General features: G+C 65.6%; 57 protein-coding genes (1 of these 57 only partly in view). 18 read left to right on the plus strand and 39 right to left on the minus strand.

The genetic code is table 11. The annotated features are described in order from the left end of the window. From FHW64_RS33435 to FHW64_RS33475, 9 genes are all read right to left on the minus strand, one after another. Positions 1 to 92: GTP-binding protein (locus tag FHW64_RS33435; RefSeq protein WP_082519739.1), on the minus strand; the 92-nt coding region annotated here is incomplete at its 3' end. A 124-nt stretch (positions 93 to 216) separates the two neighbouring features. Further along, complete coding sequence (fusA, locus tag FHW64_RS33440; protein ID WP_184533695.1) at positions 217 to 2319, minus strand: elongation factor G; 2103 nt, start codon at positions 2317 to 2319, stop codon at positions 217 to 219. 84 nt (positions 2320 to 2403) lie between these two features. Beyond that, a complete protein-coding gene (gene rpsG / locus FHW64_RS33445) occupies positions 2404 to 2877 on the minus strand; it encodes a 30S ribosomal protein S7 (RefSeq protein WP_093169492.1) in 474 nt (157 codons plus the stop codon). A 142-nt stretch (positions 2878 to 3019) separates the two neighbouring features. Continuing rightward, a complete protein-coding gene (rpsL, locus tag FHW64_RS33450; RefSeq protein WP_017759704.1) occupies positions 3020 to 3397 on the minus strand; it encodes a 30S ribosomal protein S12 in 378 nt (125 codons plus the stop codon). A 193-nt stretch (positions 3398 to 3590) separates the two neighbouring features. Then, positions 3591 to 4760, minus strand: coding sequence for a D-alanyl-D-alanine carboxypeptidase family protein (locus FHW64_RS33455; RefSeq protein ID WP_184533697.1), 1170 nt, complete (start codon positions 4758 to 4760; stop codon positions 3591 to 3593). Between the two features lie 19 nt (positions 4761 to 4779). After that, positions 4780 to 5412 (minus strand): alpha/beta hydrolase, encoded by a 633-nt coding sequence (locus tag FHW64_RS33460; RefSeq protein WP_184533699.1) that lies wholly within the window; start codon positions 5410 to 5412, stop codon positions 4780 to 4782. A 14-nt stretch (positions 5413 to 5426) separates the two neighbouring features. Next, positions 5427 to 5780, minus strand: a complete 354-nt coding sequence (locus FHW64_RS33465) for a ferredoxin (protein WP_184533701.1) — start codon at positions 5778 to 5780, stop codon at positions 5427 to 5429. A 53-nt stretch (positions 5781 to 5833) separates the two neighbouring features. Continuing rightward, positions 5834 to 6946: a VanZ family protein gene (locus FHW64_RS33470; protein WP_184533703.1), complete on the minus strand. Its 1113-nt coding sequence runs from the start codon at positions 6944 to 6946 to the stop codon at positions 5834 to 5836. A 3-nt stretch (positions 6947 to 6949) separates the two neighbouring features. Beyond that, positions 6950 to 7378: a CopD family protein gene (locus FHW64_RS33475; RefSeq protein WP_184533705.1), complete on the minus strand. Its 429-nt coding sequence runs from the start codon at positions 7376 to 7378 to the stop codon at positions 6950 to 6952. A 330-nt stretch (positions 7379 to 7708) separates the two neighbouring features. Here FHW64_RS33475 and hemB point away from each other — a divergent pair, with 330 nt between their 5' ends. Next, positions 7709 to 8713, plus strand: coding sequence for a porphobilinogen synthase (gene hemB, locus FHW64_RS33480; protein WP_184533707.1), 1005 nt, complete (start codon positions 7709 to 7711; stop codon positions 8711 to 8713). A gap of 64 nt (positions 8714 to 8777) precedes the next feature. Continuing rightward, entirely contained in the window at positions 8778 to 9914 is a 1137-nt protein-coding gene (locus FHW64_RS33485; RefSeq protein WP_184533709.1) for a magnesium transporter CorA family protein, read from the plus strand. 67 nt (positions 9915 to 9981) lie between these two features. Here FHW64_RS33485 and FHW64_RS33490 read toward each other — a convergent pair whose 3' ends face one another. Beyond that, positions 9982 to 10350 carry a DUF4148 domain-containing protein gene (locus FHW64_RS33490; protein ID WP_184533711.1) on the minus strand — a complete coding sequence of 123 codons (369 nt, stop codon included), beginning with the start codon at positions 10348 to 10350 and terminating at the stop codon, positions 9982 to 9984. A gap of 208 nt (positions 10351 to 10558) precedes the next feature. Beyond that, entirely contained in the window at positions 10559 to 10909 is a 351-nt protein-coding gene (locus tag FHW64_RS33495; RefSeq protein ID WP_184533712.1) for an alpha/beta hydrolase, read from the minus strand. 143 nt (positions 10910 to 11052) lie between these two features. Between FHW64_RS33495 and FHW64_RS33500 the strand changes: the two genes are divergently transcribed. Then, positions 11053 to 12003: a LysR family transcriptional regulator gene (locus FHW64_RS33500; RefSeq protein WP_184533714.1), complete on the plus strand. Its 951-nt coding sequence runs from the start codon at positions 11053 to 11055 to the stop codon at positions 12001 to 12003. 5 nt (positions 12004 to 12008) lie between these two features. On the opposite strand, the gene FHW64_RS33505 is transcribed toward FHW64_RS33500, so the two are convergent. After that, positions 12009 to 12692: a dienelactone hydrolase family protein gene (locus FHW64_RS33505; RefSeq protein ID WP_184533716.1), complete on the minus strand. Its 684-nt coding sequence runs from the start codon at positions 12690 to 12692 to the stop codon at positions 12009 to 12011. Between the two features lie 22 nt (positions 12693 to 12714). Beyond that, positions 12715 to 13314 (minus strand): 2-hydroxychromene-2-carboxylate isomerase, encoded by a 600-nt coding sequence (locus FHW64_RS33510; RefSeq protein WP_184533718.1) that lies wholly within the window; start codon positions 13312 to 13314, stop codon positions 12715 to 12717. A 73-nt stretch (positions 13315 to 13387) separates the two neighbouring features. On the opposite strand from FHW64_RS33510, the gene FHW64_RS33515 reads away from it, so the two are divergent. Beyond that, positions 13388 to 14134 carry an SDR family oxidoreductase gene (locus FHW64_RS33515; RefSeq protein ID WP_184533720.1) on the plus strand — a complete coding sequence of 249 codons (747 nt, stop codon included), beginning with the start codon at positions 13388 to 13390 and terminating at the stop codon, positions 14132 to 14134. Positions 14135 to 14149: 15 nt separating this feature from the next. Continuing rightward, positions 14150 to 14791, plus strand: a complete 642-nt coding sequence (locus FHW64_RS33520; protein ID WP_184533817.1) for a MarC family protein — start codon at positions 14150 to 14152, stop codon at positions 14789 to 14791. 9 nt (positions 14792 to 14800) lie between these two features. On the opposite strand, the gene FHW64_RS33525 is transcribed toward FHW64_RS33520, so the two are convergent. Genes FHW64_RS33525 through FHW64_RS33545 form a run of 5 tightly spaced genes read right to left on the minus strand, consistent with a single transcriptional unit; the run spans position 14801 to position 18947 of the window. Then, positions 14801 to 15265 (minus strand): metallophosphoesterase family protein, encoded by a 465-nt coding sequence (locus tag FHW64_RS33525; protein ID WP_184533722.1) that lies wholly within the window; start codon positions 15263 to 15265, stop codon positions 14801 to 14803. A 23-nt stretch (positions 15266 to 15288) separates the two neighbouring features. Continuing rightward, positions 15289 to 15942, minus strand: a complete 654-nt coding sequence (locus tag FHW64_RS33530) for a PqiC family protein (protein ID WP_260306557.1) — start codon at positions 15940 to 15942, stop codon at positions 15289 to 15291. Positions 15943 to 15952: 10 nt separating this feature from the next. Then, complete coding sequence (locus FHW64_RS33535; protein ID WP_184533725.1) at positions 15953 to 16927, minus strand: MlaD family protein; 975 nt, start codon at positions 16925 to 16927, stop codon at positions 15953 to 15955. A 5-nt stretch (positions 16928 to 16932) separates the two neighbouring features. Further along, positions 16933 to 17784 carry an ABC transporter ATP-binding protein gene (locus FHW64_RS33540; protein ID WP_184533727.1) on the minus strand — a complete coding sequence of 284 codons (852 nt, stop codon included), beginning with the start codon at positions 17782 to 17784 and terminating at the stop codon, positions 16933 to 16935. Then, complete coding sequence (locus tag FHW64_RS33545; RefSeq protein WP_184533729.1) at positions 17784 to 18947, minus strand: ABC transporter permease; 1164 nt, start codon at positions 18945 to 18947, stop codon at positions 17784 to 17786. The genes FHW64_RS33540 and FHW64_RS33545 overlap by 1 nt, the downstream gene beginning before the upstream one ends. Positions 18948 to 19137: 190 nt before the next feature. Between FHW64_RS33545 and FHW64_RS33550 the strand changes: the two genes are divergently transcribed. From FHW64_RS33550 to FHW64_RS33560, 3 genes are all read left to right on the plus strand, one after another. After that, entirely contained in the window at positions 19138 to 20649 is a 1512-nt protein-coding gene (locus FHW64_RS33550; protein ID WP_184533819.1) for a CoA-acylating methylmalonate-semialdehyde dehydrogenase, read from the plus strand. A gap of 63 nt (positions 20650 to 20712) precedes the next feature. After that, complete coding sequence (locus FHW64_RS33555) at positions 20713 to 22350, plus strand: GMC family oxidoreductase (protein ID WP_184533731.1); 1638 nt, start codon at positions 20713 to 20715, stop codon at positions 22348 to 22350. Between the two features lie 310 nt (positions 22351 to 22660). After that, positions 22661 to 23419 carry a TSUP family transporter gene (locus FHW64_RS33560; RefSeq protein WP_184533733.1) on the plus strand — a complete coding sequence of 253 codons (759 nt, stop codon included), beginning with the start codon at positions 22661 to 22663 and terminating at the stop codon, positions 23417 to 23419. A 25-nt stretch (positions 23420 to 23444) separates the two neighbouring features. Here FHW64_RS33560 and mrdA read toward each other — a convergent pair whose 3' ends face one another. From mrdA to FHW64_RS33580, 4 genes are all read right to left on the minus strand, one after another. Beyond that, positions 23445 to 25421 (minus strand): penicillin-binding protein 2, encoded by a 1977-nt coding sequence (gene mrdA, locus FHW64_RS33565; RefSeq protein ID WP_184533735.1) that lies wholly within the window; start codon positions 25419 to 25421, stop codon positions 23445 to 23447. Between the two features lie 76 nt (positions 25422 to 25497). Beyond that, positions 25498 to 26019, minus strand: a complete 522-nt coding sequence (gene mreD, locus FHW64_RS33570) for a rod shape-determining protein MreD (RefSeq protein WP_184533737.1) — start codon at positions 26017 to 26019, stop codon at positions 25498 to 25500. Further along, positions 26016 to 27089: a rod shape-determining protein MreC gene (mreC, locus tag FHW64_RS33575; RefSeq protein ID WP_184533739.1), complete on the minus strand. Its 1074-nt coding sequence runs from the start codon at positions 27087 to 27089 to the stop codon at positions 26016 to 26018. The genes mreD and mreC overlap by 4 nt, the downstream gene beginning before the upstream one ends. A gap of 72 nt (positions 27090 to 27161) precedes the next feature. After that, entirely contained in the window at positions 27162 to 28205 is a 1044-nt protein-coding gene (locus FHW64_RS33580) for a rod shape-determining protein (protein ID WP_028249609.1), read from the minus strand. 225 nt (positions 28206 to 28430) lie between these two features. Here FHW64_RS33580 and gatC point away from each other — a divergent pair, with 225 nt between their 5' ends. From gatC to gatB, 3 genes are read left to right on the plus strand one after another with little or no spacing between them, the layout of a single operon-like run. Continuing rightward, positions 28431 to 28730, plus strand: a complete 300-nt coding sequence (gene gatC / locus FHW64_RS33585) for an Asp-tRNA(Asn)/Glu-tRNA(Gln) amidotransferase subunit GatC (RefSeq protein ID WP_093169147.1) — start codon at positions 28431 to 28433, stop codon at positions 28728 to 28730. Continuing rightward, positions 28727 to 30214, plus strand: coding sequence for an Asp-tRNA(Asn)/Glu-tRNA(Gln) amidotransferase subunit GatA (gatA, locus tag FHW64_RS33590; protein WP_184533741.1), 1488 nt, complete (start codon positions 28727 to 28729; stop codon positions 30212 to 30214). Before gatC ends, gatA begins: the two co-directional genes overlap by 4 nt. A 15-nt stretch (positions 30215 to 30229) precedes the next feature. Next, positions 30230 to 31717: an Asp-tRNA(Asn)/Glu-tRNA(Gln) amidotransferase subunit GatB gene (gatB, locus tag FHW64_RS33595; RefSeq protein ID WP_184533743.1), complete on the plus strand. Its 1488-nt coding sequence runs from the start codon at positions 30230 to 30232 to the stop codon at positions 31715 to 31717. A gap of 24 nt (positions 31718 to 31741) precedes the next feature. Here the strand turns inward: gatB and FHW64_RS33600 are convergent, their stop codons facing one another. Beyond that, on the minus strand, positions 31742 to 32428 hold the full coding sequence (locus FHW64_RS33600; protein WP_311733430.1) for a DUF4124 domain-containing protein: 687 nt from the start codon (positions 32426 to 32428) through the stop codon (positions 31742 to 31744). A gap of 24 nt (positions 32429 to 32452) precedes the next feature. Next, positions 32453 to 33136: an orotate phosphoribosyltransferase gene (gene pyrE / locus FHW64_RS33605; RefSeq protein WP_184533744.1), complete on the minus strand. Its 684-nt coding sequence runs from the start codon at positions 33134 to 33136 to the stop codon at positions 32453 to 32455. A 13-nt stretch (positions 33137 to 33149) separates the two neighbouring features. Here pyrE and FHW64_RS33610 point away from each other — a divergent pair, with 13 nt between their 5' ends. Further along, entirely contained in the window at positions 33150 to 33953 is an 804-nt protein-coding gene (locus FHW64_RS33610) for an exodeoxyribonuclease III (RefSeq protein WP_184533747.1), read from the plus strand. 12 nt (positions 33954 to 33965) lie between these two features. On the opposite strand, the gene FHW64_RS33615 is transcribed toward FHW64_RS33610, so the two are convergent. Next, positions 33966 to 34871, minus strand: a complete 906-nt coding sequence (locus FHW64_RS33615) for a LysR family transcriptional regulator (RefSeq protein WP_184533749.1) — start codon at positions 34869 to 34871, stop codon at positions 33966 to 33968. A 105-nt stretch (positions 34872 to 34976) separates the two neighbouring features. Here FHW64_RS33615 and FHW64_RS33620 point away from each other — a divergent pair, with 105 nt between their 5' ends. Beyond that, entirely contained in the window at positions 34977 to 36236 is a 1260-nt protein-coding gene (locus tag FHW64_RS33620) for a flavin-dependent oxidoreductase (RefSeq protein ID WP_184533750.1), read from the plus strand. A 34-nt stretch (positions 36237 to 36270) separates the two neighbouring features. After that, the gene (locus FHW64_RS33625) at positions 36271 to 37233 is read left to right on the plus strand and encodes a tripartite tricarboxylate transporter substrate binding protein (RefSeq protein WP_184533752.1); all 963 of its coding nucleotides are present in this window, start codon (positions 36271 to 36273) and stop codon (positions 37231 to 37233) included. A gap of 12 nt (positions 37234 to 37245) precedes the next feature. On the opposite strand, the gene FHW64_RS33630 is transcribed toward FHW64_RS33625, so the two are convergent. From FHW64_RS33630 to atzF, 14 genes are all read right to left on the minus strand, one after another. Continuing rightward, complete coding sequence (locus FHW64_RS33630) at positions 37246 to 37992, minus strand: GntR family transcriptional regulator (protein ID WP_184533753.1); 747 nt, start codon at positions 37990 to 37992, stop codon at positions 37246 to 37248. 10 nt (positions 37993 to 38002) lie between these two features. After that, entirely contained in the window at positions 38003 to 38668 is a 666-nt protein-coding gene (locus FHW64_RS33635) for a cysteine hydrolase family protein (RefSeq protein ID WP_184533755.1), read from the minus strand. A gap of 16 nt (positions 38669 to 38684) precedes the next feature. Beyond that, positions 38685 to 40298, minus strand: coding sequence for an ABC transporter ATP-binding protein (locus tag FHW64_RS33640; RefSeq protein ID WP_184533757.1), 1614 nt, complete (start codon positions 40296 to 40298; stop codon positions 38685 to 38687). A 16-nt stretch (positions 40299 to 40314) separates the two neighbouring features. Next, entirely contained in the window at positions 40315 to 41013 is a 699-nt protein-coding gene (locus tag FHW64_RS33645) for a cysteine hydrolase family protein (protein WP_221210625.1), read from the minus strand. A 5-nt stretch (positions 41014 to 41018) separates the two neighbouring features. Further along, positions 41019 to 41939: an ABC transporter permease gene (locus FHW64_RS33650; protein WP_184533760.1), complete on the minus strand. Its 921-nt coding sequence runs from the start codon at positions 41937 to 41939 to the stop codon at positions 41019 to 41021. Beyond that, on the minus strand, positions 41936 to 43021 hold the full coding sequence (locus tag FHW64_RS33655; protein WP_184533762.1) for an ABC transporter permease: 1086 nt from the start codon (positions 43019 to 43021) through the stop codon (positions 41936 to 41938). Before FHW64_RS33655 ends, FHW64_RS33650 begins: the two co-directional genes overlap by 4 nt. 31 nt (positions 43022 to 43052) lie before the next feature. Next, entirely contained in the window at positions 43053 to 44168 is a 1116-nt protein-coding gene (locus tag FHW64_RS33660; RefSeq protein WP_184533763.1) for a BMP family ABC transporter substrate-binding protein, read from the minus strand. 108 nt (positions 44169 to 44276) lie between these two features. After that, positions 44277 to 44657, minus strand: a complete 381-nt coding sequence (hpxZ, locus tag FHW64_RS33665; protein ID WP_184533765.1) for an oxalurate catabolism protein HpxZ — start codon at positions 44655 to 44657, stop codon at positions 44277 to 44279. A 15-nt stretch (positions 44658 to 44672) separates the two neighbouring features. Then, entirely contained in the window at positions 44673 to 46097 is a 1425-nt protein-coding gene (locus tag FHW64_RS33670; RefSeq protein ID WP_184533767.1) for an AtzE family amidohydrolase, read from the minus strand. Next, positions 46094 to 46300: a DUF4089 domain-containing protein gene (locus FHW64_RS33675; protein WP_184533769.1), complete on the minus strand. Its 207-nt coding sequence runs from the start codon at positions 46298 to 46300 to the stop codon at positions 46094 to 46096. The genes FHW64_RS33670 and FHW64_RS33675 overlap by 4 nt, the downstream gene beginning before the upstream one ends. 11 nt (positions 46301 to 46311) lie before the next feature. Then, a complete protein-coding gene (locus FHW64_RS33680; protein ID WP_184533771.1) occupies positions 46312 to 47142 on the minus strand; it encodes an ABC transporter ATP-binding protein in 831 nt (276 codons plus the stop codon). Next, positions 47139 to 47951 (minus strand): ABC transporter permease, encoded by an 813-nt coding sequence (locus FHW64_RS33685; protein WP_184533773.1) that lies wholly within the window; start codon positions 47949 to 47951, stop codon positions 47139 to 47141. The genes FHW64_RS33680 and FHW64_RS33685 overlap by 4 nt, the downstream gene beginning before the upstream one ends. Before the next feature lie 4 nt (positions 47952 to 47955). After that, on the minus strand, positions 47956 to 48969 hold the full coding sequence (locus FHW64_RS33690) for an ABC transporter substrate-binding protein (protein WP_184533775.1): 1014 nt from the start codon (positions 48967 to 48969) through the stop codon (positions 47956 to 47958). Positions 48970 to 49006: 37 nt separating this feature from the next. After that, positions 49007 to 50701: an allophanate hydrolase gene (atzF, locus tag FHW64_RS33695; RefSeq protein ID WP_184533777.1), complete on the minus strand. Its 1695-nt coding sequence runs from the start codon at positions 50699 to 50701 to the stop codon at positions 49007 to 49009. 123 nt (positions 50702 to 50824) lie between these two features. Between atzF and FHW64_RS33700 the strand changes: the two genes are divergently transcribed. The 4 genes from FHW64_RS33700 to FHW64_RS33715 all read left to right on the plus strand — a co-directional run. Next, positions 50825 to 52195 carry an AmpG family muropeptide MFS transporter gene (locus tag FHW64_RS33700; protein WP_184533778.1) on the plus strand — a complete coding sequence of 457 codons (1371 nt, stop codon included), beginning with the start codon at positions 50825 to 50827 and terminating at the stop codon, positions 52193 to 52195. An 85-nt stretch (positions 52196 to 52280) separates the two neighbouring features. Beyond that, positions 52281 to 53492 (plus strand): beta-ketoacyl-[acyl-carrier-protein] synthase family protein, encoded by a 1212-nt coding sequence (locus tag FHW64_RS33705; RefSeq protein ID WP_221210627.1) that lies wholly within the window; start codon positions 52281 to 52283, stop codon positions 53490 to 53492. Next, positions 53489 to 54295, plus strand: a complete 807-nt coding sequence (locus tag FHW64_RS33710; protein ID WP_184533780.1) for a beta-ketoacyl synthase chain length factor — start codon at positions 53489 to 53491, stop codon at positions 54293 to 54295. The genes FHW64_RS33705 and FHW64_RS33710 overlap by 4 nt, the downstream gene beginning before the upstream one ends. Positions 54296 to 54302: 7 nt before the next feature. Next, positions 54303 to 55764: the 5' portion of an NAD(P)/FAD-dependent oxidoreductase gene (locus tag FHW64_RS33715; protein WP_184533782.1), read on the plus strand. The gene runs 167 nt beyond the window's last position; 1462 of the gene's 1629 nt are visible here — the first part of the coding sequence; its start codon is at positions 54303 to 54305; its stop codon lies beyond the right edge, outside the window.

A 55764-nucleotide genomic window follows, 5' to 3' on the forward strand; every position in this document is an offset into this window, starting at 1 on the left:
GCCGCCGTCAGAGTCGTCTTGCCATGGTCAACGTGACCAATCGTGCCCACGTTCACGTGCGGCTTCGTGCGGGTGAATTTTCCTTTTGCCATTTTTCAATCCTTGAAAGAGCAGAGTCCGTGTGGGGTTTAACGTCTGCACCGTGTTGCTGTATCCCTCGCCACGGACAACGAGGGGCACACGATCGCAGACAGATTCGAAAAACTCGGTGGCGAATTACTTCGCGCGAGCCGCGATGATCGCTTCGGACACGTTGCGAGGAGCTTCGGAGTAGTGCTTGAACTCCATCGTGTACGTCGCACGGCCTTGAGTTGCAGAACGGAGGTCGGTCGAATAACCGAACATTTCCGACAGCGGAACTTCAGCCTTGATGGTCTTGCCACCACCGACGACGTCGTCCATGCCCTGAACCATGCCGCGACGGGACGACAGGTCACCCATCACGGTACCGGCGTATTCCTCGGGCGTCTCCACTTCCACGGCCATCATCGGCTCGAGGATCACGGGGTTGGCCTTGCGAGCACCTTCCTTGAAGCCGAAGATGGCAGCCATCTTGAACGCCATTTCGTTCGAGTCCACGTCGTGGTACGAACCGAAGTGCAGGGTGACCTTGACGTCCACGACCGGGTAGCCGGCGAGCACGCCTTGACCCAGCGCTTCGATGACGCCCTTCTCGACCGCGGGGATGTACTCGCGCGGCACCACACCACCCTTGATGGCGTCGACGAACTCGAAACCCTTGCCAGTTTCGTTCGGCTCGACCTTGAGCACAACGTGACCGTACTGGCCCTTACCGCCCGACTGACGCACGAACTTGCCTTCGGCATCCTCGACAACCTTGCGAATGGTTTCGCGGTAGGCCACCTGCGGCTTGCCGACATTCGACTCGACACCGAACTCGCGCTTCATGCGGTCCACGATGATTTCGAGGTGAAGTTCGCCCATGCCCGAAATGATGGTCTGGCCAGACTCTTCGTCGGTACGAACGCGGAACGAAGGATCTTCCGAAGCGAGGCGCTGCAGCGCGATGCCCATCTTTTCCTGGTCGGCCTTGGTCTTGGGCTCGACAGCCTGCGAGATCACGGGCTCGGGGAACTCCATGCGCTCGAGCGTGATGATGGCGTCGGGATCGCACAGCGTTTCGCCGGTCGTCACGTCCTTCAGGCCCACGCAGGCGGCGATGTCGCCGGCGCGGATTTCGTCGATTTCGATGCGCTCGTTCGCGTGCATCTGCACGATACGACCGATGCGCTCCTTCTTGCCCTTCACCGGATTGAAGACGGTATCGCCCTTGCTCAGAACGCCCGAGTACACACGCACGAAGGTGAGCTGGCCGACATAGGGGTCGGTCATCAGCTTGAACGCCAGGGCCGAGAACTTCTCGTTGTCGTCCGACTTGCGGCTGACTTCCTTCTCGTCGTCATCGGTTCCGCCAACCGGAGGAATGTCCACCGGGGACGGCATGAGTTCGATCACGGCGTCGAGCATGCGCTGCACGCCCTTGTTCTTGAACGCGCTGCCGCACAGCATCGGCTGAATTTCACCGGCGATCGTGCGAGTGCGCAGACCCAGGGTGATCTCTTCCTCGGTGAGGTCGCCCTCTTCGAGGTACTTGTTCATCAGCTCTTCAGAAGCCTCGGCCGCGCTTTCGACCATCTTCTCGCGCCATTCCTTGGCCAGTTCCACGAGGTCTTCCGGAATGTCCTTGAACTCGAACTTCATGCCCTGCGAGGCTTCGTCCCAGATGATCGCCTTCATCTTGCGCAGGTCCACGACGCCCTGGAACTTGTCCTCGGCACCGATAGGAATCACGATCGGAACGGGGTTCGCACGCAGGCGGTCGACCATCATCTGGCGCACGCGGAAGAAGTTGGCGCCGATCCGGTCCATCTTGTTCACGAACGCGAGGCGCGGAACCTTGTACTTGTTGGCTTGGCGCCAGACGGTCTCGGACTGAGGCTGAACGCCGCCGACCGAGTCATACACCATGACTGCGCCGTCGAGCACGCGCATCGAGCGCTCCACCTCAATGGTGAAGTCCACGTGCCCGGGGGTGTCGATAATGTTGATGCGGTGCTCGGGGAAGGAGCGGTCCATGCCCTTCCAGAAGCAGGTCACGGCTGCGGAGGTGATCGTGATGCCACGCTCTTGCTCCTGCTCCATCCAGTCGGTGGTCGCCGCACCATCGTGCACTTCGCCCAGCTTGTGGGTGACGCCGGTATAGAAAAGGATGCGCTCGGTCGTGGTGGTCTTGCCGGCGTCGATGTGCGCCGAAATACCAATGTTGCGGTAGCGCTCGATGGGGGTCTTGCGTGACATGAAATTACTCCGTTAACGGATGAAAGCCCGCCCACCGGATTCAGTGGGTCGGGCTTCCAGCCTGTCTGACTTATGTGACGATTCTTAGAAGCGGAAGTGGCTGAATGCCTTGTTGGCCTCGGCCATCCGGTGCACTTCATCGCGCTTCTTCATGGCACCACCACGGCCTTCCGTGGCTTCCATGATTTCGTTGGCCAGGCGAAGGGCCATCGACTTCTCACCGCGCTTGCGCGCTGCTTCCTTGATCCAGCGCATCGACAGCGCGAGACGGCGGACCGGACGGACTTCAACCGGAACCTGATAGTTCGCACCACCAACGCGGCGCGACTTCACTTCGACCATCGGCTTGACGTTGTTGATGGCGATCGTGAAGGCTTCCAGCGGGTCCTTGCCCGGGTTCTTCTTTTCGATCTGGTCGAGGGCGCCATAGATGATGCGCTCTGCAACCGCCTTCTTGCCGCCTTCCATGATCACGTTCATGAATTTCGACAGCTCGACATTGCCGTACTTCGGATCCGGCAGGATTTCACGTTTGGGGACTTCGCGACGACGTGGCATTTTTAAAACCTCTTTGCTTCAGTTGGCGCCGTTTCCGACACCGCGAGAGCCGACAACAGCCCTCACTTACTCGACCCAATGACGGGTCACTTCGCTCGATGCGCCAGCCAGGCGACCGAACACCGTTGAAACACGACCTTGATCAGGCCTTCTTGGGACGCTTCGCGCCGTACTTGGAGCGAGACTGCTTGCGATCCTTGACGCCTTGCAGGTCCAGCGAACCGCGGACGATGTGATAGCGAACACCCGGCAGATCCTTGACACGACCGCCACGAACCAGCACGACGCTGTGTTCCTGGAGATTGTGGCCTTCGCCGCCGATGTAGGAAATGACTTCGAAGCCGTTGGTCAGGCGCACCTTGGCGACCTTACGCAGCGCCGAGTTCGGCTTCTTGGGGGTCGTGGTGTAGACCCGGGTGCAGACACCGCGACGCTGCGGCGAGTTCTGCATGGCAGGGCTCTTCGACTTGGTCTTTTCGACCTCGCGACCCTGACGCACCAGTTGATTGATGGTTGGCATGAATGAATAAGTCCCAAAACACCCCGGCCAGATTCCTCAACGCGACGTGACACGCAAGGGGACCAGGAGATGAACGAAAACGTGAATCCCTTCGGATTTTTCCGAAAAGCCCACGAGTATAGCAGCGCGAGCCGCCGGCCGCAATGCGAAACGACCCTCAACGACCGGCCACCCCGCAGCCGGAAGGGCGCTATTACTTGATCCAGAGCCGAATCGCGTCCCAGGCCCGGCCAAGCACGCCAGCCTGCTCCACAGGCTCGAGTGTGACCAGAGGCACTTCGGCAACAGGCTGGTCGGCAAGTGTGATCTTGAGCGAGCCGACCGGCTGGAGCTTCACGAAAGGCGCCACCAGCGGATCCGGCCGCGCCACCTGTGTCTTGATCTTGCTCGCGGACCCCGAGGGAACAGCCACGACGATCGGTTCCGGCCGGCCCAGCTTGATCGTGCTTTCCTTGCCCTTCCACACCGGCGGCGTCGCAACGGGTTGATTGGCGTCGAACAGACGCACAGCATCGAAGGCGGTGTAGCCCCAGTTCAGCAGCTTCTGCGATTCGTTGGCTCGAGCGTTTTCGCTCGCCGTGCCCAGGACGATCGACAGCAGCCGCCGGCCGTTGCTGAGGTTCGGGAAATCGCGCTTGGCCGTCACGATCATGCAATAGCCGGCAGCATCCGTATGCCCGGTTTTCAAGCCGTCGACCGTCGGATCCCGGAAAAGGAGCACGTTGCGATTGGTGTCGTTCGTCGACGGCGTGCCCGGGAAGCGGTACTTCTTGATCGCGTAGAAGTACACGTATTCCGGAAAGTCCCGCATCAGCCGCGTCGCGAGGATGCTGAGATCGCGCGCAGTCGTCGTATGGCCGGGCGTGGCCAGCCCTTCAGGATTCTTGTACGTGGTGTTCTTCAGCCCGAGCACCTTGGCCTGCTCATTCATCAGGTCGACGAAGTGCTCGACGCTGCCGCCGACGCCCTCGGCAAGCGCGATGGTGGCGTCATTGGCCGACTGGACGATCAACCCCTTGAGCAGATCCTCGACAGGAACTTGCATCTTCGGATCGATGAACATTCGCGAGCCCGGCATCTTCCAGGCGCGTGTGCTGACAGGCAGGGTCTGTCGGAGCGTGATCTTCCCGGACTTCAGCGCGTCGAAGACCAGGTATGCCGACATGAGCTTGGTCAGCGAGGCCGGCTCCACCGCGCTGTCGATGTCCTTTTGCGCCAGCATCTGGTTGGCCGTCACGTCGAGAAGCAGATAGCTCCGTGCCGCGATTTCCGGCGGCGCGGGCACCTGCGCGACGGCAACGATGCAAAAGGAAGCGACAGCAGCGACCGCGAACGCACGCAGCGCTTTGATCAAACGATTCATGGGGATGGAGAGACGACCGCTAGCCAGCGCGCAAATGGCGGACCACGAGATTCTTGAGCAGCGGCAATTGTCCGTGGAAGAAATGGCCGCCCCCAGGAACGACTGTGACAGGAAGTGTCTGCGGTCGCGCCCAATCCATCGCCGCTGCTAGCGGAACCGTGTCGTCGTGCTCTCCGTGCACGACGAGCGTGCGCTCGTGCCAGTCCGGCGGCACCGCCGCAACCGAAAAGCGCGCCGCCGCCGTGCCGACCAGAACGATGTGGCGGATATCGCGCGACGCGTGCAGCTTTTCGATGGCATGGCTGGCAACGAAAGCGCCGAACGAAAAGCCGGCGATGGCCAGCGGGCCGTCGTGAGCGACCTGATCGACGACCGAGAGCAGGTCTTCGTGCTCACCGCGCCCTTCGTCGTGCGCACCCTCGCTGGCGCCAACGCCTCGGAAGTTGAAGCGCACGGCAGTCCATCCGCAGGTGACGAATGCACGCGCAAGCGTCTGGACGACCTTGTTGTCCATCGTGCCGCCGAACAGCGGGTGCGGGTGGGCGATGACCGCGACGCCAAGTGCCGGCGTGCCGTCCGCGGCCGGATCTCGCAGCGCTTCGATGACGCCCGCGGCTCCCTTCAGCTGAAGTTTTTCAGTACGCGAATTCATGGCCTGGCGTTGCTTCAGCGTCCGACGTTGGGCGGAAGCAGCAGGCGCTCGACCACCGTGCCGTTCTTCAGATGAGAATCGACGATCTCGTCGATGTCGGCAGCGTCGACATAGGTGTACCAGACCGCTTCCGGATAGACGACCGCCACCGGGCCTCCCGCGCAGCGATCGAGGCAACCCGCCTTGTTGACGCGGACTTTGCCGGGACCCGCAAGACCTTCAGCCTTGACGCGCGACTTGCAGCGATCGAAGCCCTCCTGCGCGTTGTGTTTGGAGCAGGAATCTTCATCGCCCTTGCGCTCGTTCAGGCAGAAGAAGATGTGTCGGCCGTAGTAACCCTTCGGCGCCAGGGCATTGGAACTGGACATCGGGCCATTTTAGGGAGCCATCCCTTTCGGATGCTCCAACAGGGTCGTGCGGGTTACCCGTTTCGCGGCCGGCCGGAAAGCACCATCAGCACGTAGATGAGCGTCGCGAACGGCCAGATCCAGCCCAGCCACTGGACCACGCCATGGAATCGGATGAAGCGCCCCTGCTCCCAGGTCGCAAGCGTCTGAGCGAAATAGGCGCTTTCGGGTGCTTGGTTCAGCAGACTCAGGTGGACCATCAACGCGACCAGCAACAGCGCAGCACAGAACCTTCTTGTCGCCGGAACCAGCAGGATGCCGACGAACAGGGTGGCGGCGATGCCAATCTGCACCGGAAGGCTCAGCCATGCCCAAGCATGTTCCGGTCCATAGCTCAGCGCCGCCGACAGCGCAGTCGCCGCGATGCCCGCGATCAGGGTGGCCGGCAACAGGATGGCACGCCGGACAACCGACCTCGTAACAAGGAAACCCAGCAGGCAAGGGACCAGCGCACCCAGCATCACGCAAAGCAACTCCACGCCCGGCACCAGCGGCTCGAGCTCGAACTGGCGGACCGGCAGCCAATCAATGAACGGTGTGTCGAGAAGCCATTCAGAAATAGCGCCTTCGACCCGCTCGAACACCTGGCCGAGCCCGAAGGTCACTGCCGCAGGAAAGAGCAGCGCCAGCGGCCAAAGGGCGAGCAGAACCAGCCCACCTCGTGCGTCTTCGACAAACCAGTTGGTGCGGGCGCGCTGCCAGTACGCCACCAGCCCGAACCGCTCGAAGGCGACCGCCAGCAATCCACCAACGAAGGCACCGAGCGTGTTCAGCCCCAGGTCGACGTTCGAGGGGACGCGCGACGGCAGGTAGCTCTGCAAGGTCTCCATCGCGAAGGAAATCGCCCCACCCGCCACCGTCGCACGGAGCACGGCACCCGTTGCGGATGCCTCGGGACGCGATCGCAAGAGTGCCGTGGCGCCCAGGAAGCCGAGCGGCATGTAGCCAATGACATTGATCCCGAAATCGAATCCGGTCCACCATCTCGGCCAAGGTGCAGCGAGATACGCCCAGGGCGCAATCCCCTGATCGCGCCAGTCCGCAAAGGGGTAGAGGCTCGCATAGACGATGAGGACCGCGTACGCCAAGGCCAGCGGCAAGGCGACGGACTTGTGCTGCGTTGCCACAGCTCAGAAGGGTTTGACGACGACCAACACCACGATTCCGAGCAACAGGAGCACCGGGAGTTCATTGAACCATCGATACCAACGGTGGCTGTGCCTGTCTTCCCCCGAAGCCAGGCGGCGCAGAAGCACCCCGCAGCCGTGGTGATAGCCGATCACCACGAGCACCAGCGCGAGCTTCGCGTGCATCCAGCCGTTGCCAGGCCCTCTGCCGATGCCGTAGCCGAGCCAGAGCCAGAGACCGAATGCAACCGCCGGAACGGCCAGGAAAGTGGTGAACCGGAACAGCTTGCGCGCCATCAGCAGGAGTCGCGCGCGCTCCGCCACAGATTCGGGCGCGACCATCGCCAGGTTCACGAAGATTCGCGGCAGATAGAACAAACCAGCGAACCAGCTGGCGACGAACACGATGTGCAGCGACTTGACCCAAAGCATGGCGGGCAGTTTAGTGGCCCGCTCCGAGCCGAGTGCCGACGAATCGAACGGGCAAAAAAAAGCCCGGCGTCAAAACGCCGGGCGGGAAGCCCTTTTGCTGTCACACATCAAGGCACCCGCTCAGGGAGGAAAAGCGGGGGGCGGCAAGCCGCCCAAGACAGAATTTAACAAAGGCAAAACAACCTATCAAGCTAACAGTGACTTTTTTTGTGCTTTCGGTCTACACATTGCCGCTCATGAGGCCCAATCTGATGGCTTTTGTCTAACAAATCGGCATAGATCATCCGCCCCCGAAAAGCGGTAAATGCCTCTTGGGGCACAATTTTCAGCATGACCCTCCACGCTCCCTTTCCTGCCGGCCGGCCGCGCCGGCTGCGCCGCGATACCTTCACGCGCGATCTTGTACGTGAGCACATGCTTACCACGAAAGACCTGATCTACCCGGTCTTTGTGCAGGAAGGTACGAAGCGACGAGACCCCGTCCCGTCGATGCCGGGCGTCGAGCGCCTGAGCCTGGACGCTCTTCTGCCGGTCGCCGAAGAGTGCGTGGAGCTCGGCGTCCCGGTAATGGCGCTTTTTCCGGTGATCGACCCCAGCCTCAAGACGCCTGCCGGAGACGAGGCCTGCAACCCCGACGGCCTGATCCCGCGCGTGGTCGCTGCGCTCAAATCACGATTCCCGGACCTCGGCGTCATGACCGACGTGGCGCTCGACCCCTACACCAGTCACGGACAGGACGGCTTGCTCGACGAGACCGGCTACATCCTCAACGATCCGACCGTGGAAGTCCTGGTCAAGCAGGCACTCACCCAGTCCCAGGCGGGCGTCGACATCGTCGCGCCGAGCGACATGATGGATGGCCGCATCGGCGCGATCCGTCAGGCCCTGGAAGCGCGCGGCGACATTCACACGCGGATCATGGCGTACAGCGCCAAGTACGCGAGCGCCTTCTACGGCCCGTTCCGCGATGCGGTCGGCTCGGCCGCCAACCTCGGCAAGAGCAACAAGAAGGTCTATCAGATGGACCCGGGCAACAGCAACGAAGCCCTGCGCGAAGTCGCGATCGACATCGCCGAAGGCGCCGACATGGTGATGGTCAAGCCGGGCATGCCGTACCTCGACATCGTCCGGCGGGTCAAGGACGAGTTCCATGTGCCCACGTTCGTCTACCAGGTCAGCGGCGAGTACGCCATGCTCATGGCCGCCGCGCAGAACGGCTGGCTTGATCGCGATGCGGTCATCATGGAAAGTCTGCTGGCGTTCAAGCGCGCCGGCGCGGATGGTGTCCTGACCTATTTCGCGCGCGATGCCGCACGGCTGCTGAAGCAGCGCTGAGCGGACGCCACTGCCGGCGCCCCGGAGACGGCGCCGGCGTCACGGACCAACGACAAGAGTCCTCATGCGTATCTTCAAGATCAACGGTGCACAGGTCACCGAACACGACGCACTGGCGCCCATGGCCGCACCCGGCGCCTGCGAACAGGGCTATCTCTGGCTATCGCTGACCCGGGACGAGTTCCGAGCCTCGCTCGCACAGGTGCAGGATGTGCTTCAGTCGCTGTGCAACACGCATCTGGTCGACCTGCATGTGAGCGATCTGCTCAACGACCAGCTTCCCTCGCGCTACGACTACACCTCACAGTACGACCTGCTGGTGTTTCGCCGGCTGGCCGCATCCAACGGCCAAGCGCCCGGCAAAGACGAGCCGGCCGCTCCGAAGACAGGGCCGACTGTGCTTCGGCGGGTCGACACGCGCCCCGTCGGCTTCGCACTGTTTGATCGGGTCTTGCTCTCAGTCCACCCGGAAGACGGCACGGTGCGCGATGCATTCGCGTCCAAGCTCCTGGCCGCCGCAGCGCCTGGTGAACGTGGCAGCACCGCCGCGCCGGCGCTCGATGTGCGGGCGGTTTCCGCGCGCATTCCCGCGAGTCCGACCGACCTCATGCTGCGCGTCATCAACCACATCGTCGATGCCTATCTCGACCTGCGGCGCGAACTCACGCGACAGCTCGATCACTGGCAATCCGAACTGATCGACCCGAAGAGCCGCTTCAGCAACTGGAGCGCGTTGATGGAGGCCCGCCAGTCGCTCCATCATCTCGACGAAATCTGCGAAGACCAGCGCGCCTGCATCCAGGACTGGATCGATGCCTTGGAAACCCTCCCGGCCCCGACCGGCGCGCCAGCGGTGCGGGAGCATGAACTCGTCATGATCCGCAGCAGGGACGTGCTCGAACACATCGAGCGCGTGGTTCATCACGTGCGGCGCCTCGAGCAGAACGCCGAAACCGCGGTGCAGATGCACTTCAGCGTGCAGAGCCACCGGGCGAACGACATCATGCGTGTGCTCACCGTGCTGACTGCGGTGTTCCTGCCCCTCAACCTGATTGCCGGCATCTTCGGGATGAACTTCGAATTCATCCCGCTCATTCACAAGGCCGACGGGTTCTGGATCGCTATGGGATCCATGGGCGCGATCGCGGTGGCGCTCGTGGTGATCTTCTGGCGCAAGCGCTATCTCGCGCGCACGCGCTGACCGGCGCGCCAAAAAGAAAAAGCCGGACGGCGCTTTCGCACCGTCCGGCCTTGGCAGGCGGGCCTGATTACTTGGCCGCGGCTGCGCCTTCCTTCTGAGCTTGGACGCGGGGCTCGGCCGACTTGTTCATCGTCGAGATCACGCGGCTGTTGTACTTCGAGCCACCGACCACGTTCTGGTCAGGTGCGTTGGCGGTTGCAACAGCTTGAGCGCGAACGGCGGCCGGGTCAGCGACCGACTTGAACGCCTCGGCACCACGCGAACCGCGCGGGATGTTCTGGTCAGGAGCGGCGGCGGTGCGCACAGCTTCCGCGCTCACTTCGTCGCGGCTCTTGGCCGTCACAGCGGATTGCACGCCGTCGTAGGTTTCAGCTTGAGCGCCAGCGGCAGCGAGGATCGAGAGAGCGGCAGCGGCGAGGATGTGCGAGGTCTTCATTTCAGTTCCTTTGGTTCGATAGAGGATCGATTCGTTTTCAACCCAGGCTCGCTGTCGCTGGCCTGTGCGGCAGAGTGTCCGGCGGAACACCTCAGGGAAAACACCGAGAAATGAGACACGGCGTTTCCGCGATCGAAACAATCGCGGAAATGACAAGGCGGGCCGCGCTTTCACGCGGCCCGCCTTGTTCGTTCGAAGCCGTCTGAGCTTACAGACCGGCTTGCTGCGTCGTCGGGCGGTCGAGCTTGAACTGCGAGGGGACCACGCTGTTCACGAACGCTTCGCGCTTGAGGTTCTGGTTGGCCGAGTGTGCGGTGGCGACGGCAGCGGAGCGAACAGTGGAGCGCTCAGCCGAAGCGGTCAGCGTCGGTGCGACACGCGACGAGGCGGCATCGCCGTACGGGTTTTCGCTGCGGGCAGCGACCACGCCTTGAGCCTGGACTTCTGCGCGGCTGTTGGCCGACACGGGCGCGTGCACGCCTTCATAGGTTTCGGCTTGCGCGCCGGCGGCGGCGAGAATCGTGAGGGCTGCGGCTGCGATGAGCTTCGAGGTCTTCATTCTGGTGTCCTTCTTGGGATTGCTCTTGGATGATTCAGATCAGCACTGGCTGTTCTGCGCCGGCGAGTTTGCGCCAGTTTTATAGGTAGAAACCCTATAAATGTGAACAACGGTGTTCACCAAAAAGAAACAATGGAATTCCAATGGATGGTCTTGACTTACTGAAAGCCTTTCGTGAAGTCGCCGCACGGGGCAGCTTTTCTCGTGCAGCGATCTCACTTGGCATGTCGAAGGCCAACGTCAGCAAATACGTGGCGCAACTCGAGGAGCGCTTCGGCGTGCGCTTGCTGAATCGCTCGACGCGATCGGTCAGCCTGACCGATGCGGGGCATCTGCTGCTGGAGCGCAGCACGCCGCTGATGGAAATGGTCGAGCTCACGCAGACTGAACTGCAGGATCACGCCGGAAGCCCACGCGGGCGCCTGCGAATCACCGCGCCTCACGGGCTGAGCCAGGGCAAGCTGCCGGGGCTCATCGGCGAGTTCATGTCGATCTATCCGGATGTGCACGTGAGCCTGCACCTGAGCAACCGCGTGATCGACCTCGTCGAAGAAGGCGTGGACATCGCGCTGCGCCTCGGCCGCATCCGCGACGAGAACCTCATCGTGCGGCGCCTGCAGCAGATGGATCTCGCACTATGCGCGACGCCGGGCTATTGGTCGAAGCGCGGCCTGCCCAAGAAGCCGGACGATATGCGCCGGCACGACGTGCTGACTTACTCGCTTGCCGGCAACACACCCAGCCTGCCTTTCGAAGTGGATGGCAAGCCCTACAGCGTCCCGGTGCACAGCCGCATGGACGCCAACGACGCGGCACCGCTCATTGGCGTTGCCTTGACGGGGCTTGGTGCGGTGTGCGTGCCGACGATCATGGCCCAGCCGGACATCGAGCGCGGCGCACTCGTTCCGGTACTCAAGGAATACATGCCGACCGACCTGTGGCTGTACGCCGCCTACACGCAGCGCCGCCACAACAGCGCCGCACTTCGGGCGATGCTCGACTTCCTCGAGGACAAGGTCAGCAAGGAGGCGGCAACCCAGCCCGCCAAGCGCGGCGGTGGCGGGGCCCGCGCCGCCTCGACGGCACAGGCCTGAGCCGCTCAGGCGAGGTGCTTGGCGAAGAACGCCAGCGTGCGTTCCTTCGCGAGCTTGGCCGCCGCGGCGTTGTACGCACCGCGCTGATCGCAGTTGAATCCGTGACCGCAGTCATAGATGTGGACTTCGACCTCGGGATGCGCCTTCTTCAGAGCCTCGACGGTGTCGAGGGGAATCCAGTGATCTTCCTTGCCGAAGTGCGCGAGCACCGGCACCTTGGGCTTGCGCGCGATTTCCTCGGGCGTCGTCGAGCCACCGCCGTAGTAAGGCGCCGCGGCCGACAGCCCCGAGACCTCGGCGGCTGCGCGCCACGTCAGCAGGCCGCCCCAGCAGTAGCCCACGATGCCGACCTTGCCCGCCTTCGACGCGTAGTCGACCGCCGCCTGCAGGTCTTGCAGCACGCCCGGTGCAGGCAACCCTTCGACCGCCATCTTGAGCGCGAAGCCGGCCTTCATGTCGTCTTCGCTGTAGCCGAGCTCGACGCCCTGCTTCACACGGTGGAAGGTGGCCGGCGCAATCGCGAGATATCCGTCCGCCGCATAGCCATCGGCAACCGACCGGATGTGCGAATTCACGCCGAAGATTTCCTGAACGACGACCACAGCGCCCTTGGGCTTGCCCGCCGGTTCCGCAACGTATGCAGGAAAGGTAAAGCCGTCCTTGGCGGTGAGATCGATGAATTGACCCATGGTCATACTCCTTTGTTGATGGTTATTGCTTGAGTGCGCGCTCGACGAATTCGAGCCGGTCCTGCCCCCAGAAGATTTCGCCGTCGATCACGTAGCTCGGCGCACCGAACACCTTGGCGTCGATGGCCTCCTGCGTGTAGTCCTCGTAGCGTTCCTGGACGGTCTGGCTGAGCGACTGCTCGACGCGCCGCGCCGGCAGGCCGCATTCCTCGACGAGCGCTTCCAGCACCTTGGGGTCCGCGATGTTACGTTCCTGCACCCACACGGCCGCGAAGATCGCACCGCACAGTTTCATCGCGATGTCGGTGCCGTCGTGCAGATCGGCCGCAATGATGAGCTTGGCCGCATCGTCGCTCGCGACCGGAAAGAACTTGGGCTTGGGATTCAGCGGAATGTCGAGGTGCTGCGAAAAGCGCGCCAAATCGACCAGCCGGTAGGCCTGCCGCTGCGGTGCGCGCTTGCCCAGCGGGAGTCCGCCGGACACCGGAAACACCGCGCCGAAATCGATCGGCCGCACCCGCACGGCAGCCCCGTGGGACTTCGCAAGGCGTGCGAAACGCGCGTGGCCGAGATAGGTCCAGGGGCTTTGGGGCGTGAAGTAGTAGTCGATGGTGCGGCTCACGGGAGGCTCCTCGATGATGTAATCCGACCCAGGGTTTTTAACTGAGGCACGGCTTCTGTGCAGGAGGTGGGATTTGGACAAGGTGCTCTTGGTCACGGGCGGCAGTCGCGGCATCGGTGCCGCCACGGCTTTGCTGGCGGCAAAGCGCGGCTACGCGGTCGCGGTCAACTACACGAGCAACTCGCTCGCCGCCGATGAAGTGGTGCGCGCGATCCGCGCGGATGGCGGCACCGCGATCACCGTGCAGGCCGACGTGGGTGACGAAGCGCAGGTGCTTGCCATGTTCGACAAGGTCGATGCCAAGCTCGGCCGCCTCACCGCACTGGTGAACAACGCCGGCATCGTCGACGTGCAGTCGCGCGTCGACGAGATGAGCGTCGCGCGACTCGAACGCATGATGCGCATCAACATCATCGGCAGCTTCGTCTGCGCACGCGAAGCAGTGCGGCGCATGAGCACGAAGCACGGCGGCGAAGGCGGTGCGATCGTCAATCTTTCCAGCGCGGCCGCGCGGCTCGGCTCGCCGGGGCAGTACGTCGATTACGCGGCGAGCAAGGGCGCCATCGAGAGTTTCACCATCGGGCTCGCGAAAGAGGTCGCGGACGAAGGCATCCGCGTCAATGCAGTGCGACCTGGCTTGATCGACACCGAGATCCACGCCTCGGGCGGCATGCCGGACCGCGCCTTCCAGCTCGCGCCGACGGTGCCGATGAAGCGCACCGGCAGCGCCGAGGAAGTGGCGCAGGGCATCGTCTGGCTGCTGTCGGATGAAGCGAGCTACGTGACGGGCACCTCGCTCGACGTGACAGGCGGACGCTAGATGGCCACGCCGACGATGGACCTGATCAAGCCGCTGATCACGCTGCTTGCCATCGTGAATCCGCTGGCGATCGTCCCCTTCTTCATCCACTACACGCAGGGCTGTACCGATCTTCAGCGCAAGCGCACGGCCTGGGTGTCGGCCTTCAGCGCGTTCGTCGTCATCGCGGTGAGCGCATTGCTGGGGCTGCAGTTGCTGGCGTTCTTCGGCATCTCGATCGCGAGCTTCCAGGTCGGCGGCGGCATGTTGCTGCTGATGAGCTCGCTCTCCATGCTCAATGCGCAGCCCGCCGAATCAAAGACCACCAGCGAGGAGATCCGCGCGACCGAGGTGAAGGCGTCGCTCGGTGCCTCGATCGCAGTGGTGCCGCTGACCATCCCGCTCCTGACCGGGCCGGCCACGATGTCGACGGTGGTCATCTTTGCAGACCGGGCGCAGCACTACTGGGAGCTGGCGGTGCTGGTCGGCTACGGCGTGGTGATCGGGCTGGCCACCGGCGTGACCTTCTCGCTCGCCGAGCCGATCTCGCGCGTGCTCGGCAAGACCGGCATCAACGTGATGACGCGACTGATGGGCCTGATCCTCGCGGCACTGGCGGTGGAAGTGATGGCGGCCGGGCTCGGCACGCTATTCCCGGTGCTGCATCGTGCGGCGTGATGCGCGGAGCTAGCGCGCGACCAATTCGACGATTCGCGGCGTGATCGCCCCGCCATCGAGCAGCAGCTCGGCGGCGGAAATCGGCAGCTTGAAGCGCCTCGGCCCGGCGCTGCCGGGATTGACATAGAGGACGCCATCGCACTCCTGCGCCAGCGGACGGTGCGAATGCCCGGAGACCACCACACGCACGCCGGCAGCGACGGGATCGATGGGCAATTCCGCGAGGTTGTGGATCGCGTAGAAGCGGACGCCATGGAGGTCGAACAACGCCGTTTCCGGGATGTCCCGCGCCCACGCGCCCATGTCGTTGTTGCCGCGAACAACAGTCAGGGGCGCGATCGCGGCAAGCTCGTCGAGGATGCGCTGCTCGCAGATGTCGCCGCCGTGAATGATTTGATCGCATCCGCGCAGGAACGCCGAAGCTTCCGGCCTCAGCAGGTTGTGCGTGTCCGAGATGACGCCAATGCGTCGCATGCCGCAGCCCGGTGTTGCAGCCCTCAGCGCGGCTGGCTGACCCAGGTCACGATGTCGGCGACCACGGCATCGCTCGCGGCCGCAAGCGCCTTCACGCCGCCCGGCGCGTCGTTGCTCGGCGCCGGCTTCTGCGCAGTGAAGCTGCGCTGCGCCAGCACACGATCGCCACCCGGCGCGGTGCGGATCAGGGTGGCATTCACGCGGATCAAGCCCACGCTGGTCGAAGGCGATTCGAAGAAGTGGCTGAACTCCTCCAGCGTGACGCGCAGCGTGTCGGGCACGCGCCCTTCGGTGCGGGCGATGGTGGCGCTCTCCTCCGGCCCGAGCACCGGACGCGTGGCAGCGAGCGCCTCGCGCAAGCGCTGTCGCAGCAGTTGGGCTGGCGCTTGGCTCCAGCGCGATTGGCCGTACGGCCTGACCTCGTTCGCATCGGCATAGCCGAGCCGGTAGAGCATCTGCGTGCCGTCGAGCCGGGTGTTCGCCTCGATGTCGGCCAGCGCCAGCGGCTGAAGCGCGGGGGTCGCGGCGCGCGCGGGCGCGGTTGCCGGCCCCGGCCCGAAATCGTAGAGCGTCGAACGTGTGGGCTTGTCAGGCAGCGCGCCGCAGCCCGCCATCAGGAGCGTCGCGAACAAGGCGCCGACGACGGCGGCGATCTTCAGCGGTTCATGCGTCTTCATGGTCATGGTCTCAGGGCTGCGCGGAGGATGCGGCGGGCGACGCAAAGCCCGGTTCGCCCGGGCCGGCGACCACACCGCCGCTGCCGAACAGCAGCGATTGGGGGTTGTCGTTGATGTTGTCGGCCGCGCGACCGAGGCGCCGGACCGCGCGAGAGGTGTCGTCGGCAACGCGGTTCAGGCGCGGCAGCGTGGCGTTGTTGAAGGACTCCACCGCCTGCGACAGCGACTTGGTGCCATCGCCGAGCCGGTCGATCGGGCCGTCCTGCGCGTTGAGCCGCACCACGGTGTTGTTGAGGTTCTTCGCCACGCGCGACACGTCGCCAGCCGCGCCCTTGACCGAGACCATGGTCTCCTTCGTGCGATCCACCAACTGCGGCAGCGCCTTGAGCGTGGGACTGAGGTTGGTCTCCAGCGACTTCGTGAGCTGGTTGGCGCTCGCGGCCGCCTGCGAGATGTTCTCCAGCGTATCGGCGATGCGCTTCTGGTTGTCCTCGGCCAGAAGCGTGTTGATGCGCTTTGTCGCTTCCTCGACGCGGCCGATGATCGCCTCGCCGCGATCCTGCAGCTGCGATAGCAGAGACGGCTTGAGCGGAATGCGCGGGGGGTTCTGGTTGTCGGGCGTGAGCGCCACCTGCGATTCACCCTTGTCGTCCAGCGCAATGAAGGCCAGCCCGGTCACGCCCTGGTAGCTCAGCGTCGCGAAGGTCGAGGTGGTGAGCGGCACGCGTTCGTCGACCGTGATGCGCACGCGCACATTGCCCTTGACTTTCGGATCGAAGTCGATCGACGCGACCTTGCCGACCGCGATGCCGCGATAGCGCACCATCGCCTGCGGCTGGAGGCCACTCACCGGATCGCGCGTGGACAGCTCGTAGATGTTGCGCACCGTATCGTCGCGCGTGAGCCAGACGACCAGCGCGACGAGCACGGCGACCAGGCCGAGGACGAAGACACCGGCGGCCATTGCATGGGCTTTGTTTTCCATGGCAGCTACCTTTCGTTGTGGGGGGCCGACGCCGTGTCGGCCGGTCCGGCGAGGGCCGCGGGGACGGAGCCGTCATGGAGTGCCTCCATGGCGCGCTGCCCGCGGCCGCCGAGAAAGTATTCGTGGATGAAGGGATGCGGATAGGCGATGACGTCGCGCGCCGTGCCCGCGACGATCACCCGCTGGTCGGCCAGCACCGCGATGCGCGTGCTCAGGTCGAACAGCGTGTCGAGGTCGTGCGTGACCATCACCACCGTGAGCCCGAGCTCGCGATGCAGTCCGCGCAGGAGGTCGCAGAAGCCGTCGGCGCCCTCGGGATCGAGCCCGGCGGTGGGCTCGTCGAGCAGTAGCAGCGGCGGATCCATGATGAGCGCGCGCGCGAGCGCCACGCGCTTGATCATCCCGCCCGAGAGGTCGGCCGGGCTCTTGGTCGCCTGCTTGGGATCGAGGCCGACCATCTGCAGCTTGACCAGCGCGGCGTCGCGGATGAGTTCGTCCGGCAGCACCTTGAGCTCGCGCAGCGGGAACGCGACGTTGTCGAGCACGTTGAAGGCCGAGAACAGCGCGCCATGCTGGAACAGCATGCCGACGTTGGCCGCGCCCTTCACGCTGAACTGGCCGGGTGGCCGGCCGAGCACCGTGACCGTGCCCTTGGACGGGTGCTCCAGCCCGAGGATCTGGCGCAGCAGCACCGTCTTGCCGGTGCCCGAGCCGCCGACCAGCGACAGCACCTCGCCGCGCCGGATCGACAGGTCGAGATCGCGATGCACGACCTGCGGGCCGTCCGGCGTCTTGAAGACCGTCCAGAGCTTGCGGATCTCGACCAGTGGCTGGACGTTGTTCGGCACGTCGGTCATCAGCGGAACCCCACCCCTTTGAACAGCACGGCGAAGAGCGCGTCGACCAGGATCACGACGGTGATCGAGGTCACCACCGACGACGTGGTCCCGCGCCCGAGGCTCTCGGTGTTGGGCTTGACCTTGAGGCCGAAATAGCAGGCGATGAGCGCGATCAGCACGCCGAACACCGCCGACTTCGACATGGCGAGCCAGAGGTTCGCCATCGGCACCGCGCGCGGCAGCGCCGACATGAAGTACGACGGCGAGATGTCGAGCGCGAGGTCGGCCGCGATCATCCCGCCGAAGAGCGCCGCCATCGAGGTCCACATGCTGATCAGCGGCATCGCGATCGCCAGGGCCAGCACGCGCGGCATCACGAGCCGGAAGCCGTGCGGGATGCCCATCACGCGCATCGCGTCGAGCTCCTCGGTCACGCGCATTACGCCGATTTGCGCAGTGATCGCCGAACCGGACCGCCCCGCGATCAGCACCGCCGCAAGCACCGGGCCGAGCTCGCGGATCAGCGACAGGCCCAGGATGTTGACGATGAAGGTTTCCGCCCCGTACTGCCGCAGTTGCTGCGAGGTCAGGTAGGCCAGCACCACGCCGATCAGCAGCCCGACCAGCGCCGTGATCGGCAATGCGGTGGTGCCGAAGTGATAGATCTGCCCCGAGAAGTCGCGCCACGGCGCGCGGTGCGGTGCGCGCAGCAGCTTGCCGACGTCCAGCGTGAGCTGGCCGATGAGCCCCAGGAAGTCGCGCGCGACGAACATCATGCGCGGCCCGTTGTGCGCGAAGGCCCTGAACCGGTCCGCGAGCGTCGGCCAGGTTTCGGCCGGCGCCACGCAGGTATAGAGAGCGACCTGATCGAGCACTGCCTTGTGCTGCGAGTCCATTTCGATGCGGGCGGGCCAGGCGTGACCCCAGTGGTTCCACAGGAGCTGCGCGCCGATGTGATCGAGCTGCTCGATCGGGCGCAGGTCCCACGCGCGGTCCTCGCTGGGCGGCACGCCGTCGAGGTTGCTGGACAGCGCCTCCCACGTGCGCCGCGAGGAGATCGCCAGCGCCGTCCACCGGCCGGTTGCGATGGCCCAGGTTCCGCCCTCCTGCTGGCGCTCTTCCACACGAGGATGATCGCTCTCGGCTTCCTGCGCGGTGATGGACGAAGGGTTGACGGACATGCAGGCGGATCGGGTGTCGGCAAACGAACGCAGCATCGTAACCGGGTGCGTCCGTGCAAACCCTCGGGGCGAACGCGCACGACACACGGGGCGGTCGCGCATCGCTCAAGCGTTTGCCACAATCGGCGACCGAATCCCGATCCATTCCGCCATCAGCCGGCCGTGTCGTCGGCAGGAGAACGCCATGCAGATGAGTAAGACACCGATCCATCATTACATCGGCGGCCGCGTCGCCGCTCCGAATTCCTCTCGCAGCCAGGACGTGTTCAACCCCGCGACCGGCGCGGCGACCGGCAGCGTTGCGCTGGCCGACCGTGCTGACGTCGATGCGGCAGTGGCTGCTGCGCGCGCGGCGTTTCCTGCCTGGGCCGACACGCCGCCGATCCGGCGGGCGCGCGTGATGTTCAAGTTCCTGGAACTGCTCAACAAGCACCGCGACGAACTGGCCCACCTCATCACCGCCGAGCACGGCAAGGTTTTCACCGACGCACAGGGCGAAGTCACGCGCGGCATCGACATCGTCGAATTCGCCTGCGGAATTCCCCAGCTTCTGAAGGGCGACTACACCGACCAGGTATCGACGGGCATCGACAACTGGACGATGCGCCAGCCGCTCGGCGTGGTGGCGGGCATCACGCCATTCAATTTCCCGGTCATGGTGCCGATGTGGATGTTCCCGGTCGCGATCGCGGCCGGCAACTGCTTCATCCTGAAGCCGAGCCCCCTCGACCCGAGCCCGTCGCTGCGCATTGCCGAGCTGCTGAAGGAAGCCGGCTTGCCCGACGGCGTGTTCAACGTCGTCCAGGGCGACAAGGAAGCGGTCGACGCGCTGCTGGTGCATCCGGACGTCCAGGCGATCAGCTTCGTCGGCTCGACGCCGATCGCCAACTACATCTACGAGACCGGTGCGCGCCACGGAAAGCGCGTCCAGGCGCTCGGCGGCGCGAAGAACCACATGGTGGTGATGCCCGACGCGGACATCGAGCAGACGGTCGATGCGCTGATCGGCTCCGGCTACGGCTCGGCCGGCGAGCGTTGCATGGCGATCAGCGTGGCGGTGATGGTGGGTGACGTGGCCGACAAGGTCATGCCGCTGCTGGCCGAACGCGCGAAGACGCTCAAGGTCAAGAACGGCACCGAGCTCGACGCGGAGATGGGCCCGATCGTCACGCGCGCCGCGCACGAGCGCATCACCGGCTACATCGCGCAGGGCGAGAAGGAAGGCGCGAAGCTGGTGGTCGACGGCCGAGGATTCGAAGGCAAAGCGGCCGGCGAAGGCTGCGACAACGGCTTCTGGATGGGCGGCACGTTGTTCGACAACGTGACCCCGGATATGCGCATCTACAAGGAAGAGATCTTCGGTCCGGTGCTGTCGTGCGTGCGCGTACACGACCTGAAGGAAGCGGTTGACCTGATCAACGCGCACGAGTTCGGCAACGGCGTCTCGTGCTTCACGCGCGACGGCAACGTGGCGCGCGAGTTCTCGCGGCGCGTGCAGGTGGGCATGGTCGGCATCAATGTGCCGATCCCGGTGCCAATGGCCTGGCATGGTTTCGGCGGCTGGAAGAAATCGCTCTTCGGCGACATGCATGCGTATGGCGAAGAAGGCGTGCGCTTCTATACCAAGCAGAAGTCGATCATGCAGCGCTGGCCCGAGAGCATCGGCAAGGGCGCTGAATTTGTCATGCCAACAGCGAAGTGAAGGTCCGCCGGCATCGAAGCCGGATACGAGCTACGACTTAGAACAACGAGAGACAAGCAGCGCATGACCGACACAACCTTCGACTACATCGTGATTGGCGGCGGCACCGCCGGGTCGCTCATGGCCAATCGCCTGAGCGCGGACAAGCGGATGCGCGTGCTGCTCATCGAAGCCGGCCGCAAGGACGACTACTACTGGATCCACATCCCGGTCGGCTATCTCTACTGCATCGGCAACCCGCGCACCGACTGGCTCTACAACACAGAACCGGACGCCGGCCTCAACGGCCGCAGCCTGCGCTATCCGCGCGGCAAGACGCTCGGCGGCTCGTCGAGCATCAACGGGATGATCTACATGCGCGGCCAGTCGCGCGACTACGACCAGTGGGCCGAGCTCACCGGCGACAACGAGTGGCGTTGGGAGAACGCGCTCCCGGCCTTCAAGAAGCATGAGGACTACTACCTCGGCGCGGATGAACTCCACGGCGCCGGCGGCGAATGGCGCGTCGAAAAGCAACGGCTGCGCTGGGACATCCTCGACGCCTTCGCCGAAGCCGCGGTGCAGGCCGGCGTGCCGCGCAGCACCGATTTCAATCGTGGCAGCAACGAGGGCGTGGGCTACTTCCAGGTCAACCAGAAGGATGGATGGCGCTGGAACACCGCCAAGGCCTTCCTGCGGCCGACCTGCTATGGCCGCCCGAACTTCGAGCTCTGGACTGGTGCGCAGGTCTCGCGCCTGATCTTTGACTCGCACGCCGACGGCAGCCACCGCTGCACCGGCGTGCAGGTGTGGGACGGGCATGAGATGGTGATCGCCCATGCCACACGCGAGACGATTCTCTGTGCCGGCAGCATCGGATCGCCGCAGATCCTGCAGCTCTCGGGCGTCGGTCCGGCAGACCTGCTGCGACAACACGGCATCCAGGTGGTGCGCGATGCGCCTGGCGTCGGTGCGAATCTGCAGGACCATCTCCAGATCCGCGCGGTCTACAAGATCAAGGATGCGCCGACGCTCAACGTGCTGGCGTCGTCGCTCTACGGCAAGGCGAAGATCGGGATGGAATACGTGCTCCGGCGCACCGGCCCGATGAGCATGGCGCCTTCGCAGCTCGGCGCATTCACGCGCAGCTCGCCGGCCTATGAATGGCCCAATCTCGAATACCACGTGCAGCCGCTTTCGCTTGATGCATTCGGCGAGCCGCTGCACAGCTTTCCGGCGTTCACCGCCAGCGTGTGCAACCTCAACCCGACGAGCCGGGGCACGGTACGCATCAAGAGCCCCCGCTTTGAGGACGCGCCCGCGATCGCCCCGAACTATCTCAGCACAGACGATGACCGCAAGGTTGCCGCCGATTCGCTGCGTGTCACGCGCCGCATTGCATCGCAGCCGGCGCTCGCCAGGTACAGCCCGGAGGAATGGAAGCCCGGCCCGCAGTATCAGAGCGACGACGAACTCGCGCGCCTCGCGGGCGATATCGCGACCACGATCTTCCATCCGGTCGGCACGACGAAGATGGGCCGCGACGACGATCCGATGGCGGTGCTTGATGCGCGCATGCGCGTGCGCGGCATCGACGGGCTGCGCGTGGTCGACGCAGGCGCCATGCCTACGATCACCAGCGGCAACACCAACAGCCCCACGCTGATGATGGCGGAGAAGGCGGCGGCATGGGTCCGCGAAGCCACTGCTGAGCGGGGTTGAGCGCGGGTTGCGTTGCCGGTTGTTGCAGATTGGGGCCGATTGGCGGGTAATCCCCGATGCACTGCGGCGGTGCACCGAATAAAGTCCAGCCACTCGCAAACGGGCCTGCCCGCTGCGCGGGGGACCGAGGAGACAAACCTTCGAAGAACCAGAACACTAGACACAAGGCATCCGGACGAGATGCTGTTTTTTTGATCAAGGCGCCGCTGGTCGGCGCCTTTTCTTTTTTGTGTCGTGTTCGGAAGCGCCCGCAGGGCATGGGTTTGACGCTACCAAATCAATAGCAAACCGCGCTGCGACAATTCCCGCAATGGAAATCGTCGTGCTGACCCTCGCCTCGCTGTTCGCGGGATTCGTTGATTCAATCGTGGGGGGAGGCGGACTGATCCTGGTGCCGGCGCTTTTCAGCGTGCTGCCGGGCGTGGCCCCCGCGACGCTGCTCGGCACCAATAAAAGCGCCTCGGTGTGGGGCACGGCGGCCGCCACCGCGCAATTCCATTTCCGCGTGGGCCTGCGCTGGCGCACCCTGATGCCCGCGGCCGCGCTGGCCTTCTTCGGTTCGCTGATGGGCGCCTGGGCCGTGACGGTGGTGCCCGGCGATTTCCTGCGCAAGCTGCTGCCGGTGATCCTGATCGTGCTGCTGCTCTACACCCTCGCGCGCAAGGACATGGGCAAGCACCACGAGCCGCGCTTCCACGGCCGGGCCGAGCTGGTAGCCACAGCAGCGATCGGTTTCGCGCTCGGTGTGTACGACGGCTTCTTCGGCCCCGGTACGGGCAGCTTCTTCGTGTTCCTGTTCGTCCGCTGGCTGGGCTACGACTTCCTCAACGCGGCGGCATCGGCCAAGCTGCTCAATGTCATGACCAACCTGGGCGCCCTGCTGCTGCTCGGGCTCAAGGGCCACGTGCTGTGGCACTACGGGCTGGTGATGGCGGTGGCGAACGTCGCCGGTGGAGTGATCGGGGCCCGCGTTGCGATCCGCCATGGCGCGGGCTTTGTGCGGACGGTCTTCATCTTCGTGGTGAGCGCGCTGATCCTGAAGACCGCTTACGACGCCTTCCTGCGGTAAAGCGGCCTGCGCCGGCGAACCAGGGTCAGGGCGCGGTCGACGCCGCGGCCTGCGTGCCTGCCGGCGGCCATGCGACTTCGCTCGCGACGCGCGGCTTGCCGATCGGCGCGGCGGCCTTGCCCTGCTGGATGGCGGCCAGATCCGCCTCGCTTGGGTACTGGTTCATCAGCCAGTAGTCGAACACCCGCCGTGCAATCGGCGCGGCAGCGCCGGCGCCCCAGCCCGCGTTTTCGACGATGAGCGCCACCGCGATCTTCGGGTCGTTGGCCGGCGCGTACGCCATGAAAAGCGCATGGTCCCGTTGGTGCTCTTCGAGGGCCTTGGCGTTGTACTTCGTGTTCTGCGCCATGCCCACCGCCTGGGCCGTGCCGGTCTTGCCAGCCGCCTGATAACCCGCGCCAGCGAAGACGCCGCGCGCCGTGCCGGCATTGACCACCGCAACGAGACCGTCGCGGATCACGCCGATGTTCGCGGGAGGGATATTGAGGTTCTGTGCCGGCGCCTGCTCGATCGGCTTCACGTCGCCGGTCACGGTGTCGCGGATCGCGAGGCCCAGATGGGGCTTGAGCTTGATGCCCCCATTGGCCACGATCGATGTGGCGTGCGCCAGCTGCAGCATCGTGAAGGCGTTGTAGCCCTGGCCGATGCCGAGCGAAATGGTTTCGCCGGCGTACCACTTCTTCTGCTCGGCGCGCTTGTAGGTGTTGCGCTTCCACTCGGTGCTCGGCAGCACACCGCGCACTTCGCCGCCGATGTCGATGCCCGTGATCTGGCCGAAGCCTAGCGGTTTCATCGAGTCGTGGATCAGGTCCACGCCCATCTCGTTGGCCAGCGAATAGAAGTAGATGTTGCTCGACAGCTGGATCGCGCGCCGCATGTCCACGCCGCCGATGTTGCCCTCGGGGCTGCCGAAGCGGTGACCGCCGAAGTTGAAGTAGCCCGGATCGTTGACCACCACGCTCGGTGCGCGCTTGCCTGTTTGCAACGCAGCCAGCGCCATGAACGGCTTGTAGGTCGAGCCCGGCGGGTAGGTGCCGCGCAACGCCCGATTGAGCAGTGGCTTGTTGATCGACTCACTGAGTTCCTTCCAGTTGTCGACGTCGATGCCTTCCACGAACAGGTTCGGGTCGAAGGTCGGCTTGCTTACGAACGCCAGGATCTCGCCTGTCCTCGGATCGATCGCGACCAGCGCGCCGCGTCGATCGCCGAACATGTCCTCGACCAGCTTCTGCAACTTGATGTCGATCGACAGCATGACGGTGTTGCCCGGCGTGGCCGGATGCGCCGCGAGCCGACGCACCGCACGGCCGCCCGCGGACGTTTCCATCTGCTCGACGCCCGTCAGGCCGTGCAGGGTCTTCTCATAGCTTTGCTCTACGCCGAGCTTGCCGATGTACTCGGTGCCCTTGTAGTTGGCGAGGTCCTCGTCTTCCCAGTCTTCCATGGCCGCTTTTTCGGCCTGGTTGATACGCCCGATGTAGCCGAGCACATGGCTCGCCAACTCGCCGTTCGGGTAGTTGCGGAACAGTCGCGCCTTGATCTCGACACCTGGGAATCGATAGCGCTGCGCGGCGAACCGGGCGACCTCTTCGTCGCTCAGGCGCGTACGGATCGGCACCGAGTCGAAGCTGCGCGAGTCTTCGCGCAACCGCTTGAAGCGGCGCCGGTCGCGGGGCGTGATCTCGAGGACCTCAGACAGGGAATCGATGGTTTCCTCGAGATTCCCGGCTTTCGACGGCGTGATCTCCAGCGTGTAGGCCGAATAGTTGGAGGCCAGCACGATCCCGTTTCGGTCGAGGATGAGCCCGCGGTTCGGCACCACCGGCACAACCGCCGTGCGATTGCTTTCCGCCTGTTCGGCCAAGTCCTCGTGCCGCACGACCTGCAGATACACAAGCCGCGACGCCAGCAGCCCGAACGCCACCAGCACGACCAGCGCGATCACGACCACCCGGCGCTTGAAGCGCGACAGGTCGGCAGCGACGTTACGGATCTCGGTCATGAAAGCTCAGCTTAGCGGGACAAACAATGAAAGCAAATACTCACCACAGCAACTCCATCGGCCGGGCGGGCAACATCTAGAGTGGCCGGTTGGCGTCTGGTTCCGGCGCCCTGCGTTGGGGTGCCAACAAAAGCACACTGACCAGCGGCCAAAGCGCTGCCTCGATCAAGGGCGCGATGAGCAGCGTCCAACCCGGGAACACGCCGCCGCCGATCATGCGGATCGCGAGTTCGATCAGATGCGACACCGCGAACAGCGGAAGCACCTGCAGCGCCTGCGAAGCGACCGAAAACCACAGCAGGCGGCGGTGGATCATGATCGCGAAGAAGCCGAGCGTCGTGTACGACAGCGCGTGCTGCCCGAGCATCGAGGCCTGGTGCACGTCCATCAGCAGACCGAAGACGAAAGCAGCGCCGATGCCGATGCGCGCCGGCTGGTGCACGCTCCAGAAGACGATCACCAGCGCCAGCAGATCAGGCGTCCAGGCAGCCCTGCCGATCGGCACCATGTTGATCAACAGGGCGACGATCAAGCTGGCCCACATGAATAGCGGGCTGACGGGCAACAGGAGTTGCTGCTGGCCGGGACGCATGATCATGGCGCGCGCTTCTCCTTCTTGTCGGCCGCCTTGTCTGTCTTCTCCGCCTTGTCTGTTTTCTCGGACTTTTCAGACTTGCTGTCGGCCTTTGCGGCGGCCTTGTCCGACTTATCGGACTTGTCGGACTTGACGCCCGCCTTATCGGACTTGTCGCCCTTTTTCTTAGTCGAGGTGCTCGCTGCCGGCGCGGCAGGAGCGGGTTTCGGCACCGGCGGCGTGCCGGTCGGTGCCAGCACCAGTACGTACCGCGCGGAATTCACGTGCCCCATCGGCGTCAAGTGGATGCGGGCGAAGGCCGAGTCGGCGCGACGCTCGATGCGGTCGATCTTCGCGACCGGCAGCCCCGCCGGATAAACCCCGTCGACGCCGCTGGTAGTCAGCACATCGCCTTCCTGGACATCTGAATTGGCGCCCATGAAGCGCAGCTCCAGCCCGCCACCATGGGCGCTGGCGTCGCCGAAAGCCACGCTGCGCGCACCGGTCCGGGTGTTCTGAACGGGGATGGCGAGATCGCGGTCGATCACCAGCGTGATTTCGCTCGTGAAAGGTTGCACCTGTGTGACCTGCCCGAGCACGCCGTTCTCGTCGATCACCGGCGACCCTGGAGCGATGCCGTGCGTCAGGCCCTGGTCGATCACCACCTTGCGGGTGTACGGATCCGCCGTGTCGTAGAGCACCTCGGCGACCCGGCCTGGCGTCTGCGTGACTTGGCGCAGTTCCAGCATCGTGCGGAGTCGCGCGTTTTCCTGGGCCAGCAGGTCGGCCTGGCTGGCACGTTCCGACTGCAGCGCCAAGGCCTTGCGCGCCTCGGCCTCATTGGCCTGCGCGACCTGCAGGTCTTCGAGGTATCGGCTACCGCCCATCACCAGCTGAACGGGTTTCAGCGCCAGCCACTGGATCGGGTAAAGCACCGCACCGACCGCCGTGCGGACCGGCTGCACGATGTTGAGGCGCGCATCGGCCACCATCAGGAACAGCGCGAGCGCGCTGAAAAAGATCAGCTTGCTAAGCGCCGATGGACCCTGGTTGAACAGGGGTGGCGCAGTGCGATCGAGCGTGCCGAGCGGCATGGCGGAGGGGACTTTAAATTGAAAAAGCCGGCCCTGCGCAAACGCGGGCCGGCCATTTGCGCATCAAGCGCATTATTCGCTCGTGAAGATGCTCCCGAGCCGGTCCATGCGCTCGAGGGCAATACCGCAGCCGCGGACCACACAGGTCAGCGGGTCTTCGGCCACGAGCACTGGCAGGCCGGTCTCTTCGGCGAGCAAGCGGTCAAGGTCACGCAGCAATGCACCGCCGCCGGTGAGCATCATGCCGCGCTCGGCGATATCGGCACCGAGTTCAGGCGGCGTTTGTTCCAGCGCGTTCTTGACGGCGGAAACGATGTTGTTCAGGGGATCGGTCAGCGCTTCCAGCACTTCGTTGCTGCTGATGGTGAAGCTGCGCGGCACGCCTTCGCTGAGGTTGCGGCCCTTGACTTCCATTTCCTTGACTTCGGAGCCAGGGAATGCCGAGCCGATGCTCTTCTTGATGACTTCCGCCGTCGGCTCGCCGATCAGCATGCCGTAGTTGCGGCGGATGTAATTGATGATGGCCTCGTCGAAGCGGTCGCCGCCGACGCGGACGCTGCCCTTGTAGACCATACCGCCGAGCGAGATCACGCCCACTTCGGTGGTGCCGCCGCCGATGTCGACGACCATCGAGCCGCTGGCTTCGGAGACCGGCAGGCCGGCGCCGATCGCGGCGGCCATGGGTTCTTCGATGAGGTAGACCGACGTCGCACCGGCTGCTTCAGCGGCGTCCTTGATCGCGCGGCGCTCAACCTGGGTCGAACCGCAGGGCACGCAGATGATGATGCGCGGGCTCGGCGTGAGCAGCGACCGCGGATGAACCATCTTGATGAACTGCTTGATCATCTGCTCGGTGATCACGAAGTCGGCAATCACGCCGTCCTTCATCGGGCGGATGGCTTCGATGTTGCCGGGCACCTTGCCGAGCATGGCCTTGGCTTCGCGGCCGACGGCCTGGATCACCTTCTTTCCGTGGGGGCCGCCCTCGTGCCGGATGGCGACGACCGACGGCTCGTCCAGGACGATGCCCTTGTTGCGAGCAAAGATGAGTGTGTTGGCGGTGCCGAGGTCGATCGCGAGGTCGGTAGAGAAGTACCGACGAAAAGCTCCGAACATTGTGGAATCCTCTGGAGCACGGCATGCGCGTCGGCAGGCCGTCGCCCTCTTGCTGGGTCGTTTGACAGGGGTGGATTGAAACGTTTTTGCGGCAAATGCCGGCGCGTTCGCGGGGGTTGCGGCAAAGGCGGGATAATAACCGAATCCCTTGACGCTCCAGCGTTTACATGCACCTTTTGAGGTGCAACGCCCCGCGTTTTCACGGTCGACAAGTCTCCTTTTCCGATGTCCCTCACCGCTTCAGATATTGCGCGCATCGCGTCGCTCGCCCGGCTTCAGCTGGCACCCGAGGAAAGCGATCGCCTGCGTGGCCAGATCAACGGCTTCTTCGACCTCGTCGAGCGCATGCGTGCCGTCGACACCACCGGTGTCGAGCCGCTCGCCCACCCGGTCGCCACGATCCAGGACGTGACGCTTCGCCTCGCCGAAGACGTCGTCAGCGAACCCAATAACCGCGAAGCAAATCAACGCAGCGCTCCCGCCGTCGAAAACGGCCTGTTCCTGGTTCCGAAGGTGATCGAATGAGCGCGGCAATCCATCAGATGGGCGTGGCCGAACTCGCCAAGGCGCTGCGCGAGCGCAAGGTTTCGGCCGTCGAAGCCGCCCGGCACCAGCTCGATCGGATCGGTCAGCACAAGGACCTCGGCGCCTTTGTAGCGGTCGACGAGGATCTGACCTTGGCCCAGGCCCGCGCGGCCGACGAGAAGCTCGCCGCCGGCAACGCCGCGGCGTTGACGGGCGTGCCGATCGCCCACAAGGACATCTTTGTCACCACCGGCCTGCCGACCAGTGCCGGCTCGCAAATTCTGGAAGGCTATCGCTCGCCCTTCGACGCCACCGTGGTCCGCCGCCTCGCCGAGGCCGGTGCGGTGACCCTCGGCAAGCTGAGCTGCGACGAGTTCGCGATGGGCTCGTCCAACGAGAACGTCGCCGTTCCTGCAGTCGGCTTCGACAAGGCAGTGCCGGTTCGCAATCCGTGGGATCGCGACCGCATCCCCGGTGGCTCGTCGGGCGGCAGCGCCGCTGCGGTGGCCGCGCGCCTTGCGCCCGCCGCCACTGGCACCGATACGGGCGGATCGATTCGCCAGCCCGCCTCGTTCTGCGGCGTGACCGGCATCAAGCCGACTTACGGCCGCGCATCGCGTTACGGCATGGTCGCCTTCGCGTCGAGCCTCGATCAGGCCGGGCCAATGGCTCACTCGGCAGAAGACTGCGCCCTGCTGCTGTCCGCCATGTGCGGCCCCGATCCGGACCGCGATTCGACGTCGCTCGACCGCCCTGCCGAAGACTTCTCCCGCCGCCTCGGCGATTCGCTCGAAGGCCTGCGCATCGGCGTGCCGAAGGAATTCCTGGGTGACGGCGTCGCGCCTGGCGTTCGGGCGGTGGTCGAAGCGGCACTGGCCGAATACGAAAAGCTCGGCGCCCGCCGCGTCGAGATCACGCTGCCGCGCACCGAGCTGTCGATCCCGGTCTACTACATCATTGCGGCCGCCGAGGCATCGAGCAATCTGAGCCGCTTCGACGGCGTCAAGTTCGGCCATCGCGCGAAGGACTACCGCGACCTCGCCGACATGTACGCCAAGACGCGCGAAGAGGGCTTCGGCGACGAGGTCAAGCGCCGCATCATGATCGGCACGTACGTGCTCTCGCATGGCTACTACGACGCCTACTACCTGCAGGCGCAGAAGGTGCGTCGCATGATCGCGGACGACTTCCAGCAGGCGTTCAAGCAATGCGACCTGATCGCCGGCCCGGCCGCGCCGACGGTTGCCTGGAAGCTCGGCGAGCACGGCGATGACCCGGTGGCCGACTACCTCGCCGACATCTTCACGCTGCCCGGATCGCTTGCGGGCCTGCCCGGCATGAGCATTCCGGCGGGCTTCGACGGCGGCATGCCGGTGGGCCTCCAGTTGCTCGGCAACTACTGCGACGAATCGCGCCTGCTCAACGCCGCGCACCGCTTCCAGCAAGCCACCGACTGGCACCAGCGGACGCCGGCTGGCTTTTGATGGCGAAGAACTGACATGAGCGAAACCAACACTTTTGAAGCCGCACAGAGCGGACGCCCGACGGGCCCGCTCGTGCGTGGGTATGAAGTCATCATCGGCTTCGAGACGCACGCGCAGCTTTCCACCGCATCCAAGATCTTCAGCCGCGCCTCGACCGCCTTCGGCGCCGAGCCGAACACGCAGGCGAGCGCCGTGGATCTCGCGCTGCCCGGCACGCTGCCGGTGATGAACAAGGGAGCGGTCGAACGCGCGATCAAGCTGGGCCTCGCACTCGGCTCGCACATCGCGCCGCGCAGCGTGTTTGCGCGCAAGAACTACTTCTACCCCGACCTGCCGAAGGGCTACCAGATCAGCCAGTACGAAATCCCCGTCGTGCAGGGCGGCTCGGTGAGCTTCTTCCTCGGCGAAGACAAGAAGACGGTGCGCCTCGTGCGCGCGCATCTCGAAGAAGACGCCGGCAAATCGCTGCACGAAGATTTCATCGGGCAGTCGGGCATCGACCTGAACCGCGCCGGCACGCCGCTGCTCGAGATCGTGACCGAGCCGGACATGCGCTCCACCGCCGAGGCCGTGGCCTACGCACGCGAGCTGCACAAGATCGTGACCTGGATTGGCATCTGCGACGGCAACATGCAGGAAGGCAGCTTCCGCTGCGACGCCAACGTGTCGGTGCGCAGGCCCGGCGAGCCGCTGGGCACCCGGCGCGAGATCAAGAACCTGAACAGCTTCAAGTTCATGCAGCAGGCGATCGATTTCGAGATCCGCTGGCAGATCGACGAACTGGAGGAAGGCCGCGCGATCCAGCAGGCCACGGTGCTGTTCGACCCCGACACCGGCGAAACACGTGCGATGCGCACCAAGGAAGATGCGGCCGACTATCGCTACTTCCCCGACCCGGACCTCCCGCCACTGGCCATTGCCGCCGAGTGGATCGAACGCGTCCGCGCCGAGATGCCCGAGCTTCCGCGCGCCATGGCCGATCGCTATGTGCAGCAGCACGGCCTGTCGGAATACGACGCAACGCAGCTCACGCAAAGCCCTGCGCTCGCGCGCTACTTCGACGACGCGGTGAGTGCCGGCGCCGCGCCCAAGCTCGCGAGCAACTGGATCACCGGCGAGATCGCGCGCCGCCTGAACCTGCAGGACATCGGCATTGCCGAAGCCCCGGTCGGCGCGGCGCAGCTCGCGAAGCTCATCGCGCGCATCAGCGACGGCACGATCTCGAACAACGCTGCGCGGCAGGTGTTCGACGCGCTGTGGACCGGTGAGGGCCAGGACGTCGACAGCGTGATCGACGCCAAAGGCTTGAAGCAAATGAGCGACACCGGCGCGCTCGAAAAGATCATCGATGGCGTTCTGGCCACGAACCAGAAGAACATCGACGAATACCGCGCCGGCAAGGACAAGGCCTTCAACGCGCTGGTCGGTCAGGTCATGAAGGCCAGCCAGGGCAAGGCCAACCCGGCGCAGGTCAATGCGCTGCTGAAAGCCAAACTCGGTTGAATCGCGCGACCCGCGCGTTGCGGGTCAGCGCTGCGCCTGCGCGGCCGCGTTGGCGGCCCAGAGCGGCTTCAGGCGGGCCTGCTCTTCATCGAAGCGCGCGTTGACGCGCTTCTTTTCTTCTTCCTGCTCCGTGATGAAGCGGTTCTGCACGTCGACGCTTCGCGTGTTGTCCTCGGCCTTGCGGCGGATCGAACCGGGCGCCTTGCTGGGTTCGCTCTTGTAGAACTCGAGTTCGTCGTCGATGCGCTTGCGGTCTTCTGCCAGTTCGCTCAGCCGCTTCCTGGCGGCGGTGATCACCGCGTCGATCTGCACCAGCGCCTCGGCGCGTTCACGGTCATGCGCGGCGGCGTTCGGGTAGCGGACCAGCAATGCGCGCTCGCGACGGCGCTCCTCGACCTGGCGCGCCGCCTGCAACTGGGCCTGGCGCTCGCGCTCTTCGCGCTCGGCCTGTTCCTTTGCGGTGTAAGTGGGTTCGATCTTGCGGCGTGTGGTGCCACTGGGATTCAGTTCGCGCTGCTCGCGGTCGTTGCAATCCGCGATCGGACGGTCCGCGGTGATCGTGCGGCCTTTTGAATCGATGCAACTGTAGATACCGGCACTGCTTGCAGCGCCCGACTGGCGAGCCGCACCGGATTGCTGCGCTTGCGCGTGGCCGGCCGCAGCCAGCGAGAGCGCCATGAAAGCTAACAACGATGCCTGGAATCTCGCCACGTCCGTCCCTTCGGGAAGGTTGAATCAACGCGCTCCGTAGCGCGCCCGATACTCCAACACTCCCTGTCGATGGGCGCCCAGCTCTCCGTCCGCGCGGCCCGAGAGGTACTGTAACAAGTCGTCCAGCGTTGCGATGGCGACCACCTGCAGCCCCAGCTGATTCCGTACATATTGCACGGCGCTGTGATCCACGTCGACGCCGTTCTCGGTCGCCTTCTCCTGGCGGTCCAACGCGATCGCGACTGCGTGCGGCGTGGCGCCGGCATTCCGGATGGCGGCGATGGATTCACGCACTGCGGTGCCGGCCGACATCACGTCGTCGACGATCAGTACCCGTCCCTTGAGCGGCGCGCCGACCAGCGTGCCGCCTTCACCGTGATCCTTGGCTTCCTTACGGTTGTAGGCGAAGGGCACGTTGCGGCCGCGGCGCGCGAGCTCGGCAGCCACGGTGGCGCCCAGCGGAATGCCCTTGTAGGCGGGGCCGAAGATCATGTCGAATTCGAGCCCGCTCTCGATCAGGCGGTCTGCATAGAATCCGGCGAGCCGCGCGATCTTGGCGCCGTCGTCGAACAGCCCCGCATTGAAGAAATAGGGGCTCATGCGACCGGCCTTGGTCTTGAACTGGCCGAAGCGCAGCACCCCCGACTCCAGGGCGAACTGCACGAACTCCTGTGCGAGCGCGCCGCCCTCTCCAAACTCTCCAGCCATAGGGAATGTCCTCGTGTTCAAACTGACCAGCCTCAACCTCAACGGCCTGCGATCGGCTGCCACCAAGGGCGTTGCCGACTGGGTGGCCGAACTGGCGCCGGATTGTATTTGCATGCAGGAAACCCGCGTCCAGGCCAGCGACATCGAGGGCCGCTTCGAGGAAATGGCGGGCCTGAAGGGCCACTTCCATTTCGCCGAAAAGAAAGGCTACTCCGGTACCGCCGTCTACACCAGACACGCGCCGAGCGACATCGTGGTCGGCTGGGGCGATTCGGAATTCGACGCCGAGGGCCGCTATCTCGAAGTGCGCTTCGACACGCCCAAGCGCAAGTTCTCAGTGATCAGCTGCTACTTTCCGAGCGGCTCCTCAGGCGAAGAGCGGCAGGAAGCGAAATTCCGTTTTCTCAAGGGCTTCTTCCCGCATCTCGTGGCACTCAAGAAGGAGCGCGAGTTCGTCCTGTGCGGCGACATCAACATCGCGCACAAGGAAATCGACCTGAAGAACTGGCGCGGCAACCAGAAGAACAGCGGATTCCTTCCGGAAGAGCGAGCCTGGATGACCCGGCTGCTCGACGTCGGCGCGGAGGGCGCGGGGCTCGTCGATGTCTACCGCATGCTCAAGCCCGAGACCACCGGCGACGCCTACACGTGGTGGAGCAACCGCGGCCAGGCCTACGCGAACAACGTGGGGTGGCGTCTGGACTACCACCTTGCGACACCGGCCATCGCCAAGCTCGCGCGCACCGAATCGATCTTCAAGACGATCAAGTTCAGCGACCACGCCCCCATCACGGTCGACTACGACTTCAAACTCTGATCCCCGGGCCGCTCAGCGCGACAGTGCGGGCAGAGCCGCCATCAGCGTCGCGCCGAATGCCTGCATCGCCTCCGACTCCATCGCACCGCGCTTGGTGATGCGGTAGAAGTCCATCGCGACCTTGGGCCGCACCAGCACGTCGGTGCGCACCCGGTGACGGCGACAGGCCGCAAGCGCAAAGGTCGGCATCACGGCGTTGCCGAAGCCGGATTCCACCATCGAGATCAGCGTGCCGAAGAAGTTGAAGGTCGGCCGCTGCGCATCCGCACGGCCGATGGTCGCGAGATGGCCGTCGATGACTTTCTGGATCGGATTGCTCGGAGGCAAGCCCAGCAGTTCTTCGGAGCGCAATGTCGACCACGGGACGGCGCCGGTGGTCGACACGTCTTCGTCCGACGCAGCCGGCGCCACGCGCATCAGGTGGAAGCGGCCGACCGGCGATCGCTCCAGCCCCGGCGCCGCCTTGAAGAAGAACCCGAGGCCCATGTCCGCCTCGCCACTGACCACCATGTCCTGCACATCGCGCAGATCGGCATCGAAGAGCCTCAGACTCACCGCTGGATGGCTCTGCCGGAATTGATGGAAGACCTGCGGCAGTAGATGCGACGACACCAGCGGCGTCGCGGCGATGCGCAGGGTCTGCCTTGCGGCATCGCCTTCCGCGCCCAGGTGCGCGGTCACATCATCCAGATCGGTCACCACGCGCTCCACCACCGGCAGCAGCCGCCGGCCAGCAGCGGTGAGATTGACAACGCGCGTCGTGCGGTCGAAGAGCCGGCAGTCGAGCTGCCGTTCCATCTCGCGAACCAGCGTGCTCAGGCCAGCCTGCGTCATGTGCGCCTGCTCAGCCGCTCGCGTGAAGTTGCCGATGCGTGCGACGTGGAGAAAGGCGCGCATCTGACGGGTCGAGAGATTCATATCAATTCATGATAAATCCATACGACATCTAAATTTCTCAGATGATCTTCGAGCCGGTCTAATCCGCTGTTTTTCTGATCGAAGACAGAGACAAGGCAGATCGATATGAGCAAAGAGACCGAAGTCATCGTGCTGGGCGCCGGCATCGGTGGACTCACGCTGGCGCTGAGCCTGCATCAAGCCGGCATTCCGTGCCGCGTCTACGAGGCGGTGCCAGAACTGAAGCCGCTCGGCGTCGGCATCAACCTGCTGCCGCACGCGGTGCGCGAACTGAGCGAACTCGGTCTGAATGCGGTGCTCGATGCGGTCGCGGTCCGCACCAAGGAGGCGGTTTTCTTCAACTCGCATGGCCAGCTCGTCTTTAGCGAGGCAGCCGGCACTGCCGCGGGCTATGACTGGCCGCAGTACTCGATCCATCGCGGCGACCTCCACTCCGTGCTGCTGGCAGCAACCCGCCAGCGCCTCGGCGCGGACGCCGTGGTGTGCGGACATCGCTGCGCCGGGGTGGACCAGGACAACGCCGGCGTCACCGCCCGCTTCACCGGGCCCGACGGCTCGCCACTGCCGAGCGTGCGCGCGAACATCGCGGTGGGCTGCGACGGCATCCACTCGGTCCTGCGCAAGCAGCTCTATCCCAACGAGGGCGCACCGCGGTACTCGGGCGTCAACATGTGGCGCGGTACCGCGAAGCACAAGCCCTTCCTTTCTGGCGCGAGCATGGTGCGCGCAGGCTGGCTCGACGAGGGCAAGATGGTGATCTACCCGATTCGCGACAACGTGGACGGCGAAGGCAACCAGCTCATCAACTGGGTCGCGGAAATCCACGCGCCGAAGCCCGCATTGCAGGACTGGAGTCGTCCAGGCCGCCTCGAGGACTTTCTCCCCGCTTTCGAGAACTGGCACTTCGATTGGCTCGACGTGCCCGCGCTGATCCGGTCGTCAGATTCGATCCTCGAATACCCGATGGTCGACCAGGACCCCTTGCCCAAGTGGACGCACGGCCGGGTGACGCTGCTGGGCGACGCGGCGCACCCGATGGTGCCGCGCGGCTCGAACGGCGCGGGCCAGGCGATCATCGATGCACGCTATCTCGCGGGCGCATTGCGTCGGCTCGGCGTCAGCAATGCCGCACTGGAGGAATACGACAGCGTGCGCGTGAAGGCGACCACCAACGTGGTGCTGACCAACCGGACCAATCCGCCCGACGCGATCCTGCGCGAAGTGTTCGAACGCTCTGGCGGTCGGCGTTTCGACCGGCTCGACGATTTCGTCACACAGGCCGAGCTGCAGGCGATCTCGGACAACTACAAGCGCGTGGCGGGCTACGACCCGGCCGCCCTCAAGGCACGGCCTTCCTATCTGTGAACCACGACGACAACGAACAAAGACGGAGACATCGATGCGCAAACTCACGAAATTCCTGGGCGCCATGCTGTTGGGCGCCAGCGCCATGGCCGCTCATGCATGGCCCGACCAGCCCATCACGCTGGTCGTCCCCTACACGCCCGGCACCGGCATCGACCTGATCGCACGGCAGTTGTCGGTGCGGCTGCCCGCCGTGCTCGGCCAGCCGGTGATCGTCGAGAACGTCCCGGGCGCGAGCGGCAACATCGGCAGCGAGAAAGTCGCGCGCGCCAAGCCCGACGGCTACACGCTGATGGTGCAGGTCAACACGCTGGTGATGAACAAGAGCCTCTACAAGACGCTCGCCTACGATCCGGTGGCGGACTTCACGCCGGTGTCGCTCACCTCATGGGGCACGCTGCTGCTGGTGACCAACCCGAACGTGCAGAAGTCGACCACCGTGCAGCAGATGGTGGCCGCGGCCAAGGCGGCACCGGGCAAGCTGACCTACGCGACACCCGGCGTCGGCACGCCGCACCACCTCGCCATGTCGCTGCTGATGCAGAACACCGGCACCGAGATGCTGCATGTCCCGTACAAGGGCACGGCCGGCGCGGTGACCGATCTGCTGGGCGGGCGCATCGACTACATGTTCCTGCCGGTGCACGTGGCACTGCAGCAGATTCAGGCCGGCAAGCTCAAGGCAATCGCCACCGGCAGCGACAAGCGCCTGCCGCAATTGCCGAACGTACCGACGCTGGCGGAAGCCGGCATCAAGGGCGGCAACGTCGACATGTGGTACGGCGTGCTCGCGCCCAAGGGCACCCCGCCTGCCGTCGTCGCGCGGCTCAACAAGGAGATCGGCGCGATCCTCAGGCAGCCTGAAGTCGCGACCGCCTTCGAGGCGCAGGGCATGGTGCCGGCCTCATCGACGCCCGAGGAGTTCGGCGCACTGATCGCAAAGGATGAAAAGCGCTGGGCCGACGTCGTGCAACGCGGCGGCATCACCGCAGACTGAGCGCGCGCGACCTCAGCGACCAGGCCGCCGCGTGCGGCCAGCATGCCGTGCCATGTGCACCTGGTGCAGGGTGATCTTGCGGACCTCGGCCTGGCTGGTCTCGATGTGTGCGCGAAGCAGCATCGCGGCCTGATCGCCGCGGTTCGCGCGGATCGCCTTCAGGATCTTCGCGTGCTCGTCATAGGTCGCGTCGATGCGCGGCTGCTTGGTGAAGTCGAGCCGGCGGATGATGCGGATCCGATCGGTCACGTCGCGATGCACGCGCGCCATCTCGGCGTTGCCGGCGGCCTCGACGAGCGAGCAGTGGAAAGCCTCGTCCCATTGCGCGACCTGCACGGTGTCCGTGCTGCGCTGCGCCACCGGCACCAGCCAGATGTTGGCGAGACTGTCGAGCAGGCTGCGGTCCACGCGATGGTCGCTTTCACAGAGCCGGTGCACCGCGGTGGTCTCCAGCACCATGCGCAGGTCGTAGAGCTGCTCGAACTGGTCGAAGTCGAAAGGCAGCACCCGCCAGCCGCTACGGAAGAGCACCTCGACGAAGCCCTCCTGCTGGAGCCGGAAAAGCGCCTGACGCACCGGCGTGCGTGAAACACCGAGCCGCTCGCTGATCTCGTTCTCGGTGAATCGGTCGCCCGGCACCAGGCTGAACTCAGCCACGTCGCGCTTGAGTTGCGCATAGACCTGATCGGCACGCGTGCGGAAGGCCGCGTCCTGCGACGCAGCGGCAGTGGGGTCGGAAGGAGATCGAACGTTCGACACGAATGGGATGTTAGTGCTTGCCGAGCACGGCGAGCAGTGCGTGGCTGGGAGCGGTCCAGCCGACGATCGCGCCCTGCGCGCGGATCATCTCGATGGCCGCCGCCTTGAAGGCGGGAAAGTAGCTCTCGGTGCAATCTTCGAGCAGCAGGCTGTCGTAGCCACGGTCGTTGGCCTCGCGCATGCTGGTCTGCACGCAGACCTCGGTGGTCACGCCGCCGAAGATGAGGTGCGTGATGCCGCGACGCTTGAGCATCTCGTGCAGGCCGGTGGCGTAGAACGCGCCCTTGCCGGGCTTGTCGACCACGATCTCGCCTTCGACCGGCGCGAGCGCCTCGATGATCTGGTTGCCGGGTTCGCCCATCACGAGGATGCGGCCCATCGGCCCCGCGTCGCCGATGCGCAGGCTCGGATTGCCGCGGTTGCGCTTCGCGGGTGGGCAGTCCGATAGATCGGGCTTGTGCGCCTCGCGCGTGTGCACGACCAGGCCGCCCGCCTCACGCCACGCTTCGAGCGCCCGGTGCGCGGCCGGCACGATGGCCTCGAGCAGCGACACGTCGTTGCCCAGCGTTTCGCCGAAGCCGCCGGGCTCGATGAAGTCGCGCTGCATGTCGATCAGCACGAGCGCGGTCTTCGCAATGTCGAACTCGTAGGCGAACGGATTGGCGTCGATCTGCATGGCGATGTTCGAAGGGTTATGCGGCAGCCGCGTGCTGATGGTCGCCGCCGCCCATGTGGGCACCGAGCACGTGGCGCTCGGCAGTGGCGGCAGGTGTCTCGAAGACCACGCGGCCTTCGCTCATCACGACGATGCGGTCGGCCATTTCGAGCAGTTCGTCGAGGTCCTCACTGATGAGTAGCACCGCCCCGCCGCGTGCGCGCACCTGCTTGATTCGGCTGTGGATCTCCGCGACCGCCGCGAAGTCCAGCCCGAACACCGGGTTCGCCGCGATCAGGACATTGATGTCGCCGGCAAGCTCACGCGCGAGCACCGCGCGCTGCACGTTGCCGCCAGAGAGACTTCGGATCGGCGCGCCCTCGCCTTGCGTCTTGACGCCGTATTCCGAGATCCACTCGCGCGCGCGGCTTCGCCAGACCGGGAAGTTCAGCACGTCCGCGCCCGTCGCCTTCCAGGCCAGCGGTGGCTGGTCGAAATCGCGCAGGGCCATGTTTTCCGACACGCTGAGATCGCCCACGCAGGCATTGCGCAACGGTTCTTCGGGAAGGCTCCGCACCTTCAACCGACGGTTTTCCTCGCGGCGCGCGCCATAGGGTTCGCCCATCACGGTGACCTGCCCACCGAGGCGCGGGCGCTGGCCGACCAGCGCCTCGACCAACTCGCGCTGGCCATTGCCCGATACGCCCGCCACGCCGAGGATCTCGCCGCTGCGCACCTCCAGGCTGAGGTCGTGCACGGCGAGCGTGCCGCGATCGCCTTGCGCGCTCAGCCGCTCCACCTTCAGCGCGATGTGCGCGTCTGCACGGGTCGGCGTCACCAGATGCAGGGCGCGGTCCGCAGGGGATTGCGTGTCGACCTCGGGCGGCGCCGTCTCGCCCTCGCCCATCATCGCGGCGGCGAGCCGTGCCGGGTCGGTGTCCGCGACCTTGCAGTGATGCACCGCCTTGCCACGACGCAGCACCGTGACGCTGTCGGCGTAGGCCATCACCTCGCGGAACTTGTGCGTGATGATGAGCACGGTGCACATGCCACTCAGTGCGAACTCCCGCACATGGCCGAGCACTTCGTCGGCCTCCTGCGGCGTGAGAACCGAAGTCGGTTCGTCGAGGATCAGCAGGCGCGGCTTCAGGTAGAGCTGCTTGAGCAGCTCCAGCTTCTGCTTTTCGCCGGCGGCCAACTCGGCGGGCCGCACATCCAGATCGAGACTGAACGGCGTGGTCGCGAGAAAGTCCTTCAACTCCGCGCGCTTGCGCTTCCAGTCGATCAGGGCGGGCGTCTTGCCGCCTGCCAGCAGCAGGTTCTCGGCCACCGTCATGCCCGGCGCGAGCGTGAAGTGCTGGTAGACCATGCCGATGCCGAGCGCGCGCGCGACGATCGGATTCGCGATGTCCTGCTCCCGGCCGTCGATGAGGATGCTGCCCTCCTCGGCTCGCTGGTAGCCCGCGACGCATTTGACGAGCGTGCTCTTGCCAGCGCCGTTCTCGCCGAGCAGCGCATGGACGGTGCCGGGCTCGACGCGCATCGTCACGCGGTCCATCGCGGTGAAGCTGCCGAAGCGCTTGGTGAGCTCGTAGGTGTCCAGCGCGAGCGCGCCGGTGGCGGGGGGAAGCGGATCGACGGGCGCAATCATGGTGGCTTGGCCTTTCTCAGAACGTCGCGAGCGCTTCGAGCAGCGAGCCCGAGGTCGCATGCGCACCGAACACGCCGCCCTGCATCGTGATCATCTTGAGCGCCGCGAGATGGTTGCCGTGGTCCGTGGCAGCGGTGCAGTCCGACAGCAGGAGGCATTCGAATCCGCGATCGTTCGCGTCGCGCATCGTGGTGTGCACGCACACGTCGGTCGTGATGCCGGTGAGGATCAGGTTCTCCACGCCGCGCGTGTGCAGCACCAGTTCGAGATCAGTCGCGTAGAACGAGCCCTTGCCCGGCTTGTCGATCACCGCTTCGCCATCGATCGGCGCGAGCGCGGGAATGATTTCCCACCCCGGCTCGCCGCGAACGAGGATGCGGCCGCAGGGGCCCGCGTCGCCGATGCCGACGCCATTGGCGCCGATCTGCCGCGAGCGCCAGCGTTTGTTCGCGGGCAGGTCCGCCAGATCCGGGCGATGACCCTCGCGCGTGTGAATGATGTGAAAGCCCAGCTCTCGCATCCGCGCCAGCGTGCGGCGGATCGGTTCGATCGGCGCCTGCACCAGAGAAAGGTCGTAGCCCATCACGTCGACATAGCCGCCTTCGCCGCAGAAGTCGGTCTGCATGTCGATGACGATCAGGGCGGTGTTGTCCGGCCGCAGTGCGCCGTTGTAGGGCCACAGATAGGGCTCCGCCGCAACGTGTGTCGTTTTCATGGCGTTCATCGTGTGGAAGACAGTTCGCCCGGACTTCCGACCGCCACCTTGCCCGGCTTGCAGGTCAGCACCAGGATCACGAGCGTGAGCAGGTAAGGCACCGTGTTGAACAGGTGATACCCCCAGCCCACTCCAATCGACTGCAGCGCGGGCCCGATCGCGCCCGCGCCGCCGAAGAGCAGCGCCGCACCGATGCAGCGCAACGGGCTCCACCGCGCGAAGATCACCAGCGCGACCGCGATCAGCCCTTGTCCACTGGAAATGCCTTCGTTCCAGCTCCCCGGATAGAACAGCGTGAGCGACGCGCCACCGAGGCCCGCGATGAAGCCGCCCGCGGTCGTCGCCGCGATGCGCAGCCCCGAGACGGAGTAGCCGAGCGCCCGCGTCGCGTTCGCCGAATCGCCCGCCATGCGCACCAAAAGGCCGATCCGCGTGCGCGCGAAGCCCCACCACAGCAGCACCGCAAGCGCGATGCCGATGGGCACCAGCGCGTTGACTTGCAGTGCCGAGCGGATGACGGGGTTGTCGCTCCAGTTGCCCAGCGGAATGGATGGCAGTTGCGGCGCCTGCGGCTGGATCAACGGCTTGCCGAGGTAGAACGCAAGCCCGGTGCCGAACAGCATCAGCGCGATGCCGGTCGCGACGTCGTTCACGCGGTCGAGCGAGCACAGGAGGCCATGCAGGAGCGCCAGCATCGCACCGACGACCGCGCCGATCAGCGCGCCGAGCCATGCGGAATCCGTGAGCCACGCCCCGCCGAACGACGCCATGGCCGAGAGCACCAGCACGCCTTCCAGCCCGAGGTTGATGCGGCCCGATTTCTCGGTGAGGCACTCGCCGAGGCTCACGAAGAGAAACGGCGCTCCGACGCGCAATGCACCACCTACGATGGCCGCGAAGAGGGCGACCCACTGGTCGGCCGTCATGGCGTGGCCTCCGTCGCGATCGCGGGGCCGCGTGGCGCGACGGGCGCACGGTTCTTCAGCAGCGCCTTCCAGTCGACCATGCGCAGCCCCTCGCTCGCAAGAATCAGCACGAACGCCATGCCCTGCAGCACCAGCACCGATGCGTCTGGCAGGCCGAGCCGCCGCTGCAGCAGGCTGCCGGCGGCGCCGAATCCGCCGAAGAGGATCGCCACCGGAATGATTGCGACCGGGTTATGCCGCGCAATGAACGAAACGAGGATGCCGGCGTAACCGTAGCCCGCGATCAGCGACGCATTGGCGTTGGTGTGAACGGCAGCGACCTCGACCGCGCCCGCGACACCGGCGCACGCGCCACCCAACCCGCATGCCGCGAGGATCAACCGGTTGGCCGGCAAGCCGACGAGTTGCGCAGTGCGCGGATTGCCGCCAACCACACGCACCGAAAATCCCGAGGCCGTGAAGCGCAGCCACAGCCCCGACGCGATGCAGGCGACGATGCCGATCACCAGCCCCCAATGCACATCCGAACCGCCGATGCCACCAATGCCGAGGCCCTCGGCCAGCGATCGCGTCGCCGGCTTGTTCAGACTTGCCGGATCCCGCAGTGCGCCTTCGACGAAGTGCTTGAAGAATCCGATCGCCACGTACGCAAGCAACAGGCTGCTGATGGTCTCGTTGATGCCGCGGTATTGCCGCAGCCACCCGGCGAGGGCGATCCAGGCTGCGCCGGCGATTGCACCGGCGACGCAGAGCGCAAAGGTCCCCACGATGTTCGCCGGCAGCGGCAGCACATAAGGCAGTGCCGCACAGGCCAATCCACCCAGCACCAGTGCGCCTTCGCCACCGATGATCACCAATCCCGCGCGCGCCGGAATCGCAACGCAGAGCGCGGTGAGCATCAGCGGCGCCGCGCGCTGCAAGGTGTTCTGCCACGAGAACCAGTCGCCGAACGCGCCCTTGAAGAGGATGACCCAGACATCCACAGGGCTCACGCCGGCGAACCAGACGAACACGCCGAACAACAGCAGCGCCGCCGCGATGGCGAACACCGGCAGGGCGATCTCTTTCAATGCGCTGGGCATCGTCGGCTCGCTGAGCTGGAAAGAATCGCGCTCAGCCTACGGAGCCGACCACGCCTTCGACGAGGTAGTTCATCTTTTCCAGTTCGAGATCGGTCTGCTTCAGCGTCTTGCCGGCAGCGATCACGACATTGCCCTTGTTGTCCTTGAGCGGCCCCTGGAAGATGTCGAAGGTGCCCGCGAGCATCTTGGCCTTGATGTCGTCGGCGTTCTTCTTCGCGGCGTCGGTCACCATCGAACCGTAGGGCGACATCTTCACGTAGCCCTCTTTCAGGCCGCCGCGCAGGAAGTTGGGATGCGGCTTGCCGGTCTGGGCCGCGTCGATGATGGTCTTGTAGGCGGTGAGCCAGTTCCATTCCGCGCCGGTCAGGTAGGCGTTGGGCGCGAGCTTCGCCTGGCTCGCGTGGTAGCCGCAGACCATCTTTCCGCGCTTGGCCGCTGTCTCGACCACCACCTTGGGTCCGTCGACGTGCATCGTGAACACGTCGCAGCCTTGGTCGGCGAGGCTGTTGGTGGCTTCCGCTTCCTTGACCGCCATCGACCAGTCGCCGGTAAAGATGACGCTGCAGGTGATGTTCGGCTTGACCGATCGCGCGCCCATGGTGAAGGCGTTGATATTGCGCAGCACCTGTGGAATGGGCTTCGCGGCAACGAAGGCAATCTTGTTGCTCTTCGTCATGTGGCCGGCGACCACGCCGTTGAGGTACTGGCACTCGTCGATGTAGCCGAAGAAGCTGCCGACGTTCTTCGGATGCTTGCCTTCGGTCCAGAGGCCGCCGCAGTGCGAGAAGCGCACATCGGGGTTCTTCGGCGCGACCGCAAGGATGTGCGGGTCGAAGTAGCCGAACGACGTCGGAAAGAGCAGCGTCGCGCCGTCCTGCGCGATCATGCCGGTCATCGTCTTCTGCACGGCCGCGGTCTCGGGCACGTTCTCTTCCTCGACCACCTTGATGCCGGGCATCTTCTTTAGCTCGGCCGCCGCCTGCGCGTGCGCCTGGTTGTAGCCGTAGTCGTCGCGCGGGCCGACGTAGATCACGCCGACCGTCATCGGCTTCTGCGCGTTGGCAAGCACGCTCCAGCCGCCGAGCGTCGTCGCCGACGCAAGTGCTGCAAGGGACTTGAGGGAATCGCGACGATTGAACTGGCTCATGGTGCAGGCTCCTGGAAGTGAAGGGGCGGAGGGCGCTGAGGCCTAACTTGGATACAAGATGGTGTGCATAAACCGTACCAACCGAAATGCGCCAAAAAGGGACCGGAATCAGCCCAAGAGGCTCACGTGCGCGGCCACCACGCGCCAGCCTTGGGCGGTGCGCATCCACGTCTGGCTCTGGCGCCCCGTCCTTGTGCTTCCTTCGCGGCGGAATTCGATGTTGGCGGTCGCGAAGTCGAGGCCGTAGGTGGTGATCACGGTGCGCAGGACCTCGCGCGCAAGGCCCTGCGCCGGGCGTGCGGCACGGAATGCCTGGATCTCGGCGTAGCCGTAGAGGTTCTCGGTCGCGCCGTAGCGCAGCGTGTGCGGGCTGTGCCAGAACAGTTCGTCGAGCACCTCGACCTTGTTGTTCACCAGCGCGTCTTCGTAGCGGTCGAAGGCGGCGGTGACTTCGGCCACGACCTCGGGGAGATTGATCAGGGGCGTCATCGTCTGGGCCTCCTTTCAAAGCGGTGCGACGGGTGCGTGCGCAATGCCCGCCGATTCGAGTGCCGCGGCAACGCGCAACACGAGGTCTTCGCGCCATGGCGCGGCGATCACCTGCACGCCGATCGGCAGGCTGGGGTGCGCGCCCCACACCGGCACAGCGCACACCGGCAGTCCGATGCACGAGATGGGCTGCGTCAGCACGCCCATGTTGGGGCGCACCGGCAGGCGCTGGCCGCCCAGCTCGAACCATTCCGCGCCGATCGGCGTCGCGGCGCACGGTGTCGCTGGGGCCAGGAGGATGTCGAAGCGATCCAGGAGGCGTGCCACCTGCTCCGCATAGAGGCGCCGCACGCGCTGGGCGCGCGCGACCCACGCGGCCGGCAACAGCGCACCTGCAAGAAAGCGATCGCGCGACAGCGGCTCGAAGTCCTGCGCACGTGTGCGCAGGTCCGGCAAATGCAATGCTGCGCCTTCGCTGTTCGTGATGAGGAAAGCTGCCGCGCGTCCCGCCTCGACCATCGGCAATTCCACCGTGTGATTCGCGCCCAAAGCCTGCGCGACGGAATCGACCGCCGTAATCGCCTCGGGCTGCGCACGTTCGCGAAACCAGCCGCCGAGCACGCCGATGCGCAACCCGTGCAGGCCGTGCCCCAATGCAGGCGACGCGAGCTCGATGTTCCGTTGCGCACATCCGGGGTCGCGTGGCCCCATCGTCTCGGGGCCCTGCATCGCGTCATACGCGGTTGCGAGATCGCGCACCGATCGCGCGAAAGGCCCGAGATGATCGAGGCTCGACACGAAGGGGTAGCTCCCAGTGCGCGGCAAACGTCCGAAGGTCGGCTTGAGCCCGAACACGCCGCACAGCGACGCAGGCACGCGGATCGATCCGTTGGTGTCCGACCCGAGCGTGATCGGCACCTGCCCCGCCGCCACAGCCGCGCCGGAGCCGCCCGACGAACCGCCGGCGATGCGCGACAGGTCATGCGGGTTGTGCGCCGCGCCGACGTGACTGTTCTCGGTGGTGAATCCGTAGGCGTACTCGTCCATGTTGAGCGCACCGACGAGCACCGCGCCGGCGCTCTCCAGCCGGCGCACCAACGCCGCATCGCTGCGCGCCGGCGTCGCCTCGCGCTCGATCTTCGAACCCGCAAGCGTCGGCAGGCCGGCGATGTCGAAGAGGTTCTTCACCGCGAAGGGCACGCCCAACAGCGGCAGTTCGCGGGTGCGCGCGCCCCTTTCGGATGCAAGCGACTCATCGATCTGCGATGCGCGCCGCAATGCACGTTCGCGGACCACGTCGGTGAACGCGTTCACGCGCACGTCGGTCGCAGCAATGCGATCGAGGCTCGCCTGCACCAGCGCACCGGCGCCCACCACGCCGGAGCGCACCGCCTCGGCCATCGAGGTCGCATCCTTGAGCACGATCTCGGCGGCCTTCATTGCTCTTTCTCCCTTGGCACGACCGGCGAGAAAGCCACAGCGGGCTCGTGATGCGGCTCCAGCGGAACGGCATCGATGACGGCGGCGAACTCCGCTGCGAGCGCGAAGTAGCGAAGAACACCCGCCCGGTGATCGGGCCGGAGCCGCATGCCGAGTGCAGTGGATGTGGCGTCAACGTAGGTTTCGATCTGCGTGGGCGTCATCGCGGCTCCCTTCACCGGCGCACTTCGCGTTGAAAGATTTCCAGGCTGAGCTTCTTCATCGCGACGAAGCTCGCAGCGCTCAGCGTTTCGAGCGTGCGGGGCCGCTCGTCCCTGTAGTCGAGGATCTCCGCCACCTTCGTCGGCCGCTTTGTCAACAGCAGCACCTGGTCGGCGAGATACACCGCCTCTTCGAGGTCGTGCGACACCAGCAGCATCGTGGTGCCAGTCTGCATGAACACTTCCTGCAGCTTTTCGCGGATGAAAAGCGTCATCTCGAAGTCGAGCGCAGAGAAAGGTTCGTCGAGGAACAGCACCTCCGGGTTCGGCGCCAGCGCCCGCATGATCGAAGCCGTCTGCTGCTGCCCGCCCGAGAGTTCGTACGGATACCGGTTGAGGTCGAACTTCACGTCGAACGAGGCCACCAGCTCCTGCATGCGGCGGTCGACTTCCGCTTTCGATCGCCCTTCGAGCTTCAGCGGATAGGCGATGTTGTCGATGGTCCGCATCCAAGGGAACATCGCCTCGCGATAGTTCTGGAAGACGTAGCCGATCTTGGTGTCCTTGAGCGACTTGCCGTCGAACAGGATCTCGCCCGAGTCGATCGGGATCAGCCCCGCGATCATGTTGATCAACGTGGACTTGCCACAGCCGTTGGGACCGAAGACCGAGACGATCTTGTTCTTCGGAATGTCGAGATCGAAGTTCTCGTACAACGGCCAGCCCGCGAAGTACTTGGTGAGCCCGCGGATCGTGATGTGCGTGCCGGCGGGCCCGGGCTGGAACGTGGGCGTCGGCACATCGGCGTACACCGGGCCGTTGATGACGGTGCCTTCGGTTCTCATCGTCCGCTCCAGTGCACGATGCGGCGCTCGGCCAGCAGGAAGAGGATGTTGAGCGCGTAGCCCAGCGCACCGGCCGCGAGGATCGATGCGTACATGTCCTTCACGTTCATCACCTGCTGCGAGTTGATGATCCGATGGCCGAGGCCGCTGTCGGAGCCGATGAACATCTCGGCGACGATCACGATCACCAGCGCCATCGAGACCGCCGAGCGCAGGCCCACGAAGCTCGGCTGCAGGCTTTCCCACACCAGCACGTCGCGGAAGATTTGCCAGCGCGATGCGCCCATCACCTTCGCGGCCATCACGCGCTGCTTGCGTGCGTTCATCACGCCATAGGCGCTGTTGAACACCACGATCAGCATGGCGCCGAAAGCAGCGATCGCGACCTTGTTGACGTCCGAGACGCCGAAGATCATCAGGAAGAGCGGGATCAGCGCCGACGATGGTGTGGAGCGGAAGAAGTCGATCAGGAACTCGACGCTGCGATAGGCCTTCTCGTTGCTTCCGAGCAGCACGCCCAGCGGCACGCCCACGACCGCCGCGATCAGGAAGGCCTGCAGAGTGCGCCACACCGTGACCGCGAAGTCGGTCAGCAGCGCCCCGCCCGCGAGCCCGGTCAGCAGCGTGGCGATGGTGTCCGAGGGCATCGGCAGCAGGATCGCCTTGATGAAGCCAAGGCGAACCGCGAGGTCCCACACGATGAACAGCACGACCGGCCCGATGAAGGGCAGTGCCTTGCCCCAGTGCGATGCGCGCGGCGGCGCGGCGGCTTGCGTTGCGGCGGGCGCGACCCAGGGCGTGGCGCTCATCGCATCACCCCTTGTAGAGCATCGTGTCGACCATCAGGCGCGACGAGAAGATGCCCTTTTCGGAGAACAGGTCGAAGAACTTCTGGAAGTACGCGACGTCGGCCGGCGTGAACTCGTTGTACATCGTGTACGCCGCCAGCGGCACTTCGGCGGTGAGCGGCCCTTCGATCGCGGTGTAGCCCTTCAGGAACTGACGCGCTTCGGCCGGCTTGTTGCGCACGAAGGCCACGCCCTGTCCGTAGGCGGTGATGAATTTCTTCGCGGCTTCCGGGTTCTTCTTGATGAACGCCGAGGTGAGCGACGCCGAGCCGCCGAACCACGGGGCCATCGGATCGCCCAGCACGTACTTCGCGATCACGCCGGATTCGAGCACGCGGGTGCTGCCGTTCAGTCGGCCGATGGTGCCGGTCGGCTCCAGCGTGTAGCAGCCGTCGACCTGCCCCGCCGCGAGCGACGCGACATGCTGGCCGATCGGAAGCTCGACGACGGTGGCGCCGGTCGCGCCGCCGCGCTCGAGGATGGTCTTGGCGAGCGTCACGTTCTGGATGCCCGGCCCCGATGCGACGCGCTTGCCCTTGAGGTCGGCCATGGTCTTGGCAGTGCTGGCGGCGGGCACCAGCATCTGGTCGAGCACGTTCTTCGCGTTGCTCGGGTTGGAGCAGAAGATCTTGAAGCTGCCCGGCGCGGCAATCTCGCCGATCGCGATGTTGGCCGAACCGGTGCCGTTCGCGCTCCCGTCGCAACGGTCGGAAAGCATCGCTTCCATGATCTGCTGTGCACCGGCGAAGCGCTGCACTTCGACATCGAGGCCGGCGCTCTTGAAATAGCCCTGCTCCACCGCGGCATAGAAGGGCAGCCCCGCCGCAATGGGCCAGTAGCCGATGCGGATCTTCGGCGAGGCCTGCGCGCGCACCAGCGCCGGCGCAGCAAGCACGGCCAATCCGGCGGCGCCGGCCTGGAGCACGCGGCGGCGCGAGGCCTGCGCTTTAGGAGTCAGGGGAGTGTCGGAACGGGCCATGGAGTACTCCAGAGAGTTCGAAGTTGGATAGGAGGGTTCAGGCGGTCTGCGCGGTGCGCGACGCGATGTAGGCGCGCCAGCCGCCGTGGTGCGTGATGTCTTCCGCGCCCTGCACGGCCAGCGCCTCGCAGAGAAAGCCCTGCGCGCTGCTGCCGTCGGCGAGCGTCAGGCTCCCGATGCCGAGCGGTGCCGGAATGAGCGCGACAAAGCTGCCGTAGTGCGCAAGCGGCATCTCCCAGACCTCGACCGCGATGGCTGCGCCTTCGCCCGAAGGCACGCGCAGCAGCCCCGGCTTTGGCGGTACCGTGCCAGGCAGTGCGTAGAGGCGGTACTGCGGCGCGGTGTGCGTAGCACGCAGCAGTCGTGCACCGCGTTCGATCAACTGGCCGTTGAGCGGCATGCCGGAGAGGTGTGCGCCGACCAGGACAACACGCACTGTTGGTGCGGGCGCGACGATCGGCAACGGCTGCGGCGCAGGCATCGGTTCGCCAGTCGCGCCGAGCGGCAGGCCGGTGGCGTGGTGAAAGCGCTGCCCCAGTTCGGCCAACTGGAAGTCGCTGCCGGCGCGGCCGATGAGCGTGATGCCGAAAGGCAGGCCGTCCTCGCGAATGCTCGCCGGCACCGAGATGGCTGCGTAGTCGAGCAGGTTCACGAAGTTCGTGTATTCGCCCAGGTTGCGGTTGAGCGCGACCGGGTCGGCCTGCATGGCTTCGATCGTGTAGTGGGTCGGCGCGGTCGGCACCAGCAGGACGTCGATGCCGTCCCACAGCGCCACTGCGCGTTGGGCCAGCGCCTGCAGCTTCACGCGCGCATCGACGAAATCGGCAGCGCTGTAGCCCCGGCCTTGCGCGAGGATGCCGCGCACCGGTTCGATCACCTCGGCCTCGTGCGCATCGAAGAACTCGCGCACCGCGGCGTAGCGTTCAGCCACCAGCGCACTGTCGTAGAGCAGCGCGGCCGCTTCGGCAAGAGGCGCGTAGTCGATCTCCACTGGCGTGCCGCCGAGCGCGCACATCTGTTCGATCGAGCGCACGAAGGCCTGCTGCGCCTGCACGTCGCCGAAGAAGCGCAGTACCGACGGCACGCCGAAGCGGAAACTCGCCGGCAGCGGCTGCGTCGCAAGCGCGAGGCTGCGCGAATACGGGTCGCCTGCGTCGAAGCCCATCGCGGCCTGCAGCACGCGCGCCGCGACATCGACGGTGCGCGCGAAGATCGACACGCAATCCACGCTCTGCGCGGCGGGCACCACGCCGCGCGCACTCAGAAGTCCGCGCGAAGGCTTGATGCCGACGATGTTGTTGAGGCCGGCAGGCACACGACCCGAGCCTGCGGTGTCCGTGCCGAGCGCGAAGTCGGCCTCGCCCTTGGCCACCACATAGGCCGAACCCGAGCTGGAGCCGCCCGAGACATAGCGCGCATCGAAGCTGTTCGGCACCGCACCGTAGGGCGAGCGCGTGCCGTTGAGGCCGCAGGCGAACTGGTCCAGGTTGGTCTTGCCGAGCAGTTCCGCACCGGCGTCGAGCAGGCGCTGCACCACGGATGCGTGCGCCATGGCTGTGCGTGCGAAGGCCGGGCAGGCGGCCGTGGTCGGCACGCCGGCCACGTCGATGTTGTCCTTGGCCGCGAAGCGCAGGCCGGCCAGCGGGCCGGTCGCGGCCGTCTTCACGGGCGAGGCCAGCCGCGTGATCCACGCCGGTCCGGCTGCGTCATCCGTTTGCTCGTGCACCATCATTAGGCATCCCGTCTTGTGTACAAGATGCCTTGCAAGCGGTATGCCAACGCCGAACGCGCATCGGCAGCGCAGACGAGCCGACGCAAGCGGGAATAATGCGGGAACCCTGAACACCGCCAGTCCATGTCCGCACCACCGGCTGCCGAAACCCCCTCTTCCCTGCCCTGGCGCGATGCGCTGAAGGTCTATCTCGAACCCGCCACGCTGCGCATGCTTGCGCTCGGCTTCTCGGCGGGCCTCCCGCTGCTGCTGGTGCTCGGCACGCTGAGCTTCAGATTGCGCGAAGCAGGCATCGACCGCACCACCATCGGCTTCCTGAGCTGGGTCGGGCTTGCCTACGGCTTCAAGTGGGCGTGGGCGCCTCTGGTGGACCGCGTGCCGGTCCCGCCCTTCACCACGCTCCTGGGCAGGCGGCGCGGGTGGCTCCTGATCGCGCAGTTCGCGGTGATCGCCGGCCTGTGCGGCATGGCCTTCAACGATCCGCGCGACGGCCTGCCACCACTGGTGTGGTGCGCGGTGCTGGTGGCTTTCGGCTCGGCGACGCAGGACATCGCGCTCGACGCTTTCCGCATCGAATCCGCCGCTGCGCGCAAGCAGGCCGCGCTGGCCGCGGCCTACCAGACCGGCTACCGCCTCGCGATGATCTGGGCGGGCGCGGGCGTGCTGTGGATCGCCGCGTGGGCCGAACTGCCGGGCCTCTCTGGCTACCAGAACAGCGCGTGGAAATTCGCCTACCTCGTGATGGCCGGATCGATGGCGGTGGGCGTGATCACCGTGCTGCTGTCGCCAGAGCCAGCGCGCGCGGCGCTGCCGAAGCCGAAGAGCGCGGGCGAGTGGCTCGAAAGCGTGCTCATCGAGCCCTTCGCCGATTTCATCCGCCGCTACCGGTGGCAAGCGGTGCTGATCCTGTCCCTGATCGCGGTCTACCGAATCAGCGACGTCGTGATGGGCATCATGGCCAACCCGTTCTATGTCGACATGGGCTTCACCAAGGACGAGGTCGCGACCGTCAGCAAGATCTACGGCGTGATCATGACGCTGGTCGGCGCGTTCGTCGGCGGCGTGCTGTCGATGCGGCTCGGCGTGATGCGCGTGCTGATGCTCGGCGCGATCCTGAGCGCCGCGAGCAACCTGCTCTTCGCCGGCCTGGCCACGCGCGGACACGACCTGACCGCGCTGGTGCTGGTGGTGTCGGCCGACAACCTTGCCGGCGGCATCGCCTCGGCGGCCTTCATCGCCTACCTGTCGAGCCTGACGAACGTGAGCTACTCGGCCACGCAGTACGCGCTGTTCAGTTCGCTGATGCTCCTGCTGCCCAAGTTCATCGCCGGGTATTCGGGTGCGTTCGTGGATGCCTACGGCTACCACGCCTTCTTCATCGGGACGGCGGCGCTGGGCGTGCCGGTGCTGTTCCTCGTGGCGCTGGCGTCTCGCACCTATACCAACGGCGCAGCGAAAGACAAGGCGCCCGACCCGACAGCCACCTCACCCTGACGCCCTCCGTCAGGGCGGCAGGACGGGCGGTCGCATCCAAATCGCCGGTAGCTGTTAGGCTTAAAGGTTTCGCGCCGAAGCGCATTTGCACACCTCTTTCACCGTGTCACCTTCACGCATTCCTCCCCTACGAGTCAGCGCCTTCACCGCCACGTCGTCGGTCGGCGTGGGCAAGGGCCCGCTTCTGGCGGCGCTCGAACAATCGAAGAGCGGCCTTCGCGCCAATGATTTCGGCCCGACGCCGCTGCCGACCTGGATCGGCCGCGTCGATGGCCTCGAAGAACTCCGGCTGCCCGATGAGCTCGCCGGTTGGGATTGCCGCAACAACCGGCTCGCATGGCTCGGCCTGCAGGCGGACGGCTTCATCGAAGCAGTGGCAGCGGCGCGCAAGCGCTATGGTGCGGGCCGGATCGCGCTGATCCTCGGCACTTCGACCTCGAGCATCGGCGAAACCGAAGCGGCCTACACCGAGCTCGACAACGGCGCCTTCCCGGCGCACCAGCACCGCCCCAAGGTGCACACGCCGCATTCGCTCACCATGTTCGTGCAGGAAGCACTCGGCCTCGAAGGACCGGCGGAGACCATCTCCACCGCCTGCTCGTCGAGCGGCAAGGTGTTCGCGTCGGCCGAGCGACTGATCCGCCTCGGGCTGGTCGATGCGGCCGTGGTCGGCGGTGTCGACACGCTGTGCGGCAGCGTGCTGTTCGGCTTCAACTCGCTCGAACTGGTGTCGCCTGAACCGTGCCGCCCCTTCGATGCCGGACGCAACGGCATCAGCCTCGGCGAAGCCGCGGGCTTCGCGCTGCTCGAACGCGGCGAAGGCCCGCTCGAACTGCTGGGCTATGGCGAGGCGAGCGACGCACACCACATGTCCACCCCGCACCCCGAAGGCCTGGGCGCCGAACACGCGCTCGACGACGCGCTCGCGCGCGCCGGCCTCAAGCCCGCGGACATCGACTACATCAACATGCACGGCACCGCGAGCACCAAGAACGACGAAGTGGAAGGTGCGCTGGTTGCGCGGCGCTTCCCGGAAACCACCCACGCCAGCTCGACCAAGGGCTTCACCGGCCACACGCTGGGCGCGGCGGGCATCGTCGAGGCCGTCATCAGCCTGCTGGCGATCGAGACCGGCCTCAAGCCCGGCACCGTCAACACCACCGTGCTCGACGCTGAATGCGGCCCGCAGATCAAGCTGCAGCCGGCACGCGGCGAAGTGCGCTACGCGCTCAGCAACTCCTTCGGCTTCGGCGGCAACAACTGCGCGCTGATCTTCGGCAAGGGGGCCGCGGCATGAGCGCGAAGACCCCGACCGTCTACATCGAAGGACCGGCCTTCTGGGCGCCCACACTGCCCGGTTGGGAGACGGCGCGCGCCGTCTTCCGGGGCGAGGGACAACCCGTCGATCCGCCGGCCAAGCGGCCGTCACCGCAGGTGCTGGCACCCGCCGAGCGCCGTCGCGCGCCCGACACCGTCGCGCTGTCGCTCGAAGTCGCGGCGGCTGCCGTGGCCGCCTCGGGCCGCAACGCGGCCGACCTGCCGTGCGTGTTCGCATCGGCGCACGGCGACCTCGGCATCAACGACTACATGTGCAGCACGCTCGCGGCCGACCCGAAGCTGCTGTCGCCGATCAAGTTCCACAACTCGGTGCACAACGCGGCCGTGGGCTACTGGACCATCGGCACCGGCTGCATGGCTGCGAGCAATTCGCTGACGGCCTATGAAAGCACCTTCGCGTCCGCCCTTCTCGAAGCGGCGGCGCAGTGCGCGGCCGACCAGCAAGCGGTGCTGCTCGTCGGCTACGACATGCCCGCCGTCGGCGCGCTCGCCTCGGTGACGACCAGCCGCGGCTTGCTGGCGGTGGCGATGGTCATTTCGCCCGAGCGCACCGACCACACCGTGGCGTCGATCGACTGGTCGCTCGCCAACGGCCCGGCGAAGGCGACGCCCCTGCGGACCGATGCCGCGCGCGCGCTCAGCGACAACGCAATGGCCGATGCGCTGCCGGTGTTCGAGGCGCTGGCACGCGGCGATTCCGAATCGCTGCGCCTGCCACTGTCAGACAAGCTCTCCCTGCAGCTCGCGCTGCAACCTTGCTGAGATCGCCATGGCCGTGACCACCGCCCAGCACGACGTCGTGATCACGGGCGGCGGGCTGGCCGGTCTCACGCTCGCGCTGCAGCTCAAGCAGCAGTTCGCCGACATCGACGTGGTCGTGCTGGAGCGCCGGAGCCATCCGGTGCCGCATGCGGCGCACAAGGTAGGCGAATCGTCGGTGGAGATCGGGGCGCACTATTTCGACACCGTCCTCGGCCTCGGGCCGCACATGCGTGGCGCGCAGCTGCGCAAGTTCGGCTTCCGCTTCTTCTTCAGCGAAGGGCGACGCGACATCGACGCGGTGACCGAAATCGGCGCGAGCCGCTATCTCTCGGTGCCGAGCTATCAGATCGACCGCGGCATCTTCGAAAACTACCTTGCCGAAGAAGCCGCGCGCCGCGGCGTGCGCTTCATCGACGGCGCCACGGTCCGGCGCATCGACCTGGCCGACGACCCGCGATCGCCGCATCGCATCGAATGGACGCGTAGCGGCGAGACGCACGCGCTGCACGCGCGTTGGCTGGTCGATGCCTGCGGCCGCGCCGGCATGCTCAAGCGCAAGCTCGGGCTCGCACAGCCGAACGCCCACGAATGCAACGCGGTCTGGTTCCGCATCGGCGACCGCATCACCATCGACGAATGGTCCGACGACCCGGCCTGGCGCACGCGCTGCGAGCCGCAGGCGCGGTGGCTGTCGACCAACCACCTCGTCGGCGCGGGCTACTGGGTGTGGCTGATCCCGCTGGCCTCCGGTTCGCACTCGGTGGGCATCGTGGCCGATCCGCGGCTGCATCCGCTGGAGAAGATGGACAGCTTCGACAAAGCGATGGAGTGGTTCCGCACCTGGCAGCCGCGCCTCTTCGACGAGCTCGACGGCAAGCGCCATCTACTGCAGGACTTCGCTTTCTTCCGCCGCTTCTCCTATGGCTGCAAGCAGGTGTTCTCGGCCGACCGCTGGGCGCTCACCGGCGAGGCCGGACTCTTTCTCGATCCGTTCTATTCGCCGGGCAGCGACTTCATCGCGATCGGCAACACCTACATCACCGACCTGATCGCGCGCGACCGTGAAGGCTTGCCGCTGGAGGCGCGCGCGCAGCTCTACGACCAGATCTACCACTCGTTCTACGAGAGCACCCTCGCGCTCTACACCGACCAGTACGCGATGTTCGGTGACCCGGAAGTGCTGCCGGTCAAGGTGATCTGGGACTACACCTACTACTGGGGCGTGCTGTCGCAGATCTTCTTCCAGCAGCGGCTCACCGACGTGGCGCTGCTCGGCCAGGTGCGCAACGACCTGCAGCATTGCCAGCGACTGAACTTCGCGATTCAGGATTTCCTGCGCGCGTGGTCGGCGGTGAGCAACCGTCGCAATCCGCCGGCGCTGCTCGACCAAGCCGCTCTGCCCTGGTTCGCCGAACTCAACCGCAGTCTCACGGACCGGCTCGACGACCGCGCATTCGTCAAGCGGCTGA

This window comes from Variovorax sp. Sphag1AA (assembly GCF_014192575.1).
Classification (GTDB): domain Bacteria; phylum Pseudomonadota; class Gammaproteobacteria; order Burkholderiales; family Burkholderiaceae_C; genus Variovorax.

Coding starts and splice junctions, on each gene's coding strand:
- FHW64_RS33690 (WP_184533775.1), bottom strand. CDS start 48,969: ATGGCCCGTTCCGACACTCCCCTGACTCCTAAAGCGCAGGCCTCGCGC.
- FHW64_RS33460 (WP_184533699.1), bottom strand. CDS start 5,412: ATGAATTCGCGTACTGAAAAACTTCAGCTGAAGGGAGCCGCGGGCGTC.
- FHW64_RS33495 (WP_184533712.1), bottom strand. CDS start 10,909: ATGAAGACCTCGAAGCTCATCGCAGCCGCAGCCCTCACGATTCTCGCC.
- FHW64_RS33670 (WP_184533767.1), bottom strand. CDS start 46,097: ATGAAGGCCGCCGAGATCGTGCTCAAGGATGCGACCTCGATGGCCGAG.
- fusA (WP_184533695.1), bottom strand. CDS start 2,319: ATGTCACGCAAGACCCCCATCGAGCGCTACCGCAACATTGGTATTTCG.
- rpsG (WP_093169492.1), bottom strand. CDS start 2,877: ATGCCACGTCGTCGCGAAGTCCCCAAACGTGAAATCCTGCCGGATCCG.
- FHW64_RS33555 (WP_184533731.1), top strand. CDS start 20,713: ATGACCGACACAACCTTCGACTACATCGTGATTGGCGGCGGCACCGCC.
- FHW64_RS33580 (WP_028249609.1), bottom strand. CDS start 28,205: ATGTTCGGAGCTTTTCGTCGGTACTTCTCTACCGACCTCGCGATCGAC.
- FHW64_RS33645 (WP_221210625.1), bottom strand. CDS start 41,013: ATGAAAACGACACACGTTGCGGCGGAGCCCTATCTGTGGCCCTACAAC.
- gatC (WP_093169147.1), top strand. CDS start 28,431: ATGTCCCTCACCGCTTCAGATATTGCGCGCATCGCGTCGCTCGCCCGG.
- FHW64_RS33535 (WP_184533725.1), bottom strand. CDS start 16,927: ATGGAAAACAAAGCCCATGCAATGGCCGCCGGTGTCTTCGTCCTCGGC.
- rpsL (WP_017759704.1), bottom strand. CDS start 3,397: ATGCCAACCATCAATCAACTGGTGCGTCAGGGTCGCGAGGTCGAAAAG.
- FHW64_RS33520 (WP_184533817.1), top strand. CDS start 14,150: ATGGACCTGATCAAGCCGCTGATCACGCTGCTTGCCATCGTGAATCCG.
- FHW64_RS33660 (WP_184533763.1), bottom strand. CDS start 44,168: ATGAGCCAGTTCAATCGTCGCGATTCCCTCAAGTCCCTTGCAGCACTT.
- FHW64_RS33685 (WP_184533773.1), bottom strand. CDS start 47,951: ATGAGCGCCACGCCCTGGGTCGCGCCCGCCGCAACGCAAGCCGCCGCG.
- FHW64_RS33550 (WP_184533819.1), top strand. CDS start 19,138: ATGAGTAAGACACCGATCCATCATTACATCGGCGGCCGCGTCGCCGCT.
- FHW64_RS33710 (WP_184533780.1), top strand. CDS start 53,489: ATGAGCGCGAAGACCCCGACCGTCTACATCGAAGGACCGGCCTTCTGG.
- FHW64_RS33490 (WP_184533711.1), bottom strand. CDS start 10,350: ATGAAGACCTCGCACATCCTCGCCGCTGCCGCTCTCTCGATCCTCGCT.
- hemB (WP_184533707.1), top strand. CDS start 7,709: ATGACCCTCCACGCTCCCTTTCCTGCCGGCCGGCCGCGCCGGCTGCGC.
- gatB (WP_184533743.1), top strand. CDS start 30,230: ATGAGCGAAACCAACACTTTTGAAGCCGCACAGAGCGGACGCCCGACG.
- FHW64_RS33675 (WP_184533769.1), bottom strand. CDS start 46,300: ATGACGCCCACGCAGATCGAAACCTACGTTGACGCCACATCCACTGCA.
- FHW64_RS33485 (WP_184533709.1), top strand. CDS start 8,778: ATGCGTATCTTCAAGATCAACGGTGCACAGGTCACCGAACACGACGCA.
- FHW64_RS33540 (WP_184533727.1), bottom strand. CDS start 17,784: ATGACCGACGTGCCGAACAACGTCCAGCCACTGGTCGAGATCCGCAAG.
- mrdA (WP_184533735.1), bottom strand. CDS start 25,421: ATGACCGAGATCCGTAACGTCGCTGCCGACCTGTCGCGCTTCAAGCGC.
- FHW64_RS33505 (WP_184533716.1), bottom strand. CDS start 12,692: ATGGGTCAATTCATCGATCTCACCGCCAAGGACGGCTTTACCTTTCCT.
- FHW64_RS33475 (WP_184533705.1), bottom strand. CDS start 7,378: ATGCTTTGGGTCAAGTCGCTGCACATCGTGTTCGTCGCCAGCTGGTTC.
- FHW64_RS33455 (WP_184533697.1), bottom strand. CDS start 4,760: ATGAATCGTTTGATCAAAGCGCTGCGTGCGTTCGCGGTCGCTGCTGTC.
- FHW64_RS33620 (WP_184533750.1), top strand. CDS start 34,977: ATGAGCAAAGAGACCGAAGTCATCGTGCTGGGCGCCGGCATCGGTGGA.
- FHW64_RS33650 (WP_184533760.1), bottom strand. CDS start 41,939: ATGACGGCCGACCAGTGGGTCGCCCTCTTCGCGGCCATCGTAGGTGGT.
- gatA (WP_184533741.1), top strand. CDS start 28,727: ATGAGCGCGGCAATCCATCAGATGGGCGTGGCCGAACTCGCCAAGGCG.
- pyrE (WP_184533744.1), bottom strand. CDS start 33,136: ATGGCTGGAGAGTTTGGAGAGGGCGGCGCGCTCGCACAGGAGTTCGTG.
- FHW64_RS33560 (WP_184533733.1), top strand. CDS start 22,661: ATGGAAATCGTCGTGCTGACCCTCGCCTCGCTGTTCGCGGGATTCGTT.
- FHW64_RS33635 (WP_184533755.1), bottom strand. CDS start 38,668: ATGCAGATCGACGCCAATCCGTTCGCCTACGAGTTCGACATTGCGAAG.
- FHW64_RS33700 (WP_184533778.1), top strand. CDS start 50,825: ATGTCCGCACCACCGGCTGCCGAAACCCCCTCTTCCCTGCCCTGGCGC.
- hpxZ (WP_184533765.1), bottom strand. CDS start 44,657: ATGACGCCCCTGATCAATCTCCCCGAGGTCGTGGCCGAAGTCACCGCC.
- FHW64_RS33625 (WP_184533752.1), top strand. CDS start 36,271: ATGCGCAAACTCACGAAATTCCTGGGCGCCATGCTGTTGGGCGCCAGC.
- mreC (WP_184533739.1), bottom strand. CDS start 27,089: ATGCCGCTCGGCACGCTCGATCGCACTGCGCCACCCCTGTTCAACCAG.
- FHW64_RS33545 (WP_184533729.1), bottom strand. CDS start 18,947: ATGTCCGTCAACCCTTCGTCCATCACCGCGCAGGAAGCCGAGAGCGAT.
- FHW64_RS33500 (WP_184533714.1), top strand. CDS start 11,053: ATGGATGGTCTTGACTTACTGAAAGCCTTTCGTGAAGTCGCCGCACGG.
- FHW64_RS33680 (WP_184533771.1), bottom strand. CDS start 47,142: ATGAGAACCGAAGGCACCGTCATCAACGGCCCGGTGTACGCCGATGTG.
- FHW64_RS33465 (WP_184533701.1), bottom strand. CDS start 5,780: ATGTCCAGTTCCAATGCCCTGGCGCCGAAGGGTTACTACGGCCGACAC.
- FHW64_RS33525 (WP_184533722.1), bottom strand. CDS start 15,265: ATGCGACGCATTGGCGTCATCTCGGACACGCACAACCTGCTGAGGCCG.
- FHW64_RS33655 (WP_184533762.1), bottom strand. CDS start 43,021: ATGCCCAGCGCATTGAAAGAGATCGCCCTGCCGGTGTTCGCCATCGCG.
- FHW64_RS33615 (WP_184533749.1), bottom strand. CDS start 34,871: ATGAATCTCTCGACCCGTCAGATGCGCGCCTTTCTCCACGTCGCACGC.
- mreD (WP_184533737.1), bottom strand. CDS start 26,019: ATGATCATGCGTCCCGGCCAGCAGCAACTCCTGTTGCCCGTCAGCCCG.
- atzF (WP_184533777.1), bottom strand. CDS start 50,701: ATGATGGTGCACGAGCAAACGGATGACGCAGCCGGACCGGCGTGGATC.
- FHW64_RS33530 (WP_260306557.1), bottom strand. CDS start 15,942: ATGAAGACGCATGAACCGCTGAAGATCGCCGCCGTCGTCGGCGCCTTG.
- FHW64_RS33640 (WP_184533757.1), bottom strand. CDS start 40,298: ATGATTGCGCCCGTCGATCCGCTTCCCCCCGCCACCGGCGCGCTCGCG.